Source organism: Paenibacillus sp. FW101-FHT12H11, from assembly GCF_058790355.1.
Map to the genome: position 1 here is coordinate 1 of NZ_JBYTCO010000009.1, position 57,671 is coordinate 57,671.

Sequence of the window (57,671 nt, forward strand, 5' to 3'; positions counted from 1 at the left end):
TCAAACTCTCCATAATAGTGGCCGATTGCTCGTCCTTATTTGAAAGCTGAATAGCTCATTGACTTGCTAGCGAGATTATTCATCTCATTTATAGTCGATTACTCGACTGTGCTTACTCACTCGTTGTTCAGTTTTCAAAGATCAATTTCTTTCGCTCACTGCCGTGTTACCGAAGCAGCGAAAAGTAATATACCATACTAATTTTTATATTGCAACTTCTTTTTTTCTATTAACTTTAACCAGTCTGTCTTGCGACCGGATTGCTAATATACCATGCATGATATTTAAAATGCAATGTTTTATTTTACCAATATCAATATTTGTTTACGCTTGCGTACACTACCCGACTTTTTTTATATTTTGGGCTCAACTTTCATCGGTGATGAAACGAAAAAAAGAGCTGCTTCAATGCAGCTCTTGCGCTATTTTTGCTTACCATTTTGAACATTAATATTTCATGCCTTTATTTGTCATGAAAACCTGTAGAAGGATTTGTTATGAAGAAACCTTCATCAGACACATAAAAATACTGAATCCAAACTCCATCTAATAGGTCTTCACGTTTATCTAATAAGATTTCAATGTCTTTGTCAGTTTTCACGATTTCATCATGTTCAGTTGGTGTATCAAGCTTTATATCATAATGCGCATGATCTCCATGATTCTGTGTTATAAAAACACGAATCATCTTCCCTTCAGCCGCTTCTTTACTTTTAAGCATATTTTTTAATACGTTTGCAGCATTTCGATTGATTTTACATTTCATGTTTTGTGTCCTCTATTCAAATTTTTTATACTGTAATATTATTTGTTACAGTATATTTTGTCAAGATATTGATTTCATCTTTTGAATCGGAACATCGTTGATTTTGTAATTCTGATTGTTTCAACTTCATAAATAAGAGCGCCTCCTTGATGGTGTTGGGTTAAACCCGGGACAAACCCATCATACTGAAGCGCTCTTTTTTGACAAAGGCCATTTTTTAACCTTAATTAGGATTGTTTACTTCAATGAAACCAGGGAGTAGCTGCCAAGTAGCGTGCTGCTACCTGGTTATTACGCTATTTTACACTATCGAGTCCACTTAGGCTAAACTGGGTCTACTCGCTCCCATGAATTCGCCTACCACTCCGCGATACTTCCATCTTTATGCCGCCATACTGGGTTCTGCCATTGATGCCCGATTGCCGCCATCTTCCTGACATGCGCTTCGTTCACTTCAATACCTAAACCAGGCCCTTGAGGGATTTGGACGAATCCATCCTTGTAAGCAAACACAGAACCATCAACTATATAATCTAATAGATCACTGCCTTGATTATAGTGAATGCCAAGACTTTGTTCCTGGATGAACGCGTTATGTGCTGTTGCATCCACCTGAAGACATGCCGCCAAAGCAATAGGTCCAAGTGGACAATGCGGCGCCAGAGCAACATCATAGGCCTCCGCCATCGAAGCAATTTTCTTACACTCTGTGATCCCCCCGGCATGTGAGAGATCCGGTTGGATAATATCCGCATACCCATCGGCCAGCAGCGATTTGAAATCCCAACGTGAGAACATTCTTTCGCCAGTTGCAATAGGTATAGACGTATGCCGGGCAATTTCGCGCAAGGCCTCGTTATTTTCAGATAAAACTGGCTCCTCGATAAACATCAGTTTGAAAGGTTCCAGTTCCTTAGCGAGAATCTTCGCCATTGGTTTATGTACGCGGCCATGAAAGTCAACGCCAATGCCCACATATTTGCCAACGGATTCGCGAATAGCAGCAACACGTTCCAAGACTTGATCGATCTTCTCATAGGAATCGATATATTGGAGTTCCTCTGTCCCGTTCATTTTGACTGCGGTGAATCCTGCGTCAACAATTGATTTTGCCGCTTGACCGACATCGCTTGGACGATCTCCGCCAATCCAGGAATAAACACGGATCGAATCTCGGCAAGCGCCGCCTAATAGTTGATAGACGGGCGCATGATAATATTTGCCTTTAAGATCCCACAATGCTTGATCGATGCCGGCAATCGCGCTCATTAGAATCGGCCCCCCACGGTAGAAGCCTGCGCGATACATCGTTTGCCAATGATCTTCAATTCGAAGCGCATCTTTGCCAATCAGATAAGTCATCATTTCATGAACAGCCGTTTCCACTGTAGCCGCTTTGCCTTCAATAACAGGCTCCCCCCAACCTACAAGGCCTTCATCGGTTTCCAATTTGAGGAATAGCCATCTCGGAGGTACTTTGAATAGTTCATAGCCGGTAATTTTCATAAATCCTATCTCCTCTCTATTGGGTCGCCCTAACGAATTGGGCTGCTTTATGTGTTAATTGTTCTAAAGAATCGGTATGGATATCCCATTTCGCAGGGACAAGCGATCCGCCAACCCCTAGAGCAGCAGCACCAGCGTCCACAAAAGCCCGTATATTGTGCAAATCTATACCACCCGTAGGCATTAATGGAATTTGAGGTAACGGACCTCGCAAGCTCTTGATAAATGACGGAGAAATGGCGTCAGCCGGGAAAATTTTCACGATATCGGCACCATGTTCATAAGCCGTCACGATTTCAGTAGGCGTATAAGCGCCAGGAATACTGATTGCGCCATACCGTTTAGTCAAACGTATCGTTTCCACGTTAAGCGACGGTGAGAGGAGAAACGAGGCACCGGCAAGCAGCGCTGCTCGTGCCGACTCTGGATCGAGTACAGTGCCTGCCCCAATCGCCATATCCTCACCGAATTCGGAGTTTAGCAGACGAATTGACTCTAGAGCACCTGGTGTGTTCATTGTGACTTCAATCAGTCGGATGCCTCCAGCGTGCAGCGCTTGTGCTACGGACAACATATGCTGTGGTTCCGTTCCCCGCACAATGCTGATAATTTTGTGTTCAAAAATCTGTGACAAGATGGACATGCGCTTCTACTCCTTCTAATGACTGTTATCCTTTGACAGCCCCTTCGGTTAAGCCCGAAATCAATTGCTTTTGAAAAATAAGTACAATGATTAAAAGTGGCAGCACACTGATAACTGAGCCAGCCATAATCAAATGATAGGGCGTATTGTTGCTGTCTTCCAACGCCTTCAGAGCAACAGCGAGGGTCATATTTTCTTTGGATCTTAGAATGACTACGGGCCACATAAAGTTATTCCATTGTTTTACGAATAAAATGATGCCCAGAGCAGCAAAAGCGGATCGCAAATTAGGCAAAACGACTTTACGGAACAAGGTAAATTCGGAGCATCCGTCAATGCGCGCTGCTTCCATCATCTCATCAGGAATAGACCTGCAGTATTGGCGCATAAAGAAGATGCCAAACGCATTGGCCAAATCCGGAAGAATGACCCCCCAGAGATTATCAATTAAGTGAAAATTTTTATAAATAACAAATAGCGGTACCATCGTGGCCTCATGAGGAATCATCAGCGAAGCAAGCACAAAAACAAATAATACTTGTTTGCCCTTGAATTGGTACTTCGCAAAAGCAAATCCTCCCAAACCACATAGGAATAACGTTACTATTGTAAAAACACTGGACAGCAGCAGGCTGTTCCAAGCTACTGTTCCAAAGCCTCTGTTGACAAAAAGCTCAGTGAAATTCCCCCATTGCCATATATGTGGAAGCCAGGTCGGTGGATTGGTGAATATTTCGCTGATGGATTTAACGGATGAACCGAACAACCACAGCAGCGGAAAGATCATGAGAACCGAGACCAACATCATCAGAATGAACATGATAATAGCTGTCCATCGCGTCTTTCCCGTGCTTGATTTACGCCTAACCGGCCGGTTAAGACTTACCGTACTTTGCAAAGTGTTCCCTCCTTACGTCTTATTTTTCATCAAACAAACGCATCTGGATTAAAGAAATAACCATCATTAGAATAAAAAAGCATACGGCAATGGAAGAGGCATAGCCGAAATTAAAATTTTGGAAGCTTTCGTTAAACAACATCAGAACGGGCGTTAATGTCGAATTAAGCGGACCGCCTTTGGTCAGAATGAACGGTTCTGTAAACAGGGAAAAAGTCCCGATGGTCGACAATACCGTGCAAAAAAGTAATATCTGTTTCACGAGAGGAACTGTAATCAGGAAAAAGCTTTTTATTTTGGTCGCGCCATCCACATAGGCCGCTTCATACAAGTCCTTGGGAATGCTTTGCAAGCCGGTTAACACCAGCAGCATATTGTAGCCGAGCCAACGATACAGAACCATCATCGCGACAGATATCCGGGCCCACCAAGGCGATTCTAGCCAGGGAATCGGTGTATTGGTCCAGTGTAAATTAGACAATAGCGTATTGATCAGCCCATCCTGTGTATTGAACAACAACACAAATACAAAGGATACGGCAACAACGGATACAAAATTGGGAACAAACAGAGCCATCCTGAAAAATCCCTTGCCAACCATCCAATTGGCATTGAGCAAACTGGCAAAAATCAAGGCTAAGAACAACATAATAGGTACATAGAGTAAAAAAATAACAACACTATTCCACAGAGACAGCCAAAACGTATGATCGCTTAATAACACTTTATAATTCTCGAAGCCTATAAAGTTCTTTTCCTTGGACCCCTTCCAATCGGTAAAGCTCAGATAGAACGAATAGATAATCGGGTACAGTGAAAAAACTAAGAACAGCAGAAAATAGGGCGATATGTAAAAATAGGGGGCTAAACGAAGCTGCAGTTTCCAGCCTGGACTTCTCATGGATGTACCTCCTTAAAGGGTAAAAAGAAAAAAGGAGGCATCGCTCCGATAAACGGCTGCAGGTAGGCATACGTTTATCGGGCAGGATGCCGAAAGTGATTTACTTCCTTTTTGTTTTCTGACGAAGCTCGTCTGCCATTGCTTTCAGAGCTTGATCTGTTGACACATTATTCAAGAAAATTTGCGCCCATACATCCGTCATCCGTTTATTGGCCATTGGGAAATCCGAAGAATAAGCAAGCGGATAGGTTTGTTTTAAAGACTCCGCATAGACCTGACGGATAGGTTGGTTGTTGAAATAAGCGGATGGTTCATTAAACGCTGCATCACTGTAAGTGGTCGTTAAAGATGGGAATAGACCCGCTTTTTTCATCATATTAATTTGGGATGTTTCTTTACCTAACATGAATTCAATAAATTTCCACGATTCTTCCGGATGCTTGGAATTTTTATTAATCGCCAAGTTCGATCCGCCTTGATTTGCACCTGTATACTTATCATCTTTGGACCATTTTGGCATTGTCGTTACGGACCATTTGCCTTTATCGTCAGGCGCATATTGGCCTTCAATAATCGCATCGTGCCAGGAACCGCCAACTACAGTTGCAACCTTGCCTTCTTTGATTGCGTTACCCCAAGGATCGGTATTAGCCCGCGCATCGTAGACGAGACCTTCCTTCTGCATTTTGACCAGATAATCAGCAATCTCTTTGACCTCCGGTTTTTCCACCGATACGTTTCCATCTTTATCAAAATACCAGACACCACGCTGCCACATCATCGATTCAAAAACACGGTTGCTGGAATTCGTCTTGGAGTCGCCGAACATAAGAACACCGGTTTTCTCCTTAATTTGCTTAGCCACTTGGTAATAGTCATCCCATGTTTGGATTTTCTGAGCAACTTCCTTCGGATCCGTTGGCAAACCGGCTTTGGCAAAAATATCATTGCGGTAGAACATCACCACTGGACCGCTATCCCAAGGCATTGCGTATACTTTGTTATCTTTGGTCGCATCTTCCCATTTGTAGGCGTTCATCTTATCTTTATATGGTTCGACACGTTTGGTAATATCGAGCAATGAATCAATCTGTACCATCTGCGCCATATTCGTAGATTCCAGCCCCACGATATCCGGCACTGCATCTTGCGTGTTGGAAGAAATCAGATACTTTTGATATAAATCAGTGGATTTCATAATTTGATATTCCACTTCAATATTCGGATTTTCCTTTTTGAAAGCTTCTATGTTTGCGTCTAAACCAACTTTAGCCGACTCCCAAATCCATACCACCAGCTTAACTTTCTTGTCCGAACTTGCTGGACTTGCAGCACCGCCCGCCGTACTTGCTGTAGATGAAGAATTGGAACAAGCCGTCCCTATTAAGCTTACGGACAAACAAGTTGCCAATAAGAGTGACCAACTTTTTCTTTTCATGAAGAATGCCTCCCTGTATGTTTATATCCTTATGTTAAAATAAATGAAAAGGGTTTCATACCGACGGATGTTTGGAAAAAGTGCAATCTTTACCGAAAACGAAAAAATGCCTGCCCCCCTTCAGGGACAGGTGCATTTTTGTCTGGTTTTCTCGTCATTTTGTTTGAATCCGGTACTGGCCAGGTGTCAAGGAAGCGCTTTTTTTGAACCATTTGGAAAAATATTTGGCATCATTAATGCCGACTTTCTCCGCAATTTCATCAGCCCTAAACGATGTGCTCCGCAGCAATGCTTTAGCCCTTTCGAGTTTCCGTTTGGAAATAAATGAAATGAGGCTGAACCCCGTCGATTCCTTAAAAATCGTGCTGAAATAACTGCGGCTTACGCCAATTTTGCTGGCAATATCAGCCGCCCTGAGATCTAGATACAGATGCTGGTCAATATAGTCAATCGCGCTTAGGATATCTTCTTTATGCGAATCATTTACCAGTTCAAACTCCTGTTCAATATGTCTCAAACGATGCAATCGATGTACGGATGACATCCACTGATCGGGGCTTGTAATGGGTCCTGCTTGCCTCCAACCGATGGTGTGGTTGTTGATTTTGCTTCGCAGCAGTTCCTCACTGCAAGCCTGAAGACCCTGGCTTCGACAGAACAAGAAATAACTATCTTCTTCGCTTTGCAGCAGCAGCATATCCTCTTGCTCTGAGATGGTAAAGGATAATTCGCTTAATAGATCGGACCGATTCAGAGGTGAATGCCCATCTTGAAATATATGGATCATGTAACCACCTTCTGTCATCCATTTCCATTCCTTCTCCAATCGCAGCAGGAACTGATTCCTAACTGTTTGATTCTTATCAATAAGCCATTCATCCAATTCATTAATCTCCACTGGGGGCTCATCAGGGGCAATTCCTATTGGTTTGGACAATTGCTTGGCAATTTCTTGGTGCAGATGTTCCAAACATTCATCCAACCTCTCTTCATCGAGACTTGTCTTCACGATGTAGTCCGTAATGCCAATCTGTATCCCTTGTTTGGCATAATCAAAATCCTTATGACAGCTCAGGAATAAAATTTTGGTATCTGGCGCTACCGCTTTCACCTTCTGGGAGAGTTCAATACCGTCCATTTCTGGCATCACAATATCCGTAATGACCACATGCGGCCGGTGTTCCAGAAATTTATCCCAACCTATACTCCCATTGGGCGCGTCGTCAACGACGATCATCTGATGCTTGGCCCAATCCGTTGTTAGGCGCAGTCCTTTGCGGACCAATTGTTCGTCATCGACAATGAGCACTTTAATGTAAGGTTCGTTTACAGTGTTTTCGGCCATTTTAACTTCACCTTTGTTCCTTTATTTCTTTCTGAATGGATAACTAATCCATAGGGTTCACCAAAATGATGTTTAAACCGTTCATCCACATTTCGCATCCCAAGTCCACCCGTTTTCCCTGGAATGACTTGACCTGAAGAGACGTATGCCAGATGTTCCGCTCGAATACCCATGCCGTCATCGACAATCTCTGCATGAATATGATTATCATTCGAACTAATTGTAAATACGATATGACCTTGACCATCGATAAAACCGTGGAAAAAGATGTTCTCAAACAATGGCTGCAGCACCATGCGCGGAATCAGACGCTGCTCAAGATCTGGTTCGATCTGTAAGGAATACGTAAAAACATCCCCATAGCGGTATCGCTGCATCTGCAAATAATGATGAATGATCTCAAGTTCTGTGTGCAGAGGCACCAACACTTGTTTCACGTTAAAGCTGCCTTCCAGCACCGCCACCAGATGCTCCAGCATCTTGAGAATGTCTGTCTGACCGGCAAGGCGGGCCTTCCACTGAATGCTGTTTAGGGTATTGAATAGTAAATGCGGATTAATCTGATAATGAAGCGCTTTTAATTCGGCTTCGCTTTTAAGCTTCTCCGTCGAGCTAATCTCATCGATTAACTCTCTAATCTGCCCCGTCATCCGATTAAATGTCTCGCTTAGATAACCTAATTCGTCCGAGGCATAGACCGGTGTTTGAATCGTAAGCTCGCCCTGTCCGAATCTGCGCATAGATTGGGCCATCTTCTTGATTGGCTTCGTAATCTGGAAGGAAAAGAAGCCCGCCATCACGAGGCCAAGAACCAGACTCATGACGGCAATAAATAACGAATATTTCAAGATAATGCGGGAAGATTCGAAGAATAAAGGATACGGAATGCTGGCTTCCACCACCCAATTCTCCGATTCCAACTGCTTCGACCATACGATATCGTTCGCATGCGAGACATAAGAAACGGATGTTTGCAGCACGATACCTCCATCCAAATTACGAACTTGCAGATGGCTCTTCGTGTCGTCTTCAAATGCCTTTAGCAGACTCATAATTGAATCCGCTTTCATGTCGATCAGTATTTTACTTTGTGCAGGCAATCCATAGTGATCCTTAATAGGAAGAATTAAACTGATGACATCGCCCGCAGGCGCAGAAGAATAATAGTCTGGATGATGAATAAGAATACGCTTACCTGCTTGCAGCGACGCTTGCTGCCAAAAGTCAGAGTTCAACAGTCGCTCCGTTACAATCCCATCGTTGCCAATGAATTTCCCGCTGGGTGTTATTACATTCACACTTAATATATTGGTATTCTCAAAAGAGGACATGTACCGCTTGAATCCCTTTTCCTCCGTATACTCACTGTACGTTGCTGGTTCATGATCATCTATAACAATCGACGAGGAGATCAGGTAAGTTAATATATTACCTGAGATATTATCCATTTGCTTTAAACTGGCGTCCAGATGAAGCTTGAGCTGGTCTACTGCGTAAAGTCCATAATTGCCAAACTGTTTATTCACAATCTCGGACGACTTATTAGTTGAAAAATAACAGAGCGTAAGTAGAGGCAAGATCGCTACCGTCAAGAAAAAAACAAGCAGTTTGGTGTTCACGCTCTTATGCAACGGAAAATATTTGGATTTCATCCCTATCAGCCTTCTTCAACATGGAGTAAGAATAATCATCGAGTACCTCTATTTTATCATATAAAATCGTGTTTATGGTATTCAACAAAGAGAATAGACAAACAAGTGCCCCCTAGGTCAGCAACTTCGGGGACACTTCCATACGGAATTATGATTCGTCTTCTTTAAAAATCGGCAGAATATGCAGCTCGAACTGAAATTCTCTCTCGTCCAATCGATATTGCTCCAGAAGCTCCGGACCGCACGAATTCGATCCGACACCGCTCATCTTGTAATCGAGATGAACGATCGTTTCCTTCCGTTTTACCAGCTCAACATCATGCGAAGCAAGCGTTAAGTCCTCAGGGCTATAGTGTGATGCGTTAAAGCTGAATTCACCATTGCTTGTAAAGCGCAAGCCCATCCCCTGCTCATTGGACACGATCGCCCATTCGGTACCGTATCTGGCTCCATTCTCTTGGGGCATAATATAATTCTCAAACATATCATCCACACGCAGCAGATATTTGCCTTTTCTTACGCTGTGGCGTTTATCAATATAGCTTTCATGCGGCCCCAATCCAAAATACTCTACTTCTTCCGTTCCGCCAGGCATCGTCAACTGCAAGCCAAAGCGCGGAAGGAACGTAAGCCCCTCTCTGACATTCACGTTCAGACGCAGAGCAATCGCTCCTGTACCGTCAATTCTCCAGATGGCTGTCCCATGAAGAAGGGGAATTTTAATATAACCGCCTAGTGAAAAATCGACCGTAATCTCCACATCCGCCTCCGACTGCTTGGTGATCTCCGCCTTGTACACGTGCATAAGCGCGCGATCGTAATTGTCTTCTAACCACAAGCGTTTAATTTTGCGATCGTTATCCGTTGGCGCCCGCCAAATATTGAACTTCGGAGGAGCTTCAATCATATTCACACCATGCTTGGTTATTCTCGTGAATGTACCATCATGCAGATCAAAAACATGGCGGAAATCAAATCCTTCAACGATTAAGCTGTGATCTTGCTGCTGCAGCTCAATTGTGGCCTTCGTCTCGCGTGGCAGCTTCCTTACAACAACCGGCAGTTCGAACTGTTCGAACGTAATCTCGTGACCTGCCCCAGCCCACTCGGTATCCTTGCGAAGTTTAAAGCTTACTGTAAGGAAATATCGGCTTTCTGATGTCTCCGGCAGCTTATAGGGTACTGTTACGGTTTGCGTCTGATGAGGAGCAGCATGAACCTCGCTCATCTCGCCCTGTTCCGTGGTTCGTCCATCCTTCTCCACTTTCCAAGTCATGACGACATGGGCAAGATCCTGAAAATCATACAGATTCGTCACTGTAATGGCTCCATTATGCAGGTCCGCAGCTTCTACCCGAATTGGTGCAATCACTTTTTTGAGTTCCAAAAGGCCTGTATGCGGTTTGCGGTCGGGATCCACAAGCCCATCGATGCAGAAGTTGCCATCATTGGGTTGATCTCCGAAATCGCCGCCATAAGCAAAGTATGACGTGCCATCAGGGGTACGCGTCTTGATGCCGTGGTCCGACCATTCCCAGACACAGCCGCCCATGAGCTTGGGATGCTTATAGATGACGTCCCAGTAATCTTTCAGATCGCCTGGCCCATTCCCCATCGCGTGACTGTATTCGCATAAAAACATCGGTTTGGTGCTGTTCTCGTCACTGGCGTAAGCATCGATATAAGCAGGGGAAGAATACATGCGTCCTTCCACATCGATCACTTCCGTGTCGGCGCTGCCCTTGTGCCGAGGATCAATACCTTCATAATGGACCGGTCTGGAACGGTCTCTGGCTTTCGTCCATGCTGCCATGGCCATATGATTCACGTCATAACCGGATTCGTTGCCCATTGACCACATCACAATGGAAGGGTGATTTTTATCTCTTTCCACCATTCGCTCCGCCCGATCAACGAAAGCCCGCTGCCAAGCCGGATTCTTGGTCAACATATGGTAGTCACCTGCGTGGAATACACCATGACATTCCAAATCCGCCTCATCAATGACATAGAATCCATATTCATTACACAGGTTTAAAAACCGAGGATCGTTCGGGTAATGCGACGTTCGAACCGTGTTGATATTGTGGCTCTTCATTAAAATTAAATCCTTAATCATATGATTCATCGGAATCGTTTGCCCTAACTCCGGATGTGAGTCATGACGATTAACCCCTTTTAATTTGACCGGCATTCCGTTGATTAAAAATACACCATCTTTAATTTCAATTTTTCTAAACCCGACTTGAAACAACAGCACTTCGTCGCCAGCATATACGTAAAGCTGATACAAATGAGGCTGCTCTGCATTCCACAGTTTGGGCTCGTCTATGTGAAGTTCGATGGTTCCGCTTCGATCAATGGTTGAGCTTCCCTCTTGGATGAGCTGGTTTGAGGCATCTTTTAATTCAACTCTCGTTGGTAAGGTTCCCGTTGTTGTAATCTCACAACAAATAGTGGCTTGTCGCCTATCTTCCGATAACTCCTGACGGTTGAACACGTCCCGGATATGGTTCTTGCTTCGCGCGAGCAGGTAGACATCTCTGAAAATCCCGGAAAATCTCCACAGATCCTGATCTTCCAGATACGTGCCATCGCACCACTTCAATACCATAACCGCCATCCGATTTTTGCCAACCTTCAGATAGGGTGAGATATCGAACTCGGCTGGGACTCGGCTGCCTTGACTGTAACCGACGAATGCACCATTCACCCATAGATACATACAGGAGTTGACACCCTCGAAAACCATATATTTCTCTTTATCCGCCCACTGCTCAGAAATTTGAAAGTCCCTGACATACAATCCAGCCGGATTCTCATTCGGAACAAAAGGTGGATCACACGGAAATGGATAATTGACATTCGTGTAGTGATTCTGATCATATCCGTTCACCTGCCAGCAGGATGGCACAATCAAATCATCCCAGCCGTTCACATTGGCAGCGGCATCATAGAATCCATCTTGCACCTCTTTCACGCTGCGCACATACTGAAATTTCCAAAGTCCGTTCAGAGTCTGATAGTACGGGGATTTTCCTCTCTTTTGATTGAATGCGCTTGTCTCATCCGCATAAGGGATATAATAAGCTCGCGGAGCTATTCTATTGATATGCAAAACGTCCAATTTTTCCCAATATTTCTCAATCTTTATCACTTTAGTATGACTCCTCACCTGTGTTTAGTAAACGATTACAACCTACTCTCTAATCTTAATTTGAGTGCGTCTATTTTCGCACAGACATATGTTTGAAAATGGTGCATTCTTTTTCGAAATATGTACGACAGGCTGATCCAACTATCTTGTATCGTGTATTTGTTCTATTTTTTCGCTATTTTGTTTGAAAAGGTGGATGCACAACACAAAAGAGCCCATGCGCCGATTCATCCAGCGATAAGCTCATTTCCAACAGCTACCAGTTCATTAACAAGCGCAGACAATCGTCCTCCTTCAATGCCATCCCCAACTGAACCTCCATCAACTCAAGCTTGGTGATAGCCTTGATGCCATGTCCAACGTTAATAGGAATTTGCCTAACATCGCCCGCCTGAAGCCTGTACCGTTTATGATCCAATAAGATTTCTGCTTCGCCGCTTAAAATCGTTACTATCTCCTTCCGTGTCTGGTGCAGATGATAACTGGTTTGCTCCCCTTGGGAGATTTCTACTCTTTTTACCATAACCTCCGTTCCCCGTTCATCCGTCCAGAATTCCAAGACCCGACAGGTTCCCCACCTTTTCTCTATATATCTCGGAAACTGAGGTACTGCATCTAACTTATCCTTAATTAAATTGGCTTGATCCTTGGCCGCAATAAGAATACCATCTGAACTTGCCGCAACAATCACATCGGGTACGCCAATCACTTCAATTGGATAGGGGAGTTCATTAATCATATGCGTATTGGAGGAATCATCCGATATACGGCCGGGACCAATGACCCGATTCTCAAAATAACCTGTAATCGCCTTCCAGCTTCCCAGATCATTCCATAAACCCTCATAGCCCATAACGGCTACACGGTTAGAGTGTTCCACGACCTCTTGATCAAAGCTTGCCGTAGCAAGCTGCTCGTAACAGTCTAGCCACTTGTCAACCTGAATAGGCAGCGCCTTTTTCGCCACATGATCCAACATATACTTCAAATTGAACGCAAAAACACCACAGTTCCACAACGCATGCTGCTCAATCAACAAGCCGGCCAGTTGCTCATTAGGCTTCTCTACGAATTGCCGAACGAGCGCATAATTATCCTTCTCCATTAAACGCTCAGGAACAATATAGCCGAATTGGTTAGAGGGGTGTTGAGGCTTCGTTCCAAGAAGGGCAAGCTCCGCCTGCGACTGTGAAAGAATGTCCGGAAAGCGATGAAGTTTCCCGAAAAACAACGAATCTGCAAAAGTGTCCACTGGGAGGATGCATATCGTTTCATTCGGATCTACCTGCATCTGCTCATGCAGATAACAGGAAGCTAGCGCGACAGCCGCAAACGTTCCTCTTTTAAATGGCTCACTAATGATAGGAATGTTTTCGCCTACATGCTTTCTCGTAATTTCAACTTGGCTGCTATGTGTGATAATGCTCGTGAATGGCAGCAAACCTACTTCATCCAATTGTCGGCATATGCGTCCAATCATCGATTCTCTCGTTCCATTGCCCGATTTCAAAAGTTTCAGAAACACCTTAGAGCGGATCTCGTTGGATAACGGCCATAACCTTTTACCAGAACCTCCGCACAATAGTACAATCCGCAAGTCAAATGCCCCTTTCCGGGAGACATAACACTTCCCCTTATTTCTTTGAACGAATTACCTTTTCTATAACCTGCTTCATTAACACCCCTGCTCGATTCCAGGATAAATCAAGTACATCCCTTCGGCCTTGGCGTCCCTTCTCCTTGCAAAGCTCAGGGTTTTGGTAGGCTTGCCGCATCGCCCGTCTTAGCGCATGCCGATCGGCCTCCGCCCATTTTTGTCCTTTCTGAGCAAACAGATAGCTGAATGATCGCGAGATTGCATGCCGACTTTTCATACTAGCCGCAGGACTTTGGAGTCGATAGGGGAGAAGGAACGAATTACGAGACGTCAGGAAATCCATTTGCCCTCCCCAACCGGTCGCAATGACAGGGACACCGCTAGCCAGCGATTCTAAAAAAGGCAAACCGACGCCTTCACCACGAGTAGGAAGGACAAAAGCATCGCCAAGCGTGTAGAAACCTCTCATCTGACCTTCATAAAATCGGCGTGCAATCACGACAACAGGGGCTGTCGGCTTTTGAAAACCTAATCTCTTTTGGTATTGCAGAATTTGCTTTTTTATCCATCGCTCTGTCTCATAGACTGCGTATCCACTGGTTTTGATAACGAGAATGACATTGTCTTGAGACGAAAACTCCTCCCAGTACGCCCTTAATAAAGCCTCTGGATTCTTGCGATGCTGGAAGCCAAATACGGACACGAACGTAAACTTGCCTGCCGCACGCGGTAGTGACAGCTTTTTATTATCAGGATGGAAAACCTTCGTATCTACGCCATGAGGAACAATATAAATCGGCACCTTCACACCGCTATTTCGCAATGCCACCTTGTTATGCTGGGAGGGGACGCAGATCGCATCGAATTGGTTCATATTCGGCAGCCAATTCCATGGCGTTCTGCTAGTCTCCCATACCGTGTTCAGAATAATAGTATCGTATCTGCTTCGCGCCGCCTTGAAATTTATGTGATTAGGAGCATGGTTATAGATAAGCACCTTTTTGCCATGAGATGACCTCCCTTTGGGACCAGACAATCCCCAGCTCACCGTAACACCCTGGCGCGTAAGTGCCCGTGCATAGGCTCTACTCGCATAACCGAGACCACTGGCTCTATGGACAGGTCCTTCCCAGGTCACACGATAAGACGTCATCAAGACTTTACCTTCCTGGCTTTTACATAACCCTTGCGTTTATGAAGGGAAATGGATCTGTAACGCTTCGCAAGAGCCCTGACCGTGGATGGAATGCCAGAAGCGCGCAGGCTTAAACTTTTGTTCAATGCAGACTTCAAAATCATGTTGTGCGGAGCGGACGCGTAGAGGAAATTACCGTAAGTTTCAAATTCCGAGAAAGCAAACTGCTTGGATTTATTCATACTGGCCATAATAGCCGAATACCAGCTTCTGTTGTGCTTCGCTTCAATCGTGCTTTTCAACTTTGCCACTTTCGCTCTTTCAAACAGCATATAGTGGGTAACAAACGACCGACGAGACGAGCGTCCTCTGCCCATTAGTTTTCGATAGGTTTTATAATATTCACTCTGACTCCAGTCCCGGCAATAAAACACGGTCTTGGATCCCACTTTAAAAACGTGCGGGCGAATGAGTACTGTATCCGCGTCAATCACCAAGTAGTACTTGGATGTGCAGAGCGTGTCGCCGTTAAGCTTCAGCAGTTGTTGATAAAGCCAGCCGGATCGCTCCCATGTTTTGGATTCATAGTGGATATCCTTCTTCGTTATAGGGAGAACCGTGTCTTCATGAACGAACCTGCACGCCTTTCGCTGACAAAGGTCCAGAATTCTTTTCTTTCGCGGAGCAACAATGATGATTTCACCAATAGGATGTTTCACATACTTCCGTACGGCATCAATCACCATAGGAAGTGTTCCTAAATCCTTCTCGATCGCTGGGATTAACACATCAATTTGGGTTGAACTACTCAACGCGACGCTTCCTGACATCAGCATGTACTCATCTCCATTAACCGAATGTATGAATTATCATATGTTCGACGGAAAAAATGGCATGGGTATATGGAAAAAAAGTGACCCTTTTAACATTAACGATTTCTCATTTTCAGCAAACGAGAACTTGCTCGTAGAATGGAAATCCATCCAAGTACGGTTAGTCATCTCTGTTACGATAAGGTTAACGCCGCTTATTTCGATACCTTGGAGTTGATTTGTAAGACCTTAGACGTCCAATTGCATGAACTGATTATCATGGAGGATGAATAATGTCTATAGTGCTACTGGAACTTTGCTGACAACACCGCCCAATATTGCACATGGTAGTGTTACAGCATCCTCCCATTGCTCTTCCGCAGCGCTATCAAAATCAAGTATCTGGCGTTTCCTCGTTTCATCCTTGATTTGCCTACGGTAATGCCCTGTGACTTGCCGCTGTTCCAGTTCACCGCTCATCAACCCCATAACTCTTAGATGTAATTTCGATTTCAGCTGTTCACGTGAAGTTAGATGAGCACACAGGAAATATCTATTGATCACGGGCGGATACTGAACCAAAAGATTAAACGGTATCTTCTCTTTCGGAGGACTACTAGTCCTCTCTTCTTCATTCTCATATTCAATAAAATCTATATTTCATCTAATGTGATAGCGGTCATTACTTATCCAAATCCTGACGAGCAGAAAGTGTGCATTTGATCCTGAGAGATCAGCATGTAAAGTGAGGACTCACGTCCGTCCTGTACTGGTTATGAGGATATTTGCGTTGTTAGGAGTATAGCGGAAGAAAAAATGAACCCTACGACAGTAGTCGCAAGGTATCTAAATAGATTAAATTTGTTATTGGTTGAATAATAGGTTCACTCAACACTGGGTGGAGGTAAAAGAAGAAGACCTTGAAGGACATCCTTCAGGGTCTTCTCAGCTAATCACTTTTCCTTATTTAGTCTATTCATTGCCTCATCAAGTGTTTCATACTGGATATTGTCATACTCCCAAATAAGATGACGATTAATTGCTTTTGCAACTTCATCCCAAGTTGGTCGAATACAATCTTCCAATATCTTGTTGATTTCCATCTCTACCAAAGCTGAGTCAAATTCATTTACAATAAATGTCGCTCTACCATCTTGTATCTTATCTTCTTCTAGAATCGCAAGTAGTCTTTTAGGAGTCATTATTCTAAAATAAAAATACTCAACTCCGTCTGAATCAACAGTTCCAATATCTGCACTTGCTGCGAGTACGAAATCATCTTTTTGTTCAGGTTCTCCACGTACTATTATCCTTTTTAAAACAGGAGATAACATATACTCACTCTCTTTTCAATTGATTACTCAATGTCAACATGATAATTAGTTAGTTGTTTTCCGTTATTATCAAATATCTCAAAATTAGCTTCATATACCGTAGTACCTTGTTGTGCGCTCTTACCGTATTTGACTCCAGTCCTAACAGATTTTAATCCATCTTTACTGGTGTAAAACATTCCACCATCGAATTTTTGTATTTTAGCACCTTTTCCTACAAACTCAAGAGCAGCATCATTTACAACGTTTGCAGATGCTTTTACATCTGCTAATCCATCAATTGACTTTGAGCTATTTGCCAAATTTGCCAAGTCAGAAGATGTACCACAGAAGCTGTTAATATTGTGAACCCAAATTCCTAAGTCACTTACAAAATAAGTATGGAAATCGGAAACAGTAAAATTATAAACCTTTACTTTTTCATCGTGATGTACAGTTTCGATGTTGTCAATCTTTAGATGATTCCCATTACTTTGTACTAGTTCATCTCCCACTTTCAAGTCAATAGCGAGTGTCCAGCCCTTGCCATCAACCCAAAATGGGTGATTGTCAGTTGTCTCAATAATTTGATTATCCACAGACAACTTATAAGTGGTATCCTTCAGGTTACGATGTAAGGCTGTTACTTCCTTGTAAGCTTGTTCGCCAGTCTCTTCGTTCTTGGAAAGAACCTTATCTCCGACTTCAATGTCTTCGATATTCTTCTCCCCTTCGTCTGTTTGAACTTTCGTTCCAGATACAAAACAGTTACACGCCTTGGCGGCAGCCTCAGCAACCTTTTCGCCCTTAGAGAATACATTCTTAATCCCTTTTCCAACCCATTTTACACCTTTTACAAGATACTTACCTTCAGGAATCAAACCAACTGCTGACTCCACTCTTTCAGCAGTTGATAATTCTTCACCTGTTACTGGGTTTTCTCCAGTAACTACTTCATACCCAGCCTTTACAGATCCCATTACTGGAGTGAAATCCGCTACACAATCTGCTACTCCAGTCATACTATTAGCGTCACAATGCCCTGTCGGATCAGTATGAGTCAATGGGTTATTGCTCACATACGTATACAGGTTCAGCGACAATGGGTTGTTAATCTGCCCCTCATACGTATCCTCATTAATAAACCGCCCCATGCTTGGGTCATACCAACGTGCTCGCAAGTACTGTAAACCCGTTGAATCATCAAACATCTCACCACTGTATCTAAATGGCTGTGCTATACTTTCCGTTTGACTGACGATGTTTCCCCAAATATCGTACGAATACGAATTATCGCAGAGATAGGCTTGGCGTTTTTTACTCAACTACGTTGTGTCGAACGCATCTATGCGTTACGGTGTCAGGCTGATTTGGAGAACGCTGAAAGAACAGGATATTCGCGTGTGGAAGGACGATGAACGATCTCGTGTGGAAGGAGCACGTTTGAAGGAATATGCGTTAATACCGCAGACCAATTTACACTTTGATACTTTTTCAGCATCAAAGACAATGAATAAAATTTGGCGTTCAGATACTGTCAGTTTCGTATTTAGATAAGTTCACTCCCTAAATTTCATCACAATTTTGTTCTGGAAACCGCTTGGGACAAAGCTGCCTTACGACTTAAACCAATAAACAAAACGAAGTGGAATACAATTGAACATGCCTTAGATAAAGTGATTTACGGCAAGTACGTGCTGTACATCCAGATAGTACTGCATCCAAAGCGTCGCCAGAGGAACTACAAGTCGCTATTCTAGTAAATTCAGCCCGTTTCCGCGTTCAAGAGGAACTACAGGGTCTTATTTGACCACCTAATCCGGTTTCCTTTAAGAATACAGACAAATAACGGCCAACAGTTCCCCTCCACGCGAAAAAGAGCCTATTTCAATGAAATAGCGCTCTGTAGTTCCCTTTGCTAGGGAGAAGTTGTCCAAGATAGCGGCAAGTAACATGGTGGAGTGCTTTAAACGCAAAAAAAGCCACGATAGTCGCGGCACTTAAAAAGGTCTCTTACAACGAAATTTTTGACGCAGCAGCCGCATCGAGAATAATCGTCGCATTCGCATGCAGCTGTAAAAATGACGCTGGAACGCTAGTTGTTATTGGCCCGGCAAAAGCTTTTGCCACCATGTCGGCTTTATTGTCGCCTGTAGCAACCAGAACGATGTTCCGCGCTTTCATAACGGCCTCCAAACCGATTGTTATCGATTGCTTGGGCACCTCAACTTCGGAACGAAAATGCGGTGAGTGAACAGGTCTGTTCTCTACAAAAAGTTGCGAAACATACGTTTTCGCCGGTATATGATTGCTTGGTTCGATAAAAGCAATATGTCCGTTTAAGCCTAGCCCCATAAGCTGCCAATCCACGTAACCTAGATCAGCTAACAATTGATCAAATCTAAGGCATTCAGCCTTCAGATCCGTTGAACTGCCATCTGGAATTTGCGGCTCATATCGAAGCGTCTGAAGATGATCGAACAAATGTTCTTGCATGTAGGTCCGGTAACTTTCCGGATGATCAACCGGAATACCGACCAGTTCATCAGGGTTAATGAATCTCGCTTCATGAAAGGAGAGTTCGCCTGCTTGCTCCCGCCGGATCCATTCTTGATAGATCCCATACTTTAAAGGTGACGAGCCCGTGGTCATGCCAAGCACCGATTTGGGATTGCACTTGAGCTGTTGGGATAGCAGGTCCGCAACTCTAGTTTTAATTTCTTCCGCCGGTAACATTTCAATTTTCAATCCAATTCTCCTCTCTTACATTTATCTCGTAAACAATTCCAATATTATCATTTTAAATGGTAACGGCCTGATTTTCATACTTCCATAATAATGCGGCGCCGACAGCCCCTGCATCTACACCAAGAGATGAGCGCGCCATTTTTACATCTTTCACCATATCTTCGATGCCAAGCTTTTGAATCGTGTTCCACATGGGCTCAAAAAGCACATCACCACTTAGTGACACGCCGCCACCGAAAATGATGATTTCCGGATTGAATAAATGAATGAACGTCACCATCGCGGTCCCCAGCGCTTCCCCCGCTTCTTTCAGCAAAGAGATGGCATAAGGGTCACCGCTTGAGGCAGCTTCTGCCACAAGCTTCGCAGTAACCCGGTTCGAATCCTGTCCAGCCAAGCCCAATAGAGGCGCGGTTTGCGGCTTGCCGGCAACGATATCTCCAACGGCTAAGCGGGCTATTGAATTGCCGGAGGCGTACATTTCTACACACCCTTTATTCCCGCACTTGCATGTTGGCCCCTTCCTATCGATGCTGATATGACCGATCTCCGCTGCATTATTCGAAGCACCGAGCAGCATGTGTCCACCGCTGATGACACCGCCCCCGATTCCGGTGGACACGGTTACATACAAACAGTCCTCAGTTCCTTTGCCTGCACCAACGATCCACTCACCCAACGCTGCTGCACTTGCATCATTGATTAAACGGACTGGAAAACCGAATTTCCTTTCCAATATCGGCCCTAAGGCAACATTTTTCCAGCCTAAATTTGTTGAAAGAACAATCGTTCCCGTATCCATATCAAGTATACCCGCAGTTGCGATACCTAGACTCAAAATGCTGCGTGCATGAGGATTGGGTACAGAAGACAGCAACGACTCAATCATAAGGATCAGCCTTCTAATAACTTCTTGCTCGCCTTCAGCGGCTAAAGTAGGCCGTTGATCTTTAATTACTACACGCCCTTGAGCGTCCACCAAGGCTGCCAACATTTTGGTTCCACCAATATCTATCCCTAAAAAGTACCCGTCAATTGTCATAGCTGCTCCTTCATACATCTGTCTTGGTAGACTCGTACCTATGTTCTTTCATCTGTTGGATCCGAGCGGGATCAATTGGGCCAAGCGGATCGCCATTCACTCGTACGCCTTTTCCGAAATGTACTTCTTGAACGCCTGTTTCGGCTACAAATGCAGGCAAGGACGCAATCGTAAGCCCGCTTCCCGCTAAAATCTGAATGGACGTCTTGTGACTCCAAGCGACCAGATGCTTCATCTCCTGAACGGCATCCAGAACATTGGGTTTACCGCCAGAGGTAAGGATACGATCGATTTGCTTGAACTTCTCCAGCTCATCTAACGCTTCCTGAACATCCCGAACTTCATCGAATGCACGATGGAAGGTAACGGATAGCCCCTCTGCCTCTTCCAACAATCTCGCCAACACTTCAACATCCGGACGCCGGTCTGGAGTCAGCGCACCTAACACCACGCCAGCAGCTCCAATTTTTTTGACCATACGGATGTCCGTCATCATGGCGGCAACATCCAGACGATCATAGAAGAAAGAATAGCTGTGAGGCCGGATCATCACCTGAACGGGCAGCTTGGTAGCCTGAACCGCCGCTTCGATTAGTCCGTAACTTGGCGTTAGTCCGCCTTCCAACATGCCGGTGATGAGTTCGATCCGATCGGCACCACTCTGTTCAGCCGCAATAACGTCCCTCACACTTGTAGCGATAACTTCGAGCAGCATATGTTTCACCTAACCTTTCACAGCTCCTTGCGTTAAACCCGCAACGATATATTTTTGCACGATGGCAAACAAAATAACGACAGGAATGAGTGATATGATGCCTGCCGCACTCATTTGCCCCCAATTGATATCGAATTTCTGAACAAAACTGCTGAGACCGACAGGCACCGTCTTGGCAGATTCGCTGTTGGTGAACATAACCCCAAAGAACAAATCGTTCCAAGAACCAATAAAAGCAAATACAAATGTCGCCACGATACCCGGCTGCATCATCGGCAGCACAACTTTAGACATGGTCTGGAATTTATTGCAACCGTCAATCATGGCCGCCTCTTCCAAAGAAACCGGAATCCGCTGAAAGAAACTAGACATCGTAATCAAGCAAAACGGGATATTCATCGCTGTGTAAGTAATAATTAATGCAGGCAGCTTATTCAATAAATGAATTTGGCCAAAAGTAATAAACAAGGGCACCAAGATGACCATGACCGGCACCATTTGGGTAGCCAAAAAGGAGACAAGCACGAATTTTTTACCCTTAAACTGATATCTGGCCAAACTGTATCCTCCCAAGATGGAAGCAAGCAGAACCAGAATTGAACTACTCATGCTGACTGTAAAGCTGTTCAATAAATAGCGGGGAAAATTTGTATTTTGCAACGTATCCACATAATTCACCCACGTCAATGCCTTGGGCCACAAAGTCAATTGTCCGCTATATATTTCTTGTCTTGTTTTTAAAGAAGTCACCAAAATCCAATAAAAAGGAAGCAGCGTACCTAACCCAAAAAGCAACAGTACAACAAATCGAACTAATTCAGGAGCCGTTTTTCGTCCGAAGGAAGTCATTTAAAAATCACCTGCATCGTCATATTTGGTTGCACGAAGGAAAATTAACGTATAGAGAATTAGGATAATCAACATGAGTACGCCAAGAGCGGACGCTTGCCCGAAATCCGTCGTATAGGAGATCTGATTGAATATGTACGATGACAGATTATGCGAGGTGTTAGCTGGGCCCCCATTAGTCATGATATAAATAAGGTCCGCTGAGTTGAACACCCAAATAACCCGGAGCAAAACGGTAAGGATGATCGTCGATTTAATAAACGGAATGGTCACGAAAAATAGTTTCGTCCATCTGCCGGCACCATCGATATCTGCGGATTCGTAAATATCCTTCGGCACCGATTGCAAAGCGGCCAACAGCATGATTCCAAAGAACGGTACGCCATACCAAACCATCGCGATAATGATAGGAAATATCGAAATGCCAGGAAGCGCCAAAAACGAAATGCCTTTTTCGATGATTCCCAGCTTTATTAACAAATAGTTAATCAAACCGTTTTGCTCACTAAACATCCACTTGAAAATCATCCCGATTAAAAAAGCAGACACCGCCCAAGGTAGAAATACAACCGATTGGTAGATGTTTTTCCCTTTAAACTTCGTATTCAAAGCCTGTGCCAGCATAAATCCCAGAACGAATTGCAATCCGACTGTCAGCACGACCCACAACAAGGAATTCCACAAAATTCGAACGATATTGTTGTCCATAAATATGGCTTTAAAGTTCTCCAAACCGGAAAAACGAATGTCGTTCGGCTCAAACAAGATATAGTGCATAAAGGCCAATTTCAAGCCTTGGAGCAGCGGATATGCAAAAAAAGCTAACAGGATCAGGATAGCTGGAGCAATAAGCAAGTAAGGTTCCCATCGTTTCAATCTCAATTTCAAAGCCGCTTCACCTCCCTAACGGATAAGGAAAAGACAACCGGTACAGAACTCCGCCCCGGTTGTCTGCTTCTAGATGTTATTATTTATTGGTTTTCAAATAATCCTGCTGCTCCTTAGTCAGGAAATCAGCCAAATGCTTAATGGTATCTTCGAGGGATTGCGTTTTGCTCAAATATTTCTGGGTTTCTTGGACAGCGAATGTACCTGAGAATTGCCCCAGCTTGGTCAGATGGCTTGGCGGTCCGGCAAATACAATGTTAGAATCCGCCATAGCACCCGCATATCCGGCAATTGGGCCTTTGCTGAAGAATGGATCTTTCAAATTGTCTTTATAAATCGGAATGCTTGAATTTTTGATGCTATATTGCAAATTGATCTCTGGGGAGCTTAAGAACTGGATAAACTTCCAAGCTGCATCTTTGTGTTCGGAGTTGGCGGCCATGGCGTAGGCAGCTGTGTATCCCCAGAAAATATAACGTTTGCCGTCATCGGATTTCGGCATCGGAACGACGTTCCATGTACCTTCCTTCATGTTCTTCTGAGCTGTAATAATGACTTCAGGGGTTTGATTCAGGATGGCCGTCTGCCCATTTAAGAAGCCTTGCACCATTTCATTAAAGCCCCAGTTGATCGACTCTTTAGGGGAATTACCGTTTAAATAAATATCATAAAACTTCTTGAATGCCGCTTGCCCTTCCGGTTTGTAAAGAATCGATTTGCCGTCTTTATCGAACCAACTCTCGCTGTGCGTCGCCGCCATCACGTATTCCATTGCTCGAAGAATACCGTTCGCGCCGCCACGGAATGAAATGCCATAGTGTCCTTTGGAAGCATCCGTTAGCTGTTGGGAAAGCTTGAAGTAATCGTCCCAGGTATCGATTTTCTCCGGCAAGTTACTTTCTTTGAACCAGTCGCTGCGAATAAATAGACCTTGGAGCAAAAATCCATCGGGAATTGCATAGACTTTGTCCTGATACTTATTTCTTGCCTGCTTGAACGCCTCGGTCAGGTTGCCTACTTGATCCCATTTATCGTAATAAGGCTGTAGATTTTCGATATAACCGGCAGCAGACATGGCGACGAGAGATGTATCGTCGATGCTGATGACATCCGGAAGCTGTTTGGCTGCACCTAGAGCCATCCATTTCTTATTCGCATCATCCCAAGGAACGGACGTGTATTCAACTTCAATGTTCGGGTTTTTGGTTTGGAATTGTTTAATGAAATCCTGCATGAGTGCTGTTCGCTCTGGGCTTGGAAGCGGATCTAAATACGTAATTTTTTCTTTTTTGCCTGAACTTTGAGCTGCATTATTACTTGAATTTGCTGCAGGTTCGCTGGAGCAGCCGACAAGTCCGACCGTCAGTACAAGAACCATGCTCATCACCATTGTTGACACTCTTTTTTTCAAAATAACCCCTCCCGATTATTCCTCGAAATTATATATGTAACTTGCCGGAGTGCTTGTTGATCTTATCCGACAAGGCTCATATCACTTATGAGTGAATTTGAAGCGTGAAGACAGCAGTGTTGCGACCGATAATTTTCTTGTTATCATTCTTGATTTCTATGGGTGCAAGCTCATACATGCTCTGAATCGTGTTGATATTGTCATACTGGATTTGCTCTAAAATCGACGCGACGATTAACGGCCATTCGTCCTCGGAACCGTCTAGCACTTTCAAGGCGAAGGCCAGTTTTTCTTTTTTTAGCCCGAAACAATAAACGCCTTTGGCCCCACCCTTCGCTACAATATTCGGATCCATGAGCAAAGACGAACAAATGCGATCAGAACCGGCAACCATCTCATAGTGCTCATTCATGAGCCCCACCATCTTCTCGACAGCTGTACGAATCGCTGCATCCTTTATGAGTTCCGGGCAGGCCAACTTGAGAAAAGCGCTCGCCAAGTTTCTTAAAGGAATAGCAAAAACGGGGAACCCACAGCCGTCAGTACCAAGCTGAATCTCGTCAATCGCACATTCGGATAAATACGAGAGCGTTTCCAATATCTCTAGCTGCGCCGGGTGTTGAGGCTCATAATAAGTCTCCAAGGGATATCCCATCATTTTGCACAGTGCTAGAACTCCCAGATGCTTGCCGGAGCAATTATGATAAATCGAGCGCTTAGGCGCTTGATGGCGAAGCAAATCCTCCGTCGCATAGACGCTAAGCGGGTAAGTCGGGTGGCAGACAAGCCCGTCTTCCGTCACGCCAATCTTTCTCAACATCGACTCTAGCGCATCTACATGAAAAGGCTCGGCGCGATGAGAGCCCATCATGATGGCCGTTTCCTTACCCGTTAATCCGAAGTGGACATCAGCGCCATGGCGCAGCACAGGAATTGCTTGGAATGGCTTGCCGGCAGATCTTAAGAACGTGACTGCGTTCGTATCACCGACAACATACTTCACATCCCCCGAATAAGAAACTCCGCAAATATGCCCCCGATGCACGCATTCCAGCGTGTCTCCGCGATATTCTTCCAGCAATATTTGATCCATATGACTTCCTCCTAAGTTACATTTCGTGATCTAAACGCTGCTGCAGCGCAAGGGTTGCGGCTCCGATCATAACGGCATTACTTTGCAATTTGGAACTCACCAGCTTATATGTTCCGTTAAAGGGGCCCCATATAAACTGATTGATTTTTTGTTTCACAGTTTCTAGCATTTCTGTATGTTGCTCAATCAAATGCCCACCGAGAATGATCGTGTCCGGGTTATACATGCATACAACATTGCTGACGGTAATGGCGATATACGTGCAGGCACGGTCAATAATTTGCACGGCCCATGTCTCATTATTATGAGCACTGTCAAAAATCTCTTTAATGCTGGTTACAGGCTTAACTTTGTTGGCTTCCTGAATGATGGTGAAGTCAGCAATATACGTTTGCAGGCAGCCGCGTTTCCCGCACTCGCACAGCATGCCATTCGGGTCAACGGTTGAATGTCCAATCTCACCTGCGATATTCGATTCCCCCCGGTAGACCGTACCATCAATGACGAGCGCAGAACCGACTCCGCTGCCAAAACCAAGCAATACCGCTCTTTTGGATCCTTTAACGAAACCGTAGTACGTTTCACCCAGCGCCTTTACTTTCAGGTCATTATCAATAACCGTCGGAATATGAAGATGTGACTCTACCAAATCAGCGAAATGGACATTCTCCCATCCTAATTGGGAAGAGAAAACAATCGTCCCCTTATCCGTATCGATAATTCCCGGAACGCCAATTCCGATTCCGATGATTTTAGAAATAACAATCTCATTGCGTTCAATAAGCTCTTGAATATTCTCGGAAAGCTCACGCGCCACCTTAACCGGATCATCCAAGTGATAAAGCTTCGTCATTGTATGCTCAGCAATCATGTGACCGTCAAAGTCGACGATCCCTATTTTGATTACTCCTTTATCCATTTCGACACCGATTGTGAGCACTGAACCGGCATCAATATCCAGCATCGTCGCTTTTCTTCCCACACCTGAAGAGTATTGCTCCGTCTCCTTGACCAGGCCGATTCGGCAAAGATCGTTGACGATTCGGCCTACAGAAGTAGCGCTCATCGAGGTGAGCTTAGCAATCTTCGCTCTGGATATCGGGCGGCTGCTTTTAATGAGATCGAGCACCATATTCTTATTTTTTTTCTTTATAAACTCCTGATCGTGCTTGCTAATATCCATTTCTTTACCACCTCTTAATTGCTCCACTGATGTTATTAATTAAATAAAAAAAATGACGAAAGGACATACATTTATGTAATATTAGTAATTTAATCAAAGAATAAGTTAGTAATTAATTCCTCGGTGTTAATAATACGATATTATCAGGAGATCTATAACCTGTCAAGAAAATTTGATTTTTGTGTTATGTAATATAACATACGACCGTTAAAATCATCTAAATCTTGGAATGCCTTCAGAATCCAACCCCGAAATATTGTTATTTTACATGACACGGCTACTATCTTTTAATGGAGCCATCCAACCAACTAGGAAAAAACCGAGGACTCTCCTGAGAGAACTTCCTCGGTTGTAATGTTCGTGTTAGATCCCAGGATAGCCTGGGGGATATGGATAGTAGGGATTAGGCGGGTAGGGATAAGGATACGGATATGGGTACGGATACGGATATGGATAGTAAGAATCAGCCGCACTATATACAAGTGGAGCTACTAGCCACGGAAGTGCATTGTTGAAGCCACCGCCGGGGAAGAAACCGCCATGAAAGCCAGGTCCATGAAAGCCAGGGCCGAAGCCCGGTCCATGGCCAATACCGCCGTGCCCGATGCCACCGATACCTCCAATGCCGCCGACATGTCCTGGACCACCAATTCCCCCGACATGCCCTGGACCTCCGATTCCACCATGCCCGATGCCTCCGCCATGTAAACCGCCACCAACTGGCGGACGAAATTCAAGTTCTTCCTGATTCGTCATTAAAGGATCACTCACATTCTTGTGTAGTTGAAATGCCTAATACACTGTATGTGTGAATGCCTAGTTGGTGATTAGTTTGCTGAAATTGGGCGGCGAAAATAAACCGGACGCATCCATCAGGATGAGCCCGGTTAGAGGATTGGTTGCCATGCAACCTATTTTTTCCGAACACTCATAAGATCGCAAAGCCCAACAAAAAAAACAATAATCGTCGTCATAACAATAAATCGAAAATCCCAGGCATTGGGGAATTCATTCACTTTGGTTCCCGTTACACGCAAAATGATGACAAATAAGAGGAGGAGCAAATCAAAAAACATGCAATACGCCATACGGGCTGAAAGCTTGTGGAGGGGAAGTTTGTCCATCATCCTGCCAAATCCGAAAAGATCTGATGATTTGCTCGGTTCATTGGATTTTTTCTGGGGGGAATTGTCCTTTGGAGGTTCAGTGTTCGGCTTTTGTTCGTTTGTCATCCTTTTTTACAGATCGTTGAATGGCCTCGTTGACTTCCAGCACATCCAACCACATGAGCATAGCTGCGCCGAAACAAAATCCGATTATGCATATCCCCCCAAAGTTTGATAATATATTCATTTGCCAAGTCATGAGCGCAGCCATTAAACTTATAAAAAACAGGAAAACTATCCCCGTTTTTTTCATGAAGTTCCCGTTCATTGTCTGTTACACCTCCCTTGCTCGAAGTTAAAATAGTATATGATAGATTGCTAGATTCCGTGTTCCTATTTAGCATGTAAAAAAAGCCCGAAGCGCCACCCGCGCTTCAGGCTTAATTTATCTGTTCAGCAAGCTTCCCACATAACGCAGCAACTCATTGGCGCACACCGGGCAATACCCGTGCTCATCGATTAACTGCTTCGTCACATCGTTAATTTTCTTCAGCTGCTTCTCATCCGGTGTTTTCGACGATGTCGTGATCTTCACGATATCTTTCAGATCGGCGAACAGCTTCTTCTCAATCGCTTCACGCAGGCGCTCGTGGCTGCTGTAATCGAATTTCCGGCCTTTCCGCGAATAGGAGGAAATACGAATCAGAATTTCTTCCCGGAACGCTTTTTTCGCATTTTCGGAAATGCCGATTTGTTCCTCAATGGAGCGCATCAGGCGCTCATCCGGATCCATCTCCTCACCGGTGAGCGGATCCTTGATTTTGCCCCAGTTGCAGTAAGCCTCAATATTATCTAGATAGTTGTCGAAAATGGTTTTGGCCGACTCTTCGAAGGAATAGACGAAGGCCTTTTGCACTTCTTTTTTGGCGATATCATCGTACTCTTTACGCGCGACGGAAATGAAGTTGAGATACCGTTCACGCTCATCCTTCGTAATCGACGGATGTTGATCCAGGCCATCTTTCAGGGCACGCAAGACATCGAGCGCGTTAATGCACTGAAGATCCTGCCTGATCAGAGCGCTCGAAATCCGGTTGATGACATAACGTGGATCGATACCGCTCATGCCTTCTTCTTGGAATTCATTTTGCATTTCTTTCAGATCGGCCTCTTTGTAGCCTTCGACGACTTCGCCGTCGTACATCCGCATCTTTTTGACCAAATCCATCCCTTGCTTCTTCGTTTCCTTCAAACGGGTCATGATGGAGAAGATGGCAGCCACACGTAACGAGTGAGGAGCTGTGTGAATGTGCGACATATCGCTCTGTCCGATGAGCTTGTAGTAAATTTTCTCCTCATCGGATACCCGGAGGTTATACGGAATCGGCATGACAATCATCCTGGATTGCAACGCTTCATTCTTTTTATTGGCAATAAAGGATTTGTACTCCGTTTCATTCGTATGCGCAACGATCAACTCGTCGGCACTGATGAGCGCGAAGCGTCCCGCTTTGAAGTTCCCTTCCTGCGTAAGTGAAAGCAAGTTCCACAGGAACTTCTCATCGCACTTCAGCATTTCCTGGAACTCCATGATCCCGCGGTTGGCCTTGTTGAGCTCCCCATCGAACCGGTAGGCACGCGGATCCGACTCGGAGCCAAACTCGGTGATCGTTGAGAAGTCGATGCTTCCCGTCAGATCGGCGATATCCTGCGATTTGGGATCCGATGGACTGAACGTTCCGATACCGACACGGCCTTCCTCGGATACGAATACACGCTCCACCAAGACGTCTTCAATGCATCCGTTGTAGTCGGTTTTCAACCGCATTTGGCAGGACGGACATAAGCTGCCTTCGATTTTCACATTTAACTCTCGCTCGATTTCGGGACGCAATTCCATCGGTATGAGATGAAGCGGCTCCTCGTGCATCGGGCACCCTTTGATCGCATAGACGGCCCCTAAGTCTGTTTTGGCAAACTGCTCTAACCCACGTTTTAGCATAGTCACAATTGTGGATTTACCACCGCTTACAGGACCCATTAGCAGCAAAATACGTTTACGAACATCCAATCGACGGGCAGCGGAGTGGAAATATTCTTCTACCAGCTTCTCAATCGCTCGATCCAGACCAAAAATCTCTTGGTTGAAAAATTTGTAAGACTTATGCCCGGATTGATCATTAATCCCTTGCGAAGCAATCATATCATAGACTCTGGAATGTGCGGTTCTTGCGAGTCCAGGATTTTTGCGAAGCAATTCTATGTACTCCGCGAACGTACCGGTCCAGCTCAATGCATCCTTCTCCGTACGATGCTCCGAAATTCTTTTGAATATGTCCATGGGTACCTCCTTTCACTGCTGCCTTTCTAACTACAGGTCAGCTCGTGATGGTGAATTGTGTACTACAATCCTATGCACCCACAGAAGAGAACTTGCCCGAAATTTTTATGAGAATTGGTTTTCATAAGAAAGAAAGTGCGCCCTGCTAATCCGGCTGCTTGCATCTACTCCGGCTTTTGAGGCAAAGCCGGCATGGCCATCATCATCTTGGTGCCTTGTTCAAGCTTGCTTTCAATTCGAAGCCCGTACTGCTCGCCATAGACCATCTGAATCCTGCGATGAACGTTCAAAACGCCGATGCCGCCCTTTTTCCCCGCTTCATCCACTTCGCCGTCCGCCAGCCGATTCGTATTCAGCTTCTCCCGGAGCTGCGTAAGCTTCGCTTCTGACATCCCGGCCCCATTATCCTCCACACTGATCCAAAAGATGCCATCACGAACGCCGCCATCGATCCGGACAATATGATAATCTTCCAAGCCGTCGGGGAAGGCATGTTGGAACACATTTTCAACCAGCGGCTGCAGCGTCAGACGAACCATGACATGAAGCAAATATTCAGGCTTAATCGCCACATCAATCTCGAACTCCCGGCCTATGCGATGCCTTAATACGACCAAATAATACATAACGTGCTTCAACTCATTCGCTACTGTGATTTCCTCAAGGTTCGTCTGAACGGAGTAGCGCAGCATGTAAGCCAATGCTTTCACAATTTCAGAAATCTCCTCAGAATCCTGAATAGTGGCATAGCAAACGATTGTCTCCAGCGTGTTGTACATAAAATGGGGATTAATCTGCAGCTGAAGCGATTGAAATTCAGCCTTCTGGCGCTCCATCCGAATTTCGGAATTGCTTAATTCCACCTGCACTACGCGGTCGACGGCTTCCGAAAGCCGCTTGACCATCAAATTATAGCGGACCATCAGCTCAACAATCTCATCGCGGTGAGGCGGCAGCGGAATTGTCGCCCAATTCCCTTTCTCCGTCTCCCGCATGCCGGATTTGAGCGTTTGCACGGGTTTGGCAATGGATTTGCCGAATCGGTAGGCGAGCAGCATCGCCAAGATTAAAGTGAACAATCCGACGACCAATGTTGTCGAGCGGATGTTGGAGAGCGGCTTCCGCAGCTCGCGAATCGGCATGGACACAACAAGCTGCCAATCGGAAAACTCCGATTTGCGGCTTACATACATGCGCTCATCGCCTTCGTAAGCGTCGGCAAAGGAATGCGAACCGGCTTGATTCAGCTTAGCAAAAAAAGCTTTCGGCACACTCGTGCCGACTTTGAACCCATCCGGGTGGTAAATGTAACGCCCTTTGTCATCGATGATGAACAAATACCCATACTTCCCTAAATCAATGCCTTTCCATAAGGCGGACAGATCGGCTGACCGCATCTCAATCGCAAGTAAACCCGACAATTCCGGTGACGTATAGCCGCGAATACGGCGGACGATCGTTAGCATTTGATTCTCTTGCCCTTCAATAATCGTGTGATTCAAGATGCTTAATTGTCCGTCTGCCGTCGTATTCGCGAGGAAATAATCCCGCTGCTTTTGGATGTCCTCGGCATTAAAGGATTGTTCATTCACATTATTATAATAATAAACCGCATTCTTCTTATCGCTGATCAGATAAACAGAAGCAAGTTTGGGATTACGTATAAATAGCGGGTCCACGCTAACTTCCCGGATTGTTTTACGATACAAATAGTAATCATATTCTTCCCTTGTGGCAGGCAGATCAATGAACTCCATAATCTGTCTATTCGTTAACAGTGAGACAATCGAGCGCTCGTAGTCCTTCAAATACAGATCGGTATGGTGAACGGCGTTCCCGGCAATTTGATCCATTTGATTTTCTACCATTTCCTCCAGTTCTCCGGAAGTAATGATATAGGAGAAGATACCTACACAGCTGAGCGAAAGGACAATAACAATGAGGAAATACGCAAATATTTTCTTCGTAAAACCTCTGATCTTCATTTGATACCTAATCTGGCGCGGTATTCCGTCGGGGAAACACCGACAATTTTCTTAAAGGTTTTCGTAAAATGGGGATAATCGTCATATCCAACATCCGCTGCAACATCAACGATTCGAACATACGGTGCGGACAGCATTTCTTTCGCCTTCGCCATCCGCTTGTTAATCCGGTATTGTACGAAGGTCTCTTGCGTGATTTTTTTGAAAAGCGAGCTGAAATACGTCGGCGTCAGTCCAACCATTGCCGCGACTTGATCCAAAGAAATATCCTCTGACAACCGGCTGTCGATATACGCCTTGGCTTCTTCCATCGGATCTTTGAAATGACCGCTGCGGACTGCGTGCAGCCCAGTGATCATGTTCAAAAGACCTTGCTCAAAAGCATCCAGCGCTTCTTTGACGCTATCCGCCTGCAGATGGGCAGGAACGGACGCAGGCGAGTAGTGGCGCGCTTGAAAGCGTTTTACGAGAAGCGCATTGCAATCATCCAGCAGCTCTTTCAGCTGGGCCAGCGAGATATTCGCCGACAGGCAATATTCCCGCCAGCCTGCGATAAGGTTCTTGATTTCCTCCATTTGCAACGCCCATATTTGCTGTTCCATCTGATCGATCCACTCGATATAGCGGGAAGGGGATAAATAACCGTGTTTCGGTTTTTTGATCAGCTGATCCAACATGTCATGGACATCGCTTTTGGTAGCCGGTTTCAATAAATAATGCCTGACACCGTAATTCATGCTCTTTTGTGCATATTCAAAGTCATTGTAACCGGATATGACAACGGTTTTGATATGAGGGAACTCCTCATGAATAATTTTGCATAATTCCAGTCCGTCCATTTTGGGCATGCGAACATCCGTCAACACCAGATCAGGCTCTGACGCCCGAATTTGCTCCAAAGCAGCTTCGCCGTTCTCGGCCGTCTGAATTTTGGAGAAAGCGGGGACGTACAGTTCCGCCATTTTTACCAATCCTCTGCGAATAACAGGTTCATCGTCCACGATCAGTACATGCATGTCCAGCCCTCCTCATGCTCTCAGCGTTGCTAATCCAATTATGATAACCTACTACTGCTCGTTCATCAATAAACGTGTTTGTGCAAATCGCCAAGTGACCGCCTGGTAAGAGGACGATCCATCGTTTTCTCCTATCCACGCACCAATATATTGGCCATTTTGATCCATCGTTACGCTCAAATTCCACCAACTGCATTTGCCTTGCTCGTAATCAAAGGTTTCGCCATCATCGTCATAAAGCCTTGCTGTTCCAGGTTCAGTGCCAAAGTGCACCAATTCAATCTCCGTACGCGTCCCTGGTGCCGGAACATGCGGAAGCGCAGCCATCATAGGAAGAATGGAGCCGCTTTTCACGAAAACAGGGATCTGCTCAAGGCCCGCCTGCACACGGATCACACAGCCGCCCGTATAGCGCTCTCCGGTCTCCAAGCCATACCAAATACCAGCGGGCAGCAGCACCTCACGCTCGGTTTCCCCCTCGACCAGAGGAGCTACAAGCAGCGCATCCCCGACCATATACTGGTCGTCCCACTCTCTAGCCTTCTTCTTGCCGTAAGCGGCATCCGTCGTATTCAAAAGCTGCTGCTCATCTTGGGCGGCTAACTTGGCTTCAGCGTCGGCGATCTCTTCCGGCGTCAGTACGAACGGCATCGCCCGAAACGGCGGAATCCCCTGCTCGCGGTAAACGGCAAAAGCGGTATACAAATACGGCAGAAGTTTCATCCGCAGTTTGATATAATGCCGTACGGTGCCCTCGACCTCGGGGTAAGACCACGGCTTAGTCCCGTCTCCCCATGCATTCAGCATAGCCATCGGCGAGAAACAGACCGTTTGCATACGCCGAACCCAATCTTCGGCATTTCTCGCCCGGCGGACCTCCGGTGTCCACAGCAAACCGCTGAAGGAAGAACTGCAAATCCCCCGAATAAACTGCTTATGGTCATATAAATCCGAGTACAGAACATAAGGCATTGTCGAGGCAGCGCCGCCTGAAGCTCTGACCAGTCCGTACGTCCGGCGATTCTGGCTTCGGAACAGATCAGCCGTCATTTTTTGGAACATCAAGCCATACATCTGTCTCATCTGCTCGCCGTCCAAACCGGATGGGAACTTGGCATGAGCCGGGAACATCCAGGAATTGTTCGTCAATTCACTGCCATCGCATTCATCCAGCTTGTACCCGGACACTCCGATTTGGACATGCTGTTCCTCATGCTGCTTCTTATAGCGCTCAGCTGCTTCCGGCAGCGAGTAATCCGGCGCAAGCCCGCCCCACACGGTATGGGTTCCCGAAAGCGGCTGCAAGCCTGCATACAGTTCGCTCTGAGGCGAAACGTACGGGTGCTCCCAAAGGTTCACACGAAAGCCCTTTTGAGCCAGTTCATGGACAAAGCTAGCAGGCTCAGGGAACCGGCTTTTTTCCCATTCATAAGTGACCGGATAACTGTGGCTGTGCCAACCAGGCTCCAATCCAATGACATCGCAAGGGAAATCGTTAAGGCGGAACTGCTCGGCTTCTTCAAGCACTTGCTGATCACTGTACAGTGTCGGAACACGGTGCCAGAAACCTAGTCCCCATTTCGGAGGCAAGACGCCTCCCCCGCACATTAGATTATATCTAGCTACCACTTCTGAGAGGGTAGGCCCACCAAATAAATAGACAACTGCGCCTTCGGCAGGAATCTGGATTTCTACCCGTGAAGCCACCGGCGTTGCCTTCCACCCTTTATCCGTATTGCGATCGCGAATTTCTTCCTGCTGCGTATCTTCTTGCTTCAACGTAGAGCCGCAAAACATCGTTACGATGCGTGGCGTATCCACCCAAACCCCATACCCTTGATCGCTCACGTAAAAAGGGACGGGAGCATGCGTTTCACCGGTATCCTGTTTAGGATCGCTGTTCACACGCAAAAAACGGGTTCTTCCCCGCTGATTCATTCGCAGCAGCTGAAGGCCTGTACCATACAGCTTCTCGGTCCAATTTAGTGGAAAGGACACAATGAAGCGCCCTTCCGCTTCCTCCAGTTGAACATGATCCCAGGCAAAAGGAGGATCTACCTGCGGCATTTGCAACAAAGCCTCATCCTTAGATGCAACCCCCATCCAAGTTAATGGCGTGATCCCCTGAGGCTCTCCAATTGTTAAACGCCATATGCCTGGCGCTGTCTGTTCCCACTTTGTGATTGGCATGCTCGCATCTCCATTCGTCTATATGATTGGAACCGGAATTGCGTAGGTCTTCCCGAATTCGCTGGCCAACTTGGCATAATGCACAAGCGCCTGCGTTTTCAAATAATCGCGGCCGCTTGTCTCCGACTCCCGCCCTTCCCGCAGCGAAGCCAGGAATTCAGCCAGCGTATCGGTCAGATCAATACCGCTATAGTCCTCGATCCGCCTATCCTCTCCGTCCCTTATGACGCGGATCTCATTACCGACGTATTCAATTGCTCCCTCGGTGCCTTCCAAGCGCCAATTCCCGCTCCACGGTGTTTCAGTCCCTCTGGCCGAGATGGAGGCATTATACGAAGCCGTAATACCGTTATCCATCTCTAAGAACGCATAAGCATTAATAATGGCGCCGTCCTGCTCCCACGCATTGATCGGATTGTACAGCTTTGCCTGTACGGTTTTTCCTTCTCTTCCGCTAAAATAACGGAACAAATCAAAGTGATGAACACCAATGTCATCCAGAATGCTGACGGTGTATCTTCTTTGTACGTTGTGATATCTATAAAAGTGTACATCCATGGAGGACAGGCTGCCGATAACACCCTCGTCCAGAAGCTGTTTCATTTTACGTATATGCGGCATCCTCCGATAATTCTCTGCAATCATAAAAGGCAGTTTTTCTCGCTCCGCCCGAGCCACCACCTCAATGGACTCCTCATAATCAAAGGAGATCGGCTTTTCGCATAAAACCGCCAATTTACGATCAAAAGCCGCATGATTCACCACGGTATGCACCATCGGAGAAGTTACATTAACAAGAAAATCCGCTTGCTCTTTCTGTAGGGCTTCCTCTAATGAAGTGTAAAAAGGAAAGGGGTCATTTTGCATTTTCTCTTTCATCCCCGCATCCACCTCGACAACGGCTGCCAATAAACCTTGATCTCGCAGACGCTTATACCAGCTAAATCCTGCCGAACCTAAACCAACCAATATCGCTTTCACGCGTTGGTCACCCCTTCATTGTTTCATTGACTTCATTATAGGAAATAATCCGACACACAGAAAGGATAAAATTAAGATTGTATGTCATTTTTTACGATTTTCGATTTTGGCGGAGGTGTAACCTCCTATCTTCTACGAGAGTTACGTTGGTCAACGATACACCTTTGAGGAACTACATGGCGTTATTCTAGCAAATTTAGCCCGTTTCCGCGTCAAGTGGAACTACAGGGCGTTATTTGACCGCCTCATCCCATTTTCTTGAAGAAAACGGACAAATAGAGGACCACAGTTCCCCTGCGCGCGAAAAAGAGCCTATTTCGATGAAATAGGGCCCTGTAGTTCCCCTGCAAATAAAAAATATCCACTAGCAAAACTCTGCCAATGGATACTTTCCCGCTTACAACCCTTATTTAATATCAATCATAATTGCGCCTTGTTTCTTGTTCCAACGATCGGTCGCTTCTTTAATAATCTCGTTGCCGCCTTTGGACTTGTACTCTTCGATGACTTTAGGCCAATCGCTGATCGGTTCTTTGCCGTAAATCATTTTAATCATATGATCAACGATAATTTTGGGACCTACATCGGGTTGCGGTGCCGCAAGATCCGGGAATTTAGAGAATGTGCTCAAATCCGGATAGAAGCCAATGCCTGGCAGCCCTTCCTTCGTTAACACCTCATCAAATGCTTTCAATGTCGCTTTGCCATCCTCGTTGAGCAGCAATCTTGGTTTGTTGTAAGTGGAATCATGCACCGCCCACATCGTTCCGCTGCGGAAGCCTTCTTCATCCGTCTCTTCCTTGGTCGTAGGGAACTTGTAATTAATGTTGCCGCTGCTGTCCTTGGTGTAAGTATCTCCCTCAATACCAAAAGTGAAGAAGGTTTCGGCTTCAGGCGTAACCATCCAGTCGAAGAATTTAATTATGTTGACTGCCGTTTCTTGCTTCACATTTTTGTTAATGAAGAAGGTTCGAATAACCGGCGCATAATAGAAGTAGCCGCCTTTCCCTTCCGGCCCTTTCGGCGAGGCAACGATTTCAACCTTGGATCCTGGAACAGCTTGTTGAATTTTCGTCCGGTATCCCGGCAAGCCTGAAGCGTTCTGCGACCAGATGCCGGCTTTGCCAGACTCAATATTTTTGGAGAAATCCGTGGAGGAAATCGTAGCGAATTCCTTTGGAATCAAGCCTTCATCGTACATTGTTTTGTACGTAGTCAGCGCTTTTTGCACATTTTCTACATCGAAAAATTTCGGAACAACCTGACCATTCACCAATTCAAATTGATCCTTGTAAGGAAGCACGTCGTACGCGCCTAGAATAACGTCCGCATACTTGAAGTTCTCCCTCATCTGATACGGATTCTCGACGCCCAGCTTCTTGAACGCCCGCAGCACATTCAGGAACTCATCGACGGTTTTAGGTGCTTGAAGCCCTGCTTTCTCTAATAAATCCGTACGAATGTAAGTCGAACGACGGGATGGATTGCTCAAAAATTCAGGCACACCATAGATTTTGCCTTCATACGAAACGCTATCCCAAGCGGCTTTCGGAATCGCTTTCATCAAGTTCGGAGCGTACTGTTTCAGCAGATCATCCAGTGGCATGAACACGCCGTTCTCCACGGAACCGGACATGGACTTACTGCCTGGGCCGCCAATGCTGCCAACGACATCCGGGATGTCGTTACTTGCGAACATGACGCCGAATTTGGCATCTTCCATCACCTTCACGTCAAGATCCGTGTTGGTTAACTGCTCCAGCTTCAATACCCATTTGTCCTTGTTCAAATCCGGCACGCGGGTATGATAGCCAGTGCTAACGGTCGTCGGGAAAAGGATAGAGAATTTCGCCGGTGCTTTCTTTGCATCTGCAGACGGCTGCGACGACGCTTTTTCCGCTACTTTGCTATCCGTTGAACAAGCGGTGAGTGCGGATGCTGCCATGATGACAGCGAGAGTGAGACTTATCGTTTTTTTCATATAACCCCTTCTTTCCAGCTTTTTTGCAAGCGGTTCCACTGCTCAGTGTTATCATAACGACTGCTTAAAATTTTCTGAATGTATAAATTTAAGGAGCTATGTCATTTTATACGATTGCTTAGCGGTCAACTTCATTGCTTTCCAAGAAAAAGAACGCCCTTTTTATTTTGATAACGATCGGTTGCTTCCTTGATAATTTCATTGCCGCCTTTGGTCTTGTATTCTTCAATCACCTTCGGCCAGTCCGAAATCGGCTCTTTGCCGTATATCATTTTGATCATATGATCCATAATGATTTTCGGAGCTGCATCCGAACCCGGCGAAGCAGCATCGGGGTATTTGCTATTCGCCTCCAAATCCGGAGCAAAGCCAATACCAGATAACCCTTCATGAGCAAGAATGTTATCGAAAGCATCCAGAATATACGGACCGTTCGGATCTGTTTCCATTTTCAGACGGTTCACCGTACTTTCATGGGCGGAGTGCAAGGTGCCTCTATGATCCTGCTCTTCCTGTTCTTCTTTGCTGGTCGGCTCCTTATACTTGATTTTACCATCGACCACCGTATATGTGTCGCCTTCAATTCCGAACGTGAAGAACTTATAAGCTTCGTCTGACGACATCCAATCAAAATATTTCACGATCTCCGCTGCCGTCTCAGGCTTCACATTTTTGTTAATATAGTGCGCACTTGTGACCGGTAAATACATCAGATAGCCGCTTTTGCCATCCGGACCCTTCGGCGATGAGATTACATCGACTTTCGCGCCCTTCACGGCGTTCGGAATATTCGTCCGGAAGTCATTTAAACTGACCAAGTTGGAAGACCAGATGCCTACCTCGCCGGCTCGAATGTTTTTCAACCAATCCGTCGATGACGTCGTCGCGAATTCCTTAGCCATCAACCCTTCATCGTACATGGTTTTATAGACGGATAAAGCTTTTGTCATATTGTCCACATCAAAAAATTTCGGCACAACCTGGCCATTGACCAATTCGAACTGTTCTTTGTACGGAAGCACGTCGAAAGCACCGAGGATCGTATCGGCATATTTTAATGTTTCACGCCCCCCATACGGGTACTTAACGCCCATCTCTTTAAATTTGCGAAGGACATTCAGGAACTCATCAACCGTTTTCGGTGCCGGCAAACCCGCCTTTTCCAACAAATCGGTACGAATAAAGGTGGCGCGCCTTGAAGGATTGTTCAACCAGTTGGGTATGCCGTATATTTTGCCATTATAGGATACAGCTTCCCAAGCTTCCTTCGGCACCATTTTCATCAAATGGGGAGCATTCTGTTTCAATAAGTCATCCAGCGGCATGAACATACCCGCCTCTACGGAACCAGACATCGCTTTGTCTGTCGCTGTTCCCAAGCTTCCCACGACATCGGGCACGTCATTGCTGGCGAACATGAGGCCCATTTTGCTTACTTCCGTTATTTTCAGCGTGAGGTCGGTGTTCGTCAGTTCTTCTAACTTTTTGACCCATTTGTCATTGTTAATATCGACACGGGTGTGGTAACCGGTATTGGAAGTTGTCGGATACGATATGGAAAATTTCGTTGGCTGCTTTTTCGCCTCCGGTGCCGCCGTAGCCGCAGCAGTTTGCTGCGGCTCTGTTGTTCCTGTGGAGCATCCGGCCATAGTTCCAGCAGACAGTGCTGCGGCTAACGCCATAACTGCTACTTTTTTCAATGGAATCCCTTCTTTCTAATCGAAATTAGATGTGTTTCCATAAGGTTATAAGGTTAAGACTTGACGGAGCCTACCATCATACCTTGAATAAAGTGCTTTTGCAGGAACGGATAGACCAGAAGAATAGGTATCGTCGCAACAACAATAACAGCCATTTTGATCCCTTCAGGCGAAAGAAAGAGCATTAATTCGGACGATACATCCGATTGTCCGAACTGATCCGTGAATACAATCTCCCTTAAGCGAACCTGGAGCGGAATCCAATTTCGGTGATCGATATAAAAGACGGCTTCGGCATAACGATTCCAGTGTCCAACGGCATACATGATCCCCATGGTCGCCATAGCGGGTTTGGAGAGCGGCAGTACAATGTTCCACAAGATCCGGAACTCGCCGCATCCGTCCATTCGGCCTGAATCCAGCAGCTCAACCGGTAGGTTCAGAAAGAAAGATCGCATAACAAATAGATTAAAAGCACTGATCGCCATCGGGAGCATTAAAGCCCATAGCGTATTAAGCAACCCTAACTGCTTCACGAGCAAATAATTTGGAATTAGCGGTGCGCTGAAAATCAATGTAAACAGTATCATAATCAGAATCGATTTACGGAACAAATATTCAGGCCTGGAGAGCGGATACGCCAGCGTCGTTGTCATAAACAAATTGATGAATGTACCGAAAACGGTAATAATGACGCTGTTCCGGAATCCTAACCAGATTGTCGGATCCTGCAGAATAAGCTTATAGCTTCCCAGTGTAAAACCAACCGGCCAAAGTGAAACCTGCCCTGCGTTAATCGCGACGTTATTGCTTAAGGATTGAGCAATAATATGGATGAGGGGAAGCACCATACTCAGTCCGAGAGCTCCCAACAGAATCATATTAATAAAATTAAAAATTTTATGGCCTCTTGTCATAATCATAACGAACTACCTCCTTTCTTATCTGTGTCATTAATACAAGCCTTCACCCGTTACTTTTTTGCTGAATGTATTACTGAACATAATTAACGCTAAGCCGACAACCGACTTGAACAACCCAATAGCCGTTGTGTAGCTGTACTGACGGTCAACAAGTCCTGCACGGTATACGAACGTATCGATAATTTCCCCATTTTCGTTGTTGAGCGGGTTGAGGAAGACAAAGACACGTTCAAAGCCAAAGTCGAGAAAGTTTCCGATATGAAGCAAGAATAGAATAACAATCGTCGGTAAAATCGTCGGAATCGTAATGGAAAACACTTGCCGAAGCCGGCTGGCACCATCAATTTGTGCGGCCTCGTAGAGATCAGGGTTAATCCCTGCAATAGCAGCCAAATAGATAATCGTCCCCCAACCGCTGTCTTTCCAAATGCCTGAGGAGATAAGAATCGTACGGATATATTCATTTTCCCCTAAAAAGTAGATCGGATCGACTCCGAATAAGCCGAGAAGATGATTAACGATTCCAGTAGACGGGGATAGTACGCCGACAACAACCCCGCCTACGATGACCCACGAGAGAAAGTGTGGCATATAAACCACGGTTTGAACGATTCTTTTGTAAGTCATGATGCGTAATTCATTGATCAATAAAGCCAATAGGATGGGAACCGGAAAGGCGAAGAGCAGATCGTAGATCCCGATCAAAATCGTATTTTTCAAAATCTGCAGAAATTCGGTGTATTGGAACATCCGCTGGAAATTTTCCAACCCAACCCATGGACTCCCCTTAATACCTTTGAATATGTTGTAGTTTTGAAAAGCAATAACTGAACCGAATAAGGGGATATATTTAAAAAGCAAGAAATAAATAATACCCGGTAGTGAAATGACATAAATCGGCCAATGTTTTCGCATAAAAGCCCATTTCTGACTCTGCGATGTGAAATTGTAAATTGTTCGATCGGATGGCTGAATTTTACTGGCCATGTTCTCCTCCCCTTCATGCTTGCAGCATTTGATGTACTTCCTTATCTTACAAGGGTTGGTAGCAGCTAGCGATGGCGAAACTTATAGCGCTTTGTGTTTTCTTATGATTGAAGAACAAACCATTAACACTCGATGCCGTACCGTTTCGCTGCACTTCGATACAGCCAATCTTCTGCGATTTGTAACGCTGTAGACTGATCAATCCAGCCCGCTTCGATTTGATTCCAGAGGAACTCGCCCACTAGTCGCTTAATCACGATAATTTTGCCGTAGCTCCATTCCATGCAGCGCGCATCGGACACGATGAGCGAGCTTTTGATGGCAGGCAGAGCTTCCAGCCTGTACTGCATGCTGTCACGGTATGTGCTCGCGCGGAAGTTAAACCACCAGTGCCCGCCGACGTGCACGTTAGGGAAATTCCATGCGGCCTGCACGATATCCAGGTTATTCAGCTCCGACGCTACGACAAGCTCAAATGGACAAGCATACGCTTCAAATAAAGCGGACAGCTTTAATATACGCTCCGGATCATTAACCGGTACAGCTGTTCCACACCAGGAACGCTCTACGCCGAGAAATAGCTGTACGAGCAGTCCCCGCTGCTCAGCTGCTGCTCCGATTTCGTGCAAAAGCATCATCAGGATCTCGTCTTTGGTGCTATCCTGCCCGATGACAACCTTATGATTGGCGCTGACCTTATAGCTTGGCAGCGTCGTCATGATCCCCTTGACGCCGTCCTCTTTGTACGCATCCAACAGTTGGCCCAGCTTCGCACGTGTTTCCGCCAATGCCGCAGCACGGTCAGTCGACGCTTCGATGTCCTTGACCCACGTCCCCAATTTGCCATCTATCCGCGGAATGAGAATGGCATTGTGCGCCATGCCTTGAAACTCGGCGTGCTCCGGGATATTCACGACGAAACGTCGCGCTTGCATACGGTTGGCTACCTCTTGCGCCCAATCGGCCCGTTGGGCAGACTGCTTGATGGCCCTATCGGCTTCCAGCACGGAATTCTTATCGCTAAGAGTTATGTCATAAAGATCTTTGAGAATATGCGTAAACGCAATGTTCATTAAGGTATTTCTGGTTGCTTGGTAGGCATCCAAGAACGCAGAAATTCGTAAATCCTCAGGCAGCTCCATCGCACCTGCCGGATAACCTGCTGCCTGCATCTCGCGAAACAGCCAGAAGTAATGAGCTATCTCCCAAAAATCCCCAGCGGCGAGACGTTCCCCCACAAGGTGGGTGTGCGTATCCAAAACCGGTTGCTGCATAATATGTTTCGTAAACGCTTCTTTACTGAGTTGTATCCCCATGCTTATTTCCTCCTCCTGCTGCTACGATATTCGGATCTATTAACCTGCAAGAATTTGATCAATCAAAGCCAATTCTTCCTCTGTAAAATGAAGCTGGTTCAAAGCCGCCACATTATCATTCAACTGCTGCACTTTACTTGCCCCGATCAAAGCGGAAGTCACGCGCCCCTTGCGAAGAACCCACGCCAAGGCCATTTGGGCCAAGCTTTGTCCCCGCTCCTGCGCCATCACGTTCAATCGGCGCGATTTCGCAATCTTCTCTTCGGTGATGTCTTCAGGCCGCAGAAACACACTGCTTCCGGCCGCACGCGAGTCTGCCGGAATGTTCTCCAAATAACGATCGGTGAGCAGCCCTCTAGCCAGCGGGCTGTAAGCAATCGAACCGATGCCCTCTTGGGCCAGCACATCCTGCAAACCTTGTTCCAGCTTTCTTTCGAACATGGAATAGTGTACTTGGTGGATCACGAACGGAGTTCCCAGGCTTTTCAAAATACTCGCTGCCTGTTCCGTCTGCTCTGCATGATAGTTGGAAACGCCGACATACAGCGCTTTCCCTTGGCGTACCGCTTGATCCAAAGCGCCCATCGTTTCCTCAAGCGGCGTTTCCGCATCGAACCGGTGCGAATAATAGATATCGACATAATCCAAGCCTAGTCGTTTCAGGCTCTGATCAAGGCTCGCCAGCATGCTTTTCCGCGAGCCACGTTCTCCATATGGGCCATCCCACATGCGATAGCCGGCCTTCGTGGCGATGATCAACTCATCGCGGTAGGGGTGCAGATCCTTTTTCATAATCTGCCCAAACGTTTCTTCCGCAGAACCTGCCGGCGGACCATAATTATTTGCAAGATCAAAATGCGTAATCCCCAAATCAAAAGCGTGGCGCGAGAGTGCCCTGCTGCTCTCAAACGTATCTACGCCGCCAAAGTTATGCCATAAGCCGAGCGAGATCGGCGGCAGCTTAAGCCCGCTTTTTCCCGTTTGATGATAAGCCATTTTGGTATATCGTTGTTCGTCTGCCAAATAGTTCATGAAAGATACCTCCTAATAGATCGAGCTTGATAGAGTGATTATGAAAGATAGAGGGTTGCCATCCCGGAAGCCGGAATCGCCAGCTTATGAATGCCTGCCGTAAACTGGGCGAACCTTTCCTCGACTATCTCGCCCGTACACGATGTAATGACCACCTTAGCAGCTGCCTCAACCGGTTCTGAAACCTCAAGGTACAGTCCATCCTGCCTTCTGCCGTTCACCACCACCCACTTCGACACGGAACTTGCAGCCGGAATGGGCACAACGGCGTCATGGTAAGTGACAACAATCCCTTTATTACCTTTAACAGAACGTACAAGCGGGTATAACAACTCCGGATTCATTGGCTCCATGCTGCCGCCCAGAAGCAGATCCCGGTTCTCTTTCCAAAAAGCAAGCCAATAGCCCAACATCGCCAAATGGTCGGACGGCAATTTATCCAGAAGAACAGAAACTTGAGGGACGGAGAACAAGCAGTTAATCAGCTGGAGTGCGGCGCTTTCCACCGGCTCCTCGGGATGCCACATGATCATATCCGCATGAGCCGCCGTATTTCCGCAAATCAGTCGAATATCAATCGTCCGCACCCGGTTCTGAATGCTGTCATTCGGGCAATCCGACGCCCGAAACATATTGCCGTACTTGCGCATCGCCGGCCCAATATACATTTGGCGAAACTCGATCATGATATCGGGTTTCAGCTCTCTCAGCCTGCCGATCGAATCCGTCAAGAGACGGTCAACAGCCGCCGGAATCGATTCATAATCCTTCCCTTCAACAGTCGAGGGGAGCTGCAGCTCCGGCGAATAGAACGTATCGATGAAGTCCAGCTTGAATCCGTCCAGGTCCCATTCTTTCACCGCTTCTTCATATTTATGAATGATATACTCACGGACATCCGGGTATCTCGGGTCAAGCACGGCGGCGCCATGATTCTCATTAAAGCGCAAAATTTTATCCTTGAATCGATCCCACACACGACTGTATTTACCGATAAATGGCACAGAGTACCATAGAATAAATTTCATACCTAGGTGATGAACGGCATCCACATGCCGCTTCATATCGGGAAATTTCCCCGCGTATGTCTCCCAATCGCCACAGTAGGCATACCCTCTGCGGTTATCCTCCGTCTGCCAGCCATCGTCAACGATGACGGCTTCCATCCCGAGCTTTTTGGCGATCTGGCACTGCTGTTCAATCTGTTCGTCCGATACATTCTGGTGCATGCTGTACCAAGTTGAGTACATCGGTTCTTTGGCGGCAGCTGGGACGAAGGCAGGTCGGTACTCCGGCATCGAGCTCCACCACTCCTGCACGCCTTCTAAGCTTTCGTAGTAAGGAACATCTCTTGTATCCACGAGAAGTTTGGCCTCATACGAACAAAAGGGAGCTGTCGTCTCCGCAAATAATTGGACCCGGCAATGGAAATCCGCTTTTTCCTCACTAATGCCTCCCGAGTAATGAACGGTGTTCAGCGCATCCGAATAAGCGAATGTAAGCCTATTGCGGCCAAGGCTGTTAAACAGCGCATAAACAGGAGCCGAGGCCGCTGCGTTCGAGCGCAAGGTGCGCATCCAGTCGGCCTTAAAGCTTTTATTGCGGTCTTGCGCCGGATGCCAGCTGGCTTGAATATCACATGCGGGATGAGACCAATTGATCGTTAAAACAGGGGGAACCGCCACTTCTTCCGCATCCAGACGCAGCGTAATTAGATTGAGGCCCTCTTGCAGCTTCTCAGCTGCAAGGGACACCGTGAACCCATCACTCTCTCCATTTAACGTAAAGGTATGGGCAGCCGTCGTGATTTGCCGGTTCATACGGACTCCTCCTGCTGTTGATTCTTATGGCGGTTCAAGCCTGCATGGCACCATACAGTCACAAACGGATCGTCTTCACTCGAATTGAGGTGATGATCTTCGCCTGGCTCAACAATCACGATGTCTCCTGTGGTAACCGGCGTGTGCTCGCCGTTAATCTCCATGGTTCCGCTCCCCTGCAAAATGATGAACGCCTCACAATCCCCATGGATATGATAGTCCCTGCCGTCAGGTCCATCATGGGTGTGACTGCGCTCCCCTCGTTTGGCAAAGGAAAGACCGCCTGAAGATAAGTAATCACCTGGCAAAACATCCTGCAAAATGTGTCCGCTCTTGGTATCCCGCAGCTCGCTCAAACGCAGCTTTATCATCGTTACCCCTCCATTTTCAAACGGTAAAGGCGGCTTCGGAAATCGCCTTTCCAGATCGGTAAATGCAAACCAATATGCATGAAATCGTCACCACCGAAACAGATAGCCTCGGTCTCACCAGGAGCATCCGCATCATACAAAAGATAATTGGCGCCTGCTTCCAAGCCCTTCAGACGCAGCTTCTTCAGCGGAGCATTGGGCTCAGCCAGCACTTGGAAATAAGCGACAAGCGCTTCTTTCTGATCCTCCGACACGAACATCCAAGCCGCATCCACACCTTGGAATGGACTGCTCAACCGGTAAAATTGCCCGAATTGAATCAGCGGGCGCAGCTCCTTGTAGAGCGCAACCTGGCGCTTTACAGCTTCCTTTTCCTCCTCCGTAAACGTGGTCAAATCCAGCTCATAGCCGAAATTGCCCGACATGGCGGCATGCCCCCGCATATCCAGCGGTGTCAGGCGATGGACTTGATGATTCGGGATCGCAGAAACATGCGCCCCCATAGCACTGATTGGATACACAATACTTGTGCCAAATTGGATTTTTAGCCGCTCCACAGCATCCGTGTTATCACTCGTCCACGTCTGCGGCATGTAGTAAAGCATGCCTGGGTCGAACCGCCCGCCGCCGCCGGAGCAGCTTTCGAAGAGCACATTCGGGAATCTGGACGTGATTCGGTTGAGCACTTCGTAGAGCCCCAGCATATAACGGTGAGCCGTCTCCCGCTGCCGCTCCGGAGGGAGCAGAGCCGAACCGATTTCCGTCATATTGCGGTTCATGTCCCATTTGACATAGGCGATTGGACTGCTGGCCAGTATATCCGTTATGACAGTTACGATGTAATCTCTCACATCTTGGCGCGAATAATCCAGAATCAGCTGCTGTCTCGCCTCTGTCCTGCGCCGACCCGGCACGTGCAGACACCAATCGGGATGTGCGCGATACAAGTCGCTGTCCGGTGACACCATTTCCGGCTCGAACCATAGACCGAAAGCCAGCTCCTGCCGATTCACACGGCTAACCAAATCCGGCATGCCCTTAGGCAGCTTGCCCGGATCGACGAACCAATCTCCGAGCGAGCTTTTGTCATTATCCCTTTTGCCGAACCACCCGTCGTCAAGGACTAGCAGCTCTAAACCGAGCTGTTTGCCAACCACCGCCAGCTCTTCGATTTTATCCGCATTGAAGTTGAAGTAGGTGGCTTCCCAGTTGTTGATGAGAATGGGCCTGTGACGATCCCGATACACCCCTCGGCATAGTCGCGTGCGGTACAACTTATGGTAAGTGCGCGACATGCCCCCAAGCCCTTCTGCTGAAAATACAAGAATGGCTTCAGGCGATTGGAAAGCTTGCCCAGGCTCTAGCAGCCAGGAAAAGTCAAAGGCATTAATCCCCATGACAACACGGGTTGTTCCATAAGGATCTACCTCTGCTTGCGCGACAAAACTTCCACTATATACAAGACTAAAGCCATAGGCTTCTCCTTGATCTTCATCCGCTTGCTTCGAGAGTAAGGCCATAAACGGATTAAGCGAATGGCTGCTGCTCCCCCTCCGGCTCTCAATCACAGATCCCCCCGTTGCCAGAGGGCGTCTTTCAATATGGCGTTCGCGCGCCCAGGTTCCGGACAAATGGAGCATATCGAATTCGGAATGCGAGATGTCGAGGCCGAAACTTAACGCTCTAAGCAGCTTCATAGAACGGTTTCCCGTATTAATGTATCGAACGGATCTGGCAACCGCATCATGATCTCGAAAGACCGTATACGTCAGAATGGCTTGCAAACCGATCGCGGCATCTGTCAAAACGATATCGAGACTCTCCGCCTCGCCGTCCTCTTCCACATAAGTTGCAGGCAAACCCTCCAGCTGTGGTTTACCCGCATATATCCGATGAGACTCATAAATAAGCTCACTGACGGTCGTTCCGTCTTCCATCTGCACCTGATAGGCGGGTACACGAAAATCACTGCCCCCATATGCCGGAAATTCCTGCGGCAGCGTGTCGAGCGACAGCGTCAAATCGTCCGGATCCGTAGACGGTGAAAATGAGCAGCGACGCCGCATGGCAAGCAGGCCGCCAAGATTGCTTCCCCGAACCCGGCGCCCAAAGTGGACGTGGGCAAGATATTTGGATTTCATCAACTGCATGATGTAGCTGGTCGACTTCCCTTGAAGATGGAAGGTTTGCGAATTCGGATCATACACAATTCCCATATCCCGCAGCTCCTTTCTTATGCCATTAAATCTTTAGATGTTTCCAAGCCATCCTTTTAAACCTGAAATAGATGAGATTGGAACGTAAAAATTGATCGCAGGCAACGGCACTCCACAAGCCGAACATCCCCCACGAAAAGATATAAACAAATACATAACTGAGCATGACCCGCACGCCCCAAACGCCAATCAAAGTGGAGTATAATGGAAATCTCGTATCTCCGGCTCCCCGCAAAGCTCCGCCAAGAATGAACTGAGAGATTTGCGAAATTTGGATAAAACCAACAATTCGAAGCGCCCACGCCCCTTCGCGGATAATGGTGGCGTCACTTGTATACAGCCTAAAAATGTAGGGGGCAAACAAGATAAACACCGCTCCCATAACACCGCCTAAGAGCATGCCGTATTTCCGGATTTGCCAGACATACCGCTCGGCAAGATCAGGCTTGCCTACGCCAAGCGTTTGGCCGACCAATGTGGAAGCCGCAATGGCAAAAGCAGCTCCAGGCATAAACGAGATGCCAATAATACTCGTCACAATTTGCGAGGCGGCAACGGCAACCGTTCCAAGCCCTGCGCATATTTTGACAAACGCCATAATCCCCAGACGCATAATGAGCTGCTCAAGGCTTGAGGGAATACCAATTCTCAACATGCGGGAAATCATGCCTTTATCCAGACGGCTTATCTCCGCCCAACCAATCCGCACCGCAAATTTCCCGCTGAACATAACGACTAGGAAGGCGATCATCGCCATAGCCTGAACTGTTAAAGTGGCGATAGCTGCTCCGGCAACTCCCATTTCCGGCAGGCCTAATTGGCCGTATATCAACACAAACCCCAGGGATATGGACAGACACCCTGACAACACATTAATTTTCATTGGTGTCCGGGTGTCTCCAGCCCCGCGTAGAATAGCGGACAAAGCGGACGAGATGGAGGAAAATCCAATGGACAGAAACATCAGCCGGGCGTAGTTCAGCCCATAGTGAACAACCTCAGGGCTAGCCCCCATCATTCGGAGCATCTCCTCCGAAAATAAGATGCCAAGCGCCACGATCAGAACGGAGAGCACGGAGCCGAGCATGAGCGATTGGCCGGCTGCCCGGTTCGCATCCCCCATGTGGCCTACTCCTGTGGAACGGGCGACAATGACCGTTGTGCCTGTGTTCAACGCTGCGAAAAGGACTGTCATTAACATATACGGCTGGCTTGTTAATCCAACAGCGGCTACCGCAACCGCTCCTAAATGACCCACCAGAATCATCATCACCATCTGTGTCATGTTAATGAGCAGCATCTCCGTCAAAGAGGGTCCTGCCAGCTTAAAAATCATGCGTCGGACCGCCTTGTGATCCTGCGGATCAACCGTGACGGAATCGCTGTAGGCTTCTGCTGTTTTCATGATCGTGCCGCCATTAGATGTTCCATCCCGGCAAATACGATTTCGTATTTTGCAGCATCTGCTCGAACAACATCTCCGCCTCGTTCACATCGATGTTCACAAGCGGGTCATTCACGAAAGCATGGAATGCTAACGCCTTATCCTTTTGTAGAGCGGCCTTCAAAATAAGCTCTTGATTCACCGTGTGCTGCAGCACCAGATTATGCACAGCAGGCGGAAGCTCGCCTGCATAAACAGGGCGCAGACTGTTCGCTGAGAAATAGGCATTCGTCTCCACAACCGCTCCGAGCGGAATCCCCTTCATTTGACCCGCATTCGGCAGGTTGACATTCGTAACAAAGGGTTGAAGGCCGATCAATCCTTTGAGCTGTCTAACTTCTTCCTCACCCGATGCCTTCAGCGGCAGCTTCTCTTCTCCGCTAAGCAGTTTGCGGTAAAAAAGCTCCGTCGCCATGTGCTTCTCCACACGGCTTTCGACCGTCGTTAAGCCAAACTTCCAGTAGCGAACCGTTTCCGGGTCCTTCATGTACCAAGGAGGCATAAATTCTGCCAGATGGCGGTCGCCTGCCGCCGCAATAATCCCGTAACGACGGAACAAATCAAACTTCACTCGGTTAGCGGCCGTGTATGTGTTTGTCATCCAGGCGTCTTTGTAATGCTCGAAGCCCGTCTCGTAATACTTATCTACAAACTTCCGATACATCGGGAGCAGATCGATATTTTGATAAGTGGCTTGATCGATCCAAGTAAAATGATTAATGCCCAGTACATTCACTTTCACTTCATCCCGGTGCACGCCCTCTATCCCTTCCATGTCACGCAGCATGCGAATCAATAATCCCTGCGTTCCAAAAATTTCGTGACAGCAACCCAGCGCCTTAATGCCTGGAAAAACTTCGTATAGCGTTCTCGTACAAAGCGTCATCGGATTCGTATAATTAAACACCCAAGCATCCGGCGAAAAGCGCTCGATCGCTTGTGCAATTTCCACATACATCGGAATCGTCCTCAGCGCTCTAACCAGCCCTCCGGGTCCGGTCGTATCACCTACCGCTTGGTAAATGCCGTATTTTTCCGGTTCATGCACATCGGAGGCCATCTCCTTGAACGTTCCGGGAAGAATCGAAATGAACACAAAATTACAACCGCTTAACGCCTCCTTCAGCGTCGGATAGGCCTTGTAGGTCCACCTGGACCTCGTTTCGGCATAATCGGAAACCGAGTTGCCCAATTTCTCATTATTTTTAGCTTTGTCATAGTCAAGGTCATACAACCGAATCGTACCCGACAACTGTTCATCCAGCGCAAGATCCGCAATGAGATTTTTGGCCCAATACATAGAGCCCCCACCAATATAAGCGATTTGTATCTCATTAACTTTCCCGTTATTGAATTTCATTGTGCTTTGCTCCTCCTCGCCATCATCCAATCATGCATACGCTACAAGTATAGAAAACAATCCGAATTAAAGGGATGGCAAAAATTTAGCGGGGTTGTGATTTTTTACACTTTTCAGTTTTGTAGCTTAGCAAGCTTACGAATGGAAATTCCAGTTACTCATTGTGCGAACATCAAAAAAAGACCTTTCAGACGTTTAGTCTGACGGTCTTTTTGGTAGACGGTTGCTCCGCTACTGCTACCAGTTTTTCCAGCTACTTATCTAACCCTACTCCTACCTCGCCTTCTCTAGATACTTGCTCTGTTACTTCTACGTTTGCTTTTCAACTAGCATCCTCGCTCTTCATTGGATGAAGTCCAATGCAGGTGCCTTTCCTAGCCATATTTGCTACCTTACATTGGACGAAATCCAATGCCTCTCCTTCAAAACACCCCATTTCGAGCTAAATTCGATCATCTGATTGGATTTAGTCCAATCAGATTGCTATTTTAGCCGTCATTTCCGTCTTCTCATTGGAATTCATCCAATGAGACTATCCAACTTCGCTGAAACAAAAAGACGCCCAGGGGAGCAAACAAAACTCCCCGGGCGTCCCAAACATCGTTTACAGCAGTCGCAGTAAACGCAAAACCGTAAAACGGTTGCGCACGAACAGCGCATCCCGCAGTGACGCCGCGACCAGCTCCGGCTCCACGCCGAGCTGCTCCGGCGCAACCGGTCCCTGCACAGCCCCGAGCCAAGCAGCCAGCTGCTCGGGTGCAGGGACCGCGCGGGCGATGGCTTGCACATCGCCCCACCTCGAAGCGATGCGCGCTTTCAGCGCCTCGCTATCAACCACACCGCCATCCGCCGGAAAATTCTCGGCGATGACTTGCTCGGCCATGGCCCCATAGGCCCCGCGGATGCGCTCCGCATCCGCTTCCCGGCTCGGGGCCTGGCTTTGCGCTAGGCGCGCAGCGGCCTCAGCGGCCGTGATGTCCCGCAGCGATGCATAGCGCTGCGCCATCATCACGGTCGCGACGCCGACCTTCGCGCCGTGCAGCAGCGCCCGGCGGCGCTGCTGCAGAAGCACCATCTCCCAATAGTGGGAGAGATGGTGCTCAGCTCCGGAGGCCGGCCGCGAGTGGCCGACCATAAGCATGGAAAGGCCGGACAGCACCAGGCCTTCCATCAGCTTTAACATGCCGAGATCTGTGCGCTGCGCAATCTCGTCCAAATGAGCCGTGCAGAGCTCCACGGCTTCCAGCGTCAACTGCGCGCTCAGCTCGCAGTAGTGCTCGTCAAGCAGCACGCGGCCAAGCGACCAGTCGGCAAGCGAGGTATGCTTGCCGAGCATGTCGCCGAGGCCGGCTGCGATCATCGCTTGCGGCGCTTCCGCGAGCAGCGCGAGATCGGCAAAAATCGCTTCCGGTGAGCTCGCCGGAATCGTCGTTTTGAAGCCGCGCACGATAAGCGGCGCGCCTACCGAAGCGAAGCCGTCGACGGATGGCGCTGTCGGCACGGACAAGAAAGGCCGCTTCGTGCGGTGACCCGCGAAGCGCACGATGTCGTGCAGGGTCCCCGCCCCCACGGCAATCAGAACCTCCGATGATAATGGCGTGTCCAGCAGCAGCTGGACGATCGCTTCCTCATCGGCGGCAACTTCTCCCATCGCGTTCTCACGGATCACGCTGATGCTGACCTTGACTTGCGCGGCTTCCAGCAGTTCGCGCAGCTTCACGCCCGCCGCTTGATACGTCTTCTCATCCGCGACAAGCGTGACTTCACGATATCCGGCTTCTTTCACATAACCGGCCACCTGCCCCAGCGCATCTCGTTCAATCACGATACGTCGAATCGGAACTTCATGCTTTTGTCCACAAGCGCAATCAATCGTCCGGCCAAGCCATGTATCCAAAACCTCACTCATTCCCCTACATCCCCTTTCCATCTCCAAACCAAACTCCATCACTTGAACTTCAGCTTCCTCGAATCCCCTACTCCATCGCACGTATCTCATCACGTTTCTCAAGATGTACGTACAAGTACTTCTTCCCCTATTTTAACAAAACCTGTGCTATAATGATACACACTGCCTTCATCGCAAGTAGGAGGAGAATATCCATCATGCCCATTCAAACCGAAACGGAGCTCTACGCTCCGGTGAAACAATATTTCGAAGATCGCGGCTATGCCGTTCGCGGAGAAGTGAAACATTGTGACCTAGTCGCCATTCGCGGGGATGAGCCCCCTATCGTCGTAGAGCTCAAAAAAAGCTTTAACATCCCGCTCCTTGTACAAGGTATCGACCGCCTTCGTCTAACGGAGCAAGTGTATGTCGCTTTCGAATTGCCTAACAAAGGGAAAGCTCCACATCGCTTGCAGTGGGAGGATATCCGGCGTCTCTGCCGTATGCTGGGACTTGGCGTCTTGACCGTACAATTCTACAAACGCAAAAAACCCGCAGTCGATCTCGTCTGCGAGCCTACGCCTTATACGTTACGCCATAATAAAAGAGCGGCTTTACGGGTCGTAACTGAATTTCATGAACGCAGCGGCGACTACAACGTAGGAGGCAGCTCCCAGCAAAAGTTAATGACCGCTTATCGTGAGAAATCGCTGCATTGCGCCTATTTGATGCGCGAGCATGGACCTCTCAGTCCGCGGAAGCTGCGGGACCTAACGAATAACAAAGCCGTTAGTTCCCTGCTCCAAAAAAACTACTATCGGTGGTTCGTTCGCCAAAGCCGCGGCATCTATCACATTACTCCGCTCGGTGAAAAAGCTTTGGCGGACTACGTTCACGTTACGAACGCTTTTTCCCCTGCGGAGGCGCCCTAAGAATTCCTTAAGAGCGAACTACCACTCTATGGGCGTTCGCTTCTTCTTTTAACATAAGCAGCACTTTATTCATCCAGATCGCGGCTTGTGCGCCCTCGCCCATCGCAATCGTTACCTGCTCTGCGTGAACTCCTACATCACCGGCGGCCCAGAGGAACGGCACACTGGTCATTTTGGAACGGGCATCTGTCATGATGTGGCGATTTTCCAATCGTTCCGCACCTAGCTGACGAGCCAGATCCGATTTCACTTCATTTCCACCAAAAGCAATGAATCCGCGCTCCGCTTGCAGACGTTTCCCATTCACGGTCACAAGCCCGCCAAAAAGCCCATTTTCCTGCCCAAGCACCTCTTGAATATCGTCCGCTATGTAAGTGATTCCTTTTTTCTTAAGCTCTTCCAAATGGCTGCCTTTTACAGCGCACAAGCCATGGTTAACATAAGTCAGCTTATCCGTGCGAAGGCTGAGCTTCAGTGCCATTGCGGCTCCGACATCACCCGAACCCATCACGATCGTCTCTTTATTTTTTATTTCATAACCGTCGCAATCCGGGCACACATAAATCGTTAATCCAAGACAGGGCTTTAACCCTGGAATCTCCGGGATACGATCCATCAATCCTGTCGCAAGCAGCAGCGTCGGCGCTTCATATCCTTGACCAGACTTCCCCCATAACTCAAAGCCATCGCCGGGCTTTCCCTTATTCACCGCTTGTACAACTTCATCCTGGGCAAAAGCTACCCCCAGCCTCTCGGCCTGCAGCCTTCCCAGTCTGCGAAGCTCTTCGCCTGAAACACCATCTGGCCAACCCAGAAGGTTGTGATAACTTTTGCACAAGGTCGACCTGCCATAACCGGCATCAATCACGAGAACGCGGTGTTCATATCTGCCAAGCTGAATAGCCGCCTGAAGTCCGGCGATGCCTCCGCCAACAATTATACTGTCATACTGTTCCATAACCTGAAGTCCCTCTTCTCCTATCATCTATCCCTAGGATAACCGGGCAAGGGCGCTTTCATGCTCATGTTAACGATTCTTAATGGACCAGACCAAAGCAAATTGCGTGAGAGAGGCGATCATCAGAATCCACGGAATCATCCCGCCTTCCAAATCACTGCCAAATGAAATGAAGCAAAAGATAGAAATAACACGCCCTACATTTAGAAAAAGCTCTCGAACGACAACGCTTTCGACTTTCAATTCGCCCTTGAGCGGCAATTTAGCGATAAGCCCATAATAGTAACCCGTCATGGTGTTGCCTTGCAGCGGTGAAAAGACCGAATATAAAATCATAAAACCTACGACAGACCAAATCGTGATGCTTCCTAATAAAAGAGACACACCGACCAGATACCCGATCGTGGATATCGTTAGATACAGACGAGATTTGCTGCCCTGCGCATATTTCGAAATAAACATGCCCATGGCTATGCTTAAGCTAGAGTAAAGCACGCCTAAATAACCAACGATATCTTCCCGCGGCATAACTTGAAACAAGAGAATGTTCGGAAGAAATAACATCGTGCCTTGGAGCAAGCCCATTCCGAAAAAACCAAGCAATGCCTTCAGCCAGTCTCGGTTTTTCTTCATAATAAGCCCAGTCCACTTTAAATAGTACACGCGATGGTGTCCACCCGAAGCTTTTATTTTCATAGATATCAAGGCAGCAAGTAGAAACATACAAAAAGCAATACCAAAAACGATGGTATAACCGCTTAAGCCCTCTTTCAAACGAATAATAAACCCGGCAAGCGCCGGTCCTGCGAGAGAAGCCATCGTGAAGAAAATCATATTGTAAGCAAGATAGCGAATACGATTCTGCTCGGTTGACACATCGTACATAAGCGTCAGATAACCTACCCAGTAAAAAGCAGCGGCGAGCCCATTGAAAATGGCGAAAGCTACATAATATTTCACAAGCGCCTCTTGCGCAATAATCACACTCAAGTAAAATAAACCGATCAGCATGATGCCTAAGCGGTACGAGACCATTCTGTCTTTCTTTTTGATCATCCAACCGCCAAGAGCGAACCCAATCGGTGTCAGAATGTAAACGATAATGTTGTAAGTTCCATTCACGGCTACGCTGTGTGTCAAACGCCAGAGATATAAGTTCAGAAACACACCTGACATCGAAGCGCCGAATTGAAAAGTAGAATGAATAATGAGTGAAATGACCGCTTCGCGTGTCAATCTTTTCTCTTGCGGCAAGGTGTTTCCCCTGCTTTGTAACCAAGTCTTGAATCGTAAATCCATCGTAGCCCCCCGCTCCTCTGTCTTCCTTATTGTAACAGCCCTCCCATCCTTCTGTTAAACGGCAAAAAGCCCCAGCTTTGGCGCTGAGGCTCTGTTTCTATCCAATATCGTATTACTTCTTCAAGCTATCCCATGTTTTCTGGAATTCATCAAGCATTTGATCCTTCGTATACTTCTTCGCGACATAACCTTGCATAATATCGCCGAATTTTTTACTGGATGCTTCGCCGCCAGGGAATTTGAACCAGTTCCAGCTCAGTGTTTTACCAGCTTTGCTGTAAGTAATAATGTCTGCAGCCAATGGTCCAAGTACCTTCTCGTCAGCAGGAATGGATTTGAAAGCCGGGATGAATTTGAACTCGTCTGTGATATACTTTTTACCCACATCGGACGTTACCATCCAGTTCAGGAATTTCTTCGCTTCGTCTTTCACAGCAGAGTTTTTGTTGATAACCCAGTTGTTAGGAACACCAACAAACAATTTGTCGTTCGATGCAGCATCATCATTGATCGGCATTGGCAAGAAGCCAACTTTAATGTCAGGGTTCGTTTTGGAAATTTGGACTTGTGTCCAGTTACCTTGCTGTGTCATAGCCGCTTTGCCGGTTGCAAAATCAGTTACTTGCGTGTTGTAGTCTGTTTGCAGCGGGTTTTTGTTCCCATATTTCAATTGAAGATCAAATAAATTCACCCATTGATTAAACTGCTCATTACCCGGAATTTTCGCTGTTCC

General features: G+C 46.9%; 46 protein-coding genes (1 of these 46 running past the window's edge). 2 read left to right on the forward strand and 44 right to left on the reverse strand.

Translation table 11 applies throughout. From position 1 onward, the window contains the following. Positions 1 to 463: 463 nt before the first annotated feature. From AC3WTJ_RS26095 to AC3WTJ_RS26150, 12 genes are all read right to left on the reverse strand, one after another. The gene (locus AC3WTJ_RS26095) at positions 464 to 766 is read right to left on the reverse strand and encodes an iron-sulfur cluster assembly accessory protein (RefSeq protein WP_492524318.1); all 303 of its coding nucleotides are present in this window, start codon (positions 764 to 766) and stop codon (positions 464 to 466) included. 357 nt (positions 767 to 1,123) lie between these two features. After that, complete coding sequence (gene dgoD / locus AC3WTJ_RS26100; protein WP_492524319.1) at positions 1,124 to 2,272, reverse strand: galactonate dehydratase; 1,149 nt, start codon at positions 2,270 to 2,272, stop codon at positions 1,124 to 1,126. A 16-nt stretch (positions 2,273 to 2,288) separates the two neighbouring features. Beyond that, positions 2,289 to 2,915 carry a bifunctional 4-hydroxy-2-oxoglutarate aldolase/2-dehydro-3-deoxy-phosphogluconate aldolase gene (locus AC3WTJ_RS26105; RefSeq protein WP_492524320.1) on the reverse strand — a complete coding sequence of 209 codons (627 nt, stop codon included), beginning with the start codon at positions 2,913 to 2,915 and terminating at the stop codon, positions 2,289 to 2,291. Positions 2,916 to 2,940: 25 nt separating this feature from the next. Beyond that, complete coding sequence (locus AC3WTJ_RS26110; protein WP_492524321.1) at positions 2,941 to 3,813, reverse strand: carbohydrate ABC transporter permease; 873 nt, start codon at positions 3,811 to 3,813, stop codon at positions 2,941 to 2,943. A 19-nt stretch (positions 3,814 to 3,832) separates the two neighbouring features. Continuing rightward, complete coding sequence (locus tag AC3WTJ_RS26115) at positions 3,833 to 4,714, reverse strand: carbohydrate ABC transporter permease (RefSeq protein ID WP_407871138.1); 882 nt, start codon at positions 4,712 to 4,714, stop codon at positions 3,833 to 3,835. A 100-nt stretch (positions 4,715 to 4,814) separates the two neighbouring features. After that, complete coding sequence (locus AC3WTJ_RS26120) at positions 4,815 to 6,152, reverse strand: ABC transporter substrate-binding protein (RefSeq protein WP_407871137.1); 1,338 nt, start codon at positions 6,150 to 6,152, stop codon at positions 4,815 to 4,817. Between the two features lie 154 nt (positions 6,153 to 6,306). After that, positions 6,307 to 7,497 carry a response regulator transcription factor gene (locus AC3WTJ_RS26125; protein ID WP_492524322.1) on the reverse strand — a complete coding sequence of 397 codons (1,191 nt, stop codon included), beginning with the start codon at positions 7,495 to 7,497 and terminating at the stop codon, positions 6,307 to 6,309. Continuing rightward, positions 7,479 to 9,149 (reverse strand): sensor histidine kinase, encoded by a 1,671-nt coding sequence (locus tag AC3WTJ_RS26130; RefSeq protein ID WP_492524323.1) that lies wholly within the window; start codon positions 9,147 to 9,149, stop codon positions 7,479 to 7,481. Before AC3WTJ_RS26130 ends, AC3WTJ_RS26125 begins: the two co-directional genes overlap by 19 nt. Positions 9,150 to 9,297: 148 nt before the next feature. Continuing rightward, complete coding sequence (locus tag AC3WTJ_RS26135; RefSeq protein ID WP_492524324.1) at positions 9,298 to 12,306, reverse strand: glycoside hydrolase family 2 TIM barrel-domain containing protein; 3,009 nt, start codon at positions 12,304 to 12,306, stop codon at positions 9,298 to 9,300. Between the two features lie 256 nt (positions 12,307 to 12,562). Beyond that, positions 12,563 to 13,903, reverse strand: coding sequence for a sugar phosphate nucleotidyltransferase (locus tag AC3WTJ_RS26140; RefSeq protein ID WP_492524325.1), 1,341 nt, complete (start codon positions 13,901 to 13,903; stop codon positions 12,563 to 12,565). Positions 13,904 to 13,940: 37 nt separating this feature from the next. Next, positions 13,941 to 15,056 carry a glycosyltransferase family 4 protein gene (locus AC3WTJ_RS26145; RefSeq protein WP_492524326.1) on the reverse strand — a complete coding sequence of 372 codons (1,116 nt, stop codon included), beginning with the start codon at positions 15,054 to 15,056 and terminating at the stop codon, positions 13,941 to 13,943. Continuing rightward, positions 15,056 to 15,874 (reverse strand): DUF6492 family protein, encoded by an 819-nt coding sequence (locus tag AC3WTJ_RS26150; RefSeq protein WP_492524327.1) that lies wholly within the window; start codon positions 15,872 to 15,874, stop codon positions 15,056 to 15,058. The genes AC3WTJ_RS26145 and AC3WTJ_RS26150 overlap by 1 nt, the downstream gene beginning before the upstream one ends. Before the next feature lie 105 nt (positions 15,875 to 15,979). Between AC3WTJ_RS26150 and AC3WTJ_RS26155 the strand changes: the two genes are divergently transcribed. Next, entirely contained in the window at positions 15,980 to 16,144 is a 165-nt protein-coding gene (locus tag AC3WTJ_RS26155) for a helix-turn-helix domain-containing protein (protein WP_492524573.1), read from the forward strand. A gap of 3 nt (positions 16,145 to 16,147) precedes the next feature. Here the strand turns inward: AC3WTJ_RS26155 and AC3WTJ_RS26160 are convergent, their stop codons facing one another. The 29 genes from AC3WTJ_RS26160 to AC3WTJ_RS26300 all read right to left on the reverse strand — a co-directional run bounded on the left by AC3WTJ_RS26160 (position 16,148) and on the right by AC3WTJ_RS26300 (position 53,770). After that, positions 16,148 to 16,330, reverse strand: coding sequence for a hypothetical protein (locus AC3WTJ_RS26160; protein ID WP_492524328.1), 183 nt, complete (start codon positions 16,328 to 16,330; stop codon positions 16,148 to 16,150). Between the two features lie 473 nt (positions 16,331 to 16,803). Next, positions 16,804 to 17,184, reverse strand: coding sequence for an Imm8 family immunity protein (locus AC3WTJ_RS26165; RefSeq protein ID WP_492524329.1), 381 nt, complete (start codon positions 17,182 to 17,184; stop codon positions 16,804 to 16,806). Between the two features lie 23 nt (positions 17,185 to 17,207). Then, entirely contained in the window at positions 17,208 to 18,488 is a 1,281-nt protein-coding gene (locus AC3WTJ_RS26170; RefSeq protein ID WP_492524330.1) for a polymorphic toxin-type HINT domain-containing protein, read from the reverse strand. Between the two features lie 688 nt (positions 18,489 to 19,176). Further along, a complete protein-coding gene (locus tag AC3WTJ_RS26175) occupies positions 19,177 to 19,911 on the reverse strand; it encodes a glucosamine-6-phosphate deaminase (protein ID WP_492524331.1) in 735 nt (244 codons plus the stop codon). Positions 19,912 to 19,963: 52 nt separating this feature from the next. Beyond that, the gene (locus AC3WTJ_RS26180; RefSeq protein WP_492524332.1) at positions 19,964 to 20,953 is read right to left on the reverse strand and encodes an ROK family protein; all 990 of its coding nucleotides are present in this window, start codon (positions 20,951 to 20,953) and stop codon (positions 19,964 to 19,966) included. Positions 20,954 to 20,963: 10 nt separating this feature from the next. Next, complete coding sequence (locus AC3WTJ_RS26185; protein WP_492524574.1) at positions 20,964 to 21,668, reverse strand: copper homeostasis protein CutC; 705 nt, start codon at positions 21,666 to 21,668, stop codon at positions 20,964 to 20,966. Between the two features lie 9 nt (positions 21,669 to 21,677). Further along, positions 21,678 to 22,517: a carbohydrate ABC transporter permease gene (locus AC3WTJ_RS26190; RefSeq protein WP_492524333.1), complete on the reverse strand. Its 840-nt coding sequence runs from the start codon at positions 22,515 to 22,517 to the stop codon at positions 21,678 to 21,680. Then, on the reverse strand, positions 22,518 to 23,405 hold the full coding sequence (locus AC3WTJ_RS26195) for a carbohydrate ABC transporter permease (protein ID WP_407871116.1): 888 nt from the start codon (positions 23,403 to 23,405) through the stop codon (positions 22,518 to 22,520). 79 nt (positions 23,406 to 23,484) lie between these two features. Continuing rightward, positions 23,485 to 24,816, reverse strand: a complete 1,332-nt coding sequence (locus tag AC3WTJ_RS26200; protein WP_492524334.1) for an ABC transporter substrate-binding protein — start codon at positions 24,814 to 24,816, stop codon at positions 23,485 to 23,487. Positions 24,817 to 24,901: 85 nt separating this feature from the next. Beyond that, positions 24,902 to 25,909: an asparaginase gene (locus AC3WTJ_RS26205; RefSeq protein WP_492524335.1), complete on the reverse strand. Its 1,008-nt coding sequence runs from the start codon at positions 25,907 to 25,909 to the stop codon at positions 24,902 to 24,904. Positions 25,910 to 25,925: 16 nt separating this feature from the next. Further along, the gene (locus tag AC3WTJ_RS26210) at positions 25,926 to 27,092 is read right to left on the reverse strand and encodes an ROK family protein (RefSeq protein ID WP_492524336.1); all 1,167 of its coding nucleotides are present in this window, start codon (positions 27,090 to 27,092) and stop codon (positions 25,926 to 25,928) included. Between the two features lie 363 nt (positions 27,093 to 27,455). Then, a complete protein-coding gene (locus AC3WTJ_RS26215; protein ID WP_492524337.1) occupies positions 27,456 to 27,848 on the reverse strand; it encodes a hypothetical protein in 393 nt (130 codons plus the stop codon). Positions 27,849 to 28,643: 795 nt separating this feature from the next. After that, a complete protein-coding gene (locus tag AC3WTJ_RS26220; RefSeq protein ID WP_157319472.1) occupies positions 28,644 to 30,539 on the reverse strand; it encodes a PrkA family serine protein kinase in 1,896 nt (631 codons plus the stop codon). 164 nt (positions 30,540 to 30,703) lie between these two features. Continuing rightward, entirely contained in the window at positions 30,704 to 32,524 is a 1,821-nt protein-coding gene (locus tag AC3WTJ_RS26225; RefSeq protein WP_492524338.1) for a cache domain-containing sensor histidine kinase, read from the reverse strand. Beyond that, positions 32,521 to 33,540: a response regulator transcription factor gene (locus AC3WTJ_RS26230; protein WP_492524339.1), complete on the reverse strand. Its 1,020-nt coding sequence runs from the start codon at positions 33,538 to 33,540 to the stop codon at positions 32,521 to 32,523. Before AC3WTJ_RS26230 ends, AC3WTJ_RS26225 begins: the two co-directional genes overlap by 4 nt. Positions 33,541 to 33,591: 51 nt before the next feature. Further along, positions 33,592 to 35,730 (reverse strand): glycoside hydrolase family 31 protein, encoded by a 2,139-nt coding sequence (locus AC3WTJ_RS26235; RefSeq protein ID WP_492524340.1) that lies wholly within the window; start codon positions 35,728 to 35,730, stop codon positions 33,592 to 33,594. A gap of 18 nt (positions 35,731 to 35,748) precedes the next feature. Continuing rightward, entirely contained in the window at positions 35,749 to 36,711 is a 963-nt protein-coding gene (locus tag AC3WTJ_RS26240; RefSeq protein ID WP_492524341.1) for a Gfo/Idh/MocA family protein, read from the reverse strand. 406 nt (positions 36,712 to 37,117) lie between these two features. Then, entirely contained in the window at positions 37,118 to 38,692 is a 1,575-nt protein-coding gene (locus AC3WTJ_RS26245; RefSeq protein ID WP_492524342.1) for a type 2 periplasmic-binding domain-containing protein, read from the reverse strand. Between the two features lie 131 nt (positions 38,693 to 38,823). Beyond that, positions 38,824 to 40,392 carry an extracellular solute-binding protein gene (locus tag AC3WTJ_RS26250; RefSeq protein ID WP_492524343.1) on the reverse strand — a complete coding sequence of 523 codons (1,569 nt, stop codon included), beginning with the start codon at positions 40,390 to 40,392 and terminating at the stop codon, positions 38,824 to 38,826. 53 nt (positions 40,393 to 40,445) lie between these two features. Continuing rightward, complete coding sequence (locus AC3WTJ_RS26255) at positions 40,446 to 41,315, reverse strand: carbohydrate ABC transporter permease (protein WP_492524344.1); 870 nt, start codon at positions 41,313 to 41,315, stop codon at positions 40,446 to 40,448. A 30-nt stretch (positions 41,316 to 41,345) separates the two neighbouring features. Then, complete coding sequence (locus AC3WTJ_RS26260) at positions 41,346 to 42,302, reverse strand: ABC transporter permease (protein ID WP_127457594.1); 957 nt, start codon at positions 42,300 to 42,302, stop codon at positions 41,346 to 41,348. 122 nt (positions 42,303 to 42,424) lie between these two features. Further along, positions 42,425 to 43,618, reverse strand: a complete 1,194-nt coding sequence (locus AC3WTJ_RS26265; RefSeq protein WP_492524345.1) for a glucuronate isomerase — start codon at positions 43,616 to 43,618, stop codon at positions 42,425 to 42,427. Between the two features lie 39 nt (positions 43,619 to 43,657). Beyond that, positions 43,658 to 44,650, reverse strand: coding sequence for an aldo/keto reductase (locus AC3WTJ_RS26270; RefSeq protein ID WP_492524346.1), 993 nt, complete (start codon positions 44,648 to 44,650; stop codon positions 43,658 to 43,660). A gap of 38 nt (positions 44,651 to 44,688) precedes the next feature. Beyond that, positions 44,689 to 46,470 (reverse strand): glycoside hydrolase family 36 protein, encoded by a 1,782-nt coding sequence (locus AC3WTJ_RS26275; RefSeq protein WP_492524347.1) that lies wholly within the window; start codon positions 46,468 to 46,470, stop codon positions 44,689 to 44,691. Continuing rightward, positions 46,467 to 46,841, reverse strand: coding sequence for a cupin domain-containing protein (locus AC3WTJ_RS26280; RefSeq protein WP_492524348.1), 375 nt, complete (start codon positions 46,839 to 46,841; stop codon positions 46,467 to 46,469). The genes AC3WTJ_RS26275 and AC3WTJ_RS26280 overlap by 4 nt, the downstream gene beginning before the upstream one ends. A 2-nt stretch (positions 46,842 to 46,843) precedes the next feature. Then, positions 46,844 to 49,057 carry an alpha-galactosidase gene (locus AC3WTJ_RS26285; protein WP_492524349.1) on the reverse strand — a complete coding sequence of 738 codons (2,214 nt, stop codon included), beginning with the start codon at positions 49,055 to 49,057 and terminating at the stop codon, positions 46,844 to 46,846. 25 nt (positions 49,058 to 49,082) lie between these two features. After that, positions 49,083 to 50,462: an MATE family efflux transporter gene (locus AC3WTJ_RS26290; protein WP_492524350.1), complete on the reverse strand. Its 1,380-nt coding sequence runs from the start codon at positions 50,460 to 50,462 to the stop codon at positions 49,083 to 49,085. A 13-nt stretch (positions 50,463 to 50,475) separates the two neighbouring features. Then, entirely contained in the window at positions 50,476 to 51,861 is a 1,386-nt protein-coding gene (locus tag AC3WTJ_RS26295; RefSeq protein WP_492524351.1) for a family 4 glycosyl hydrolase, read from the reverse strand. A 604-nt stretch (positions 51,862 to 52,465) separates the two neighbouring features. Next, positions 52,466 to 53,770: a sn-glycerol-1-phosphate dehydrogenase gene (locus AC3WTJ_RS26300; protein ID WP_492524352.1), complete on the reverse strand. Its 1,305-nt coding sequence runs from the start codon at positions 53,768 to 53,770 to the stop codon at positions 52,466 to 52,468. A 197-nt stretch (positions 53,771 to 53,967) separates the two neighbouring features. Between AC3WTJ_RS26300 and AC3WTJ_RS26305 the strand changes: the two genes are divergently transcribed. Beyond that, on the forward strand, positions 53,968 to 54,681 hold the full coding sequence (locus AC3WTJ_RS26305) for a DUF2161 domain-containing phosphodiesterase (RefSeq protein ID WP_492524353.1): 714 nt from the start codon (positions 53,968 to 53,970) through the stop codon (positions 54,679 to 54,681). A gap of 7 nt (positions 54,682 to 54,688) precedes the next feature. Here the strand turns inward: AC3WTJ_RS26305 and AC3WTJ_RS26310 are convergent, their stop codons facing one another. The 3 genes from AC3WTJ_RS26310 to AC3WTJ_RS26320 all read right to left on the reverse strand — a co-directional run. Beyond that, on the reverse strand, positions 54,689 to 55,639 hold the full coding sequence (locus AC3WTJ_RS26310) for an NAD(P)/FAD-dependent oxidoreductase (protein WP_492524354.1): 951 nt from the start codon (positions 55,637 to 55,639) through the stop codon (positions 54,689 to 54,691). A 69-nt stretch (positions 55,640 to 55,708) separates the two neighbouring features. Next, positions 55,709 to 56,938 (reverse strand): MFS transporter, encoded by a 1,230-nt coding sequence (locus AC3WTJ_RS26315; RefSeq protein WP_492524355.1) that lies wholly within the window; start codon positions 56,936 to 56,938, stop codon positions 55,709 to 55,711. A gap of 112 nt (positions 56,939 to 57,050) precedes the next feature. Continuing rightward, positions 57,051 to 57,671: the end of an ABC transporter substrate-binding protein gene (locus AC3WTJ_RS26320; protein WP_492524356.1), read on the reverse strand. It continues 699 nt past the right edge of the window; the window shows 621 of its 1,320 coding nt (coding positions 700–1,320); the start codon falls outside the window, past its right edge; the stop codon is at positions 57,051 to 57,053.

Coding starts and splice junctions, on each gene's coding strand:
- AC3WTJ_RS26130 (WP_492524323.1), bottom strand. CDS start 9,149: ATGAAATCCAAATATTTTCCGTTGCATAAGAGCGTGAACACCAAACTG.
- AC3WTJ_RS26220 (WP_157319472.1), bottom strand. CDS start 30,539: ATGGACATATTCAAAAGAATTTCGGAGCATCGTACGGAGAAGGATGCA.
- AC3WTJ_RS26260 (WP_127457594.1), bottom strand. CDS start 42,302: ATGGCCAGTAAAATTCAGCCATCCGATCGAACAATTTACAATTTCACA.
- AC3WTJ_RS26165 (WP_492524329.1), bottom strand. CDS start 17,184: ATGTTATCTCCTGTTTTAAAAAGGATAATAGTACGTGGAGAACCTGAA.
- AC3WTJ_RS26275 (WP_492524347.1), bottom strand. CDS start 46,470: ATGAACCGGCAAATCACGACGGCTGCCCATACCTTTACGTTAAATGGA.
- AC3WTJ_RS26235 (WP_492524340.1), bottom strand. CDS start 35,730: ATGCCAATCACAAAGTGGGAACAGACAGCGCCAGGCATATGGCGTTTA.
- AC3WTJ_RS26315 (WP_492524355.1), bottom strand. CDS start 56,938: ATGGATTTACGATTCAAGACTTGGTTACAAAGCAGGGGAAACACCTTG.
- AC3WTJ_RS26255 (WP_492524344.1), bottom strand. CDS start 41,315: ATGATTATGACAAGAGGCCATAAAATTTTTAATTTTATTAATATGATT.
- AC3WTJ_RS26115 (WP_407871138.1), bottom strand. CDS start 4,714: ATGAGAAGTCCAGGCTGGAAACTGCAGCTTCGTTTAGCCCCCTATTTT.
- AC3WTJ_RS26300 (WP_492524352.1), bottom strand. CDS start 53,770: ATGAGTGAGGTTTTGGATACATGGCTTGGCCGGACGATTGATTGCGCT.
- dgoD (WP_492524319.1), bottom strand. CDS start 2,272: ATGAAAATTACCGGCTATGAACTATTCAAAGTACCTCCGAGATGGCTA.
- AC3WTJ_RS26095 (WP_492524318.1), bottom strand. CDS start 766: ATGAAATGTAAAATCAATCGAAATGCTGCAAACGTATTAAAAAATATG.
- AC3WTJ_RS26265 (WP_492524345.1), bottom strand. CDS start 43,618: ATGGGGATACAACTCAGTAAAGAAGCGTTTACGAAACATATTATGCAG.
- AC3WTJ_RS26295 (WP_492524351.1), bottom strand. CDS start 51,861: ATGAAATTCAATAACGGGAAAGTTAATGAGATACAAATCGCTTATATT.
- AC3WTJ_RS26125 (WP_492524322.1), bottom strand. CDS start 7,497: ATGGCCGAAAACACTGTAAACGAACCTTACATTAAAGTGCTCATTGTC.
- AC3WTJ_RS26205 (WP_492524335.1), bottom strand. CDS start 25,909: ATGGATCAAATATTGCTGGAAGAATATCGCGGAGACACGCTGGAATGC.
- AC3WTJ_RS26160 (WP_492524328.1), bottom strand. CDS start 16,330: ATGAGCGGTGAACTGGAACAGCGGCAAGTCACAGGGCATTACCGTAGG.
- AC3WTJ_RS26230 (WP_492524339.1), bottom strand. CDS start 33,540: ATGCATGTACTGATCGTGGACGATGAACCTGTTATTCGCAGAGGATTG.
- AC3WTJ_RS26185 (WP_492524574.1), bottom strand. CDS start 21,668: ATGCTGCTCGAAGTTATCGCTACAAGTGTGAGGGACGTTATTGCGGCT.
- AC3WTJ_RS26210 (WP_492524336.1), bottom strand. CDS start 27,092: ATGGATATTAGCAAGCACGATCAGGAGTTTATAAAGAAAAAAAATAAG.
- AC3WTJ_RS26310 (WP_492524354.1), bottom strand. CDS start 55,639: ATGGAACAGTATGACAGTATAATTGTTGGCGGAGGCATCGCCGGACTT.
- AC3WTJ_RS26180 (WP_492524332.1), bottom strand. CDS start 20,953: ATGACAATTGACGGGTACTTTTTAGGGATAGATATTGGTGGAACCAAA.
- AC3WTJ_RS26270 (WP_492524346.1), bottom strand. CDS start 44,650: ATGAACTATTTGGCAGACGAACAACGATATACCAAAATGGCTTATCAT.
- AC3WTJ_RS26120 (WP_407871137.1), bottom strand. CDS start 6,152: ATGAAAAGAAAAAGTTGGTCACTCTTATTGGCAACTTGTTTGTCCGTA.
- AC3WTJ_RS26280 (WP_492524348.1), bottom strand. CDS start 46,841: ATGATAAAGCTGCGTTTGAGCGAGCTGCGGGATACCAAGAGCGGACAC.
- AC3WTJ_RS26305 (WP_492524353.1), top strand. CDS start 53,968: ATGCCCATTCAAACCGAAACGGAGCTCTACGCTCCGGTGAAACAATAT.
- AC3WTJ_RS26105 (WP_492524320.1), bottom strand. CDS start 2,915: ATGTCCATCTTGTCACAGATTTTTGAACACAAAATTATCAGCATTGTG.
- AC3WTJ_RS26225 (WP_492524338.1), bottom strand. CDS start 32,524: ATGAAGATCAGAGGTTTTACGAAGAAAATATTTGCGTATTTCCTCATT.
- AC3WTJ_RS26245 (WP_492524342.1), bottom strand. CDS start 38,692: ATGAAAAAAACGATAAGTCTCACTCTCGCTGTCATCATGGCAGCATCC.
- AC3WTJ_RS26145 (WP_492524326.1), bottom strand. CDS start 15,056: ATGACGTCTTATCGTGTGACCTGGGAAGGACCTGTCCATAGAGCCAGT.
- AC3WTJ_RS26285 (WP_492524349.1), bottom strand. CDS start 49,057: ATGGGAATTGTGTATGATCCGAATTCGCAAACCTTCCATCTTCAAGGG.
- AC3WTJ_RS26150 (WP_492524327.1), bottom strand. CDS start 15,874: ATGCTGATGTCAGGAAGCGTCGCGTTGAGTAGTTCAACCCAAATTGAT.
- AC3WTJ_RS26190 (WP_492524333.1), bottom strand. CDS start 22,517: ATGACTTCCTTCGGACGAAAAACGGCTCCTGAATTAGTTCGATTTGTT.
- AC3WTJ_RS26215 (WP_492524337.1), bottom strand. CDS start 27,848: ATGACGAATCAGGAAGAACTTGAATTTCGTCCGCCAGTTGGTGGCGGT.
- AC3WTJ_RS26290 (WP_492524350.1), bottom strand. CDS start 50,462: ATGAAAACAGCAGAAGCCTACAGCGATTCCGTCACGGTTGATCCGCAG.